This window comes from Streptomyces sp. NRRL F-6492 (assembly GCF_001280125.1).
Classification (GTDB): Bacteria; Actinomycetota; Actinomycetes; order Streptomycetales; family Streptomycetaceae; genus Streptomyces.
Window position 1 is genome coordinate 111,539 of sequence record NZ_LGEG01000002.1, and the last position, 57,010, is coordinate 168,548.

The 57,010-nt window shown below is 71.9% G+C and carries 51 protein-coding genes and 1 tRNA gene (1 of these 52 only partly in view); 31 read left to right on the top strand and 21 right to left on the bottom strand.

Annotated elements, in window-relative coordinates; all coding sequences use genetic code 11:
- On the bottom strand, positions 1-105 hold the 5' end (the start) of the coding sequence (locus ADL08_RS01685; RefSeq protein WP_053640199.1) for a YidH family protein. It extends 288 nt beyond the left edge of the window; 105 of the gene's 393 nt are visible here — the first part of the coding sequence; the start codon lies at positions 103-105; the stop codon falls past the left edge of the window.
- A gap of 63 nt (positions 106-168) precedes the next feature.
- On the bottom strand, positions 169-690 hold the full coding sequence (locus ADL08_RS01690) for an NUDIX domain-containing protein (RefSeq protein WP_053640200.1): 522 nt from the start codon (positions 688-690) through the stop codon (positions 169-171).
- Positions 691-799: 109 nt separating this feature from the next.
- Here ADL08_RS01690 and ADL08_RS01695 point away from each other — a divergent pair, with 109 nt between their 5' ends.
- Positions 800-2,455 (top strand): FAD-binding dehydrogenase, encoded by a 1,656-nt coding sequence (locus ADL08_RS01695; protein ID WP_053640201.1) that lies wholly within the window; start codon positions 800-802, stop codon positions 2,453-2,455.
- A 156-nt stretch (positions 2,456-2,611) separates the two neighbouring features.
- On the opposite strand, the gene ADL08_RS01700 is transcribed toward ADL08_RS01695, so the two are convergent.
- Genes ADL08_RS01700 through ADL08_RS01710 form a run of 3 tightly spaced genes read right to left on the bottom strand, consistent with a single transcriptional unit; the run spans position 2,612 to position 5,066 of the window.
- On the bottom strand, positions 2,612-3,043 hold the full coding sequence (locus ADL08_RS01700; protein WP_053640202.1) for an ASCH domain-containing protein: 432 nt from the start codon (positions 3,041-3,043) through the stop codon (positions 2,612-2,614).
- 52 nt (positions 3,044-3,095) lie between these two features.
- Positions 3,096-4,493, bottom strand: a complete 1,398-nt coding sequence (locus ADL08_RS01705) for a gluconate:H+ symporter (protein ID WP_053640203.1) — start codon at positions 4,491-4,493, stop codon at positions 3,096-3,098.
- A 51-nt stretch (positions 4,494-4,544) separates the two neighbouring features.
- Positions 4,545-5,066 (bottom strand): gluconokinase, encoded by a 522-nt coding sequence (locus ADL08_RS01710; protein ID WP_053640204.1) that lies wholly within the window; start codon positions 5,064-5,066, stop codon positions 4,545-4,547.
- Positions 5,067-5,234: 168 nt separating this feature from the next.
- On the opposite strand from ADL08_RS01710, the gene ADL08_RS01715 reads away from it, so the two are divergent.
- From ADL08_RS01715 to ADL08_RS01730, 4 genes are all read left to right on the top strand, one after another.
- Positions 5,235-5,936, top strand: a complete 702-nt coding sequence (locus ADL08_RS01715; RefSeq protein ID WP_053640205.1) for a FadR/GntR family transcriptional regulator — start codon at positions 5,235-5,237, stop codon at positions 5,934-5,936.
- A gap of 167 nt (positions 5,937-6,103) precedes the next feature.
- On the top strand, positions 6,104-7,576 hold the full coding sequence (locus ADL08_RS01720) for an amino acid permease (protein WP_053640206.1): 1,473 nt from the start codon (positions 6,104-6,106) through the stop codon (positions 7,574-7,576).
- A 112-nt stretch (positions 7,577-7,688) separates the two neighbouring features.
- On the top strand, positions 7,689-8,774 hold the full coding sequence (locus ADL08_RS01725; RefSeq protein WP_053640207.1) for an S-(hydroxymethyl)mycothiol dehydrogenase: 1,086 nt from the start codon (positions 7,689-7,691) through the stop codon (positions 8,772-8,774).
- Positions 8,774-9,403 (top strand): MBL fold metallo-hydrolase, encoded by a 630-nt coding sequence (locus ADL08_RS01730; RefSeq protein ID WP_053640208.1) that lies wholly within the window; start codon positions 8,774-8,776, stop codon positions 9,401-9,403. Before ADL08_RS01725 ends, ADL08_RS01730 begins: the two co-directional genes overlap by 1 nt.
- Here the strand turns inward: ADL08_RS01730 and ADL08_RS01735 are convergent.
- Entirely contained in the window at positions 9,387-10,313 is a 927-nt protein-coding gene (locus ADL08_RS01735) for a pseudouridine synthase (protein ID WP_078967914.1), read from the bottom strand. The two genes, ADL08_RS01730 and ADL08_RS01735, sit on opposite strands and share 17 nt — an antisense overlap.
- Positions 10,314-10,407: 94 nt before the next feature.
- Positions 10,408-10,495 (bottom strand) — tRNA-Leu (locus ADL08_RS01740).
- A gap of 219 nt (positions 10,496-10,714) precedes the next feature.
- On the opposite strand from ADL08_RS01740, the gene ADL08_RS01745 reads away from it, so the two are divergent.
- From ADL08_RS01745 to ADL08_RS38915, 3 genes are all read left to right on the top strand, one after another.
- Positions 10,715-12,040, top strand: a complete 1,326-nt coding sequence (locus tag ADL08_RS01745; protein WP_053640210.1) for a M20/M25/M40 family metallo-hydrolase — start codon at positions 10,715-10,717, stop codon at positions 12,038-12,040.
- A gap of 166 nt (positions 12,041-12,206) precedes the next feature.
- Positions 12,207-12,440 carry a chaplin ChpH gene (chpH, locus tag ADL08_RS01750; RefSeq protein WP_030218232.1) on the top strand — a complete coding sequence of 78 codons (234 nt, stop codon included), beginning with the start codon at positions 12,207-12,209 and terminating at the stop codon, positions 12,438-12,440.
- Between the two features lie 140 nt (positions 12,441-12,580).
- Positions 12,581-13,291 (top strand): chaplin, encoded by a 711-nt coding sequence (locus ADL08_RS38915; RefSeq protein WP_053640211.1) that lies wholly within the window; start codon positions 12,581-12,583, stop codon positions 13,289-13,291.
- An 85-nt stretch (positions 13,292-13,376) separates the two neighbouring features.
- On the opposite strand, the gene ADL08_RS01760 is transcribed toward ADL08_RS38915, so the two are convergent.
- Positions 13,377-13,565 (bottom strand): DUF5703 family protein, encoded by a 189-nt coding sequence (locus ADL08_RS01760; RefSeq protein ID WP_015032473.1) that lies wholly within the window; start codon positions 13,563-13,565, stop codon positions 13,377-13,379.
- A gap of 47 nt (positions 13,566-13,612) precedes the next feature.
- On the opposite strand from ADL08_RS01760, the gene ADL08_RS01765 reads away from it, so the two are divergent.
- The gene (locus ADL08_RS01765; RefSeq protein ID WP_053640212.1) at positions 13,613-14,308 is read left to right on the top strand and encodes a hypothetical protein; all 696 of its coding nucleotides are present in this window, start codon (positions 13,613-13,615) and stop codon (positions 14,306-14,308) included.
- 70 nt (positions 14,309-14,378) lie between these two features.
- Here the strand turns inward: ADL08_RS01765 and ADL08_RS01770 are convergent, their stop codons facing one another.
- Positions 14,379-16,532, bottom strand: a complete 2,154-nt coding sequence (locus ADL08_RS01770; RefSeq protein WP_053640213.1) for a helix-hairpin-helix domain-containing protein — start codon at positions 16,530-16,532, stop codon at positions 14,379-14,381.
- Positions 16,529-17,506: an aldo/keto reductase gene (locus ADL08_RS01775; RefSeq protein WP_053640214.1), complete on the bottom strand. Its 978-nt coding sequence runs from the start codon at positions 17,504-17,506 to the stop codon at positions 16,529-16,531. Before ADL08_RS01775 ends, ADL08_RS01770 begins: the two co-directional genes overlap by 4 nt.
- Positions 17,507-17,635: 129 nt before the next feature.
- Between ADL08_RS01775 and ADL08_RS01780 the strand changes: the two genes are divergently transcribed.
- Positions 17,636-18,685, top strand: a complete 1,050-nt coding sequence (locus ADL08_RS01780) for an LLM class F420-dependent oxidoreductase (RefSeq protein WP_053640215.1) — start codon at positions 17,636-17,638, stop codon at positions 18,683-18,685.
- Between the two features lie 272 nt (positions 18,686-18,957).
- Positions 18,958-19,743, top strand: a complete 786-nt coding sequence (locus tag ADL08_RS01785; RefSeq protein WP_053640216.1) for a hypothetical protein — start codon at positions 18,958-18,960, stop codon at positions 19,741-19,743.
- A 33-nt stretch (positions 19,744-19,776) separates the two neighbouring features.
- On the opposite strand, the gene corA is transcribed toward ADL08_RS01785, so the two are convergent.
- Positions 19,777-20,772 (bottom strand): magnesium/cobalt transporter CorA, encoded by a 996-nt coding sequence (gene corA, locus ADL08_RS01790; RefSeq protein WP_053640217.1) that lies wholly within the window; start codon positions 20,770-20,772, stop codon positions 19,777-19,779.
- Positions 20,773-20,927: 155 nt separating this feature from the next.
- On the opposite strand from corA, the gene ADL08_RS01795 reads away from it, so the two are divergent.
- The 4 genes from ADL08_RS01795 to mshC all read left to right on the top strand — a co-directional run bounded on the left by ADL08_RS01795 (position 20,928) and on the right by mshC (position 24,513).
- Complete coding sequence (locus ADL08_RS01795) at positions 20,928-21,617, top strand: histidine phosphatase family protein (protein ID WP_053640218.1); 690 nt, start codon at positions 20,928-20,930, stop codon at positions 21,615-21,617.
- Positions 21,618-21,684: 67 nt separating this feature from the next.
- Positions 21,685-22,275: a DUF3090 domain-containing protein gene (locus ADL08_RS01800; RefSeq protein WP_053640219.1), complete on the top strand. Its 591-nt coding sequence runs from the start codon at positions 21,685-21,687 to the stop codon at positions 22,273-22,275.
- Positions 22,272-23,078, top strand: a complete 807-nt coding sequence (locus tag ADL08_RS01805; protein WP_053640220.1) for an SCO1664 family protein — start codon at positions 22,272-22,274, stop codon at positions 23,076-23,078. Before ADL08_RS01800 ends, ADL08_RS01805 begins: the two co-directional genes overlap by 4 nt.
- Before the next feature lie 205 nt (positions 23,079-23,283).
- Positions 23,284-24,513: a cysteine--1-D-myo-inosityl 2-amino-2-deoxy-alpha-D-glucopyranoside ligase gene (mshC, locus tag ADL08_RS01810; protein ID WP_053640221.1), complete on the top strand. Its 1,230-nt coding sequence runs from the start codon at positions 23,284-23,286 to the stop codon at positions 24,511-24,513.
- 79 nt (positions 24,514-24,592) lie between these two features.
- Here the strand turns inward: mshC and ADL08_RS01815 are convergent, their stop codons facing one another.
- From ADL08_RS01815 to ADL08_RS01840, 6 genes are all read right to left on the bottom strand, one after another.
- The gene (locus tag ADL08_RS01815) at positions 24,593-25,732 is read right to left on the bottom strand and encodes a PAC2 family protein (RefSeq protein ID WP_078967915.1); all 1,140 of its coding nucleotides are present in this window, start codon (positions 25,730-25,732) and stop codon (positions 24,593-24,595) included.
- A gap of 141 nt (positions 25,733-25,873) precedes the next feature.
- A complete protein-coding gene (locus ADL08_RS01820; RefSeq protein WP_053640222.1) occupies positions 25,874-26,935 on the bottom strand; it encodes an LLM class flavin-dependent oxidoreductase in 1,062 nt (353 codons plus the stop codon).
- A 100-nt stretch (positions 26,936-27,035) separates the two neighbouring features.
- On the bottom strand, positions 27,036-28,649 hold the full coding sequence (locus ADL08_RS01825) for a glycerol-3-phosphate dehydrogenase/oxidase (protein ID WP_053640223.1): 1,614 nt from the start codon (positions 28,647-28,649) through the stop codon (positions 27,036-27,038).
- Positions 28,650-28,676: 27 nt separating this feature from the next.
- Positions 28,677-30,212 carry a glycerol kinase GlpK gene (gene glpK, locus ADL08_RS01830; RefSeq protein WP_053640267.1) on the bottom strand — a complete coding sequence of 512 codons (1,536 nt, stop codon included), beginning with the start codon at positions 30,210-30,212 and terminating at the stop codon, positions 28,677-28,679.
- A 35-nt stretch (positions 30,213-30,247) separates the two neighbouring features.
- Entirely contained in the window at positions 30,248-31,006 is a 759-nt protein-coding gene (locus ADL08_RS01835; protein ID WP_053640224.1) for an MIP/aquaporin family protein, read from the bottom strand.
- Between the two features lie 264 nt (positions 31,007-31,270).
- The gene (locus tag ADL08_RS01840) at positions 31,271-32,035 is read right to left on the bottom strand and encodes an IclR family transcriptional regulator (protein ID WP_053640225.1); all 765 of its coding nucleotides are present in this window, start codon (positions 32,033-32,035) and stop codon (positions 31,271-31,273) included.
- Between the two features lie 243 nt (positions 32,036-32,278).
- Here ADL08_RS01840 and metH point away from each other — a divergent pair, with 243 nt between their 5' ends.
- The 4 genes from metH (at position 32,279) to ADL08_RS01860 (ending at position 40,374) form a co-directional block, all read left to right on the top strand.
- On the top strand, positions 32,279-35,848 hold the full coding sequence (gene metH / locus ADL08_RS01845; protein WP_053640226.1) for a methionine synthase: 3,570 nt from the start codon (positions 32,279-32,281) through the stop codon (positions 35,846-35,848).
- A 147-nt stretch (positions 35,849-35,995) separates the two neighbouring features.
- Positions 35,996-36,694: an HAD family hydrolase gene (locus ADL08_RS01850; protein ID WP_053640268.1), complete on the top strand. Its 699-nt coding sequence runs from the start codon at positions 35,996-35,998 to the stop codon at positions 36,692-36,694.
- Positions 36,695-37,136: 442 nt separating this feature from the next.
- Complete coding sequence (locus tag ADL08_RS01855) at positions 37,137-38,726, top strand: ABC transporter substrate-binding protein (RefSeq protein WP_053640227.1); 1,590 nt, start codon at positions 37,137-37,139, stop codon at positions 38,724-38,726.
- A 64-nt stretch (positions 38,727-38,790) separates the two neighbouring features.
- Positions 38,791-40,374 carry an ABC transporter substrate-binding protein gene (locus ADL08_RS01860; RefSeq protein ID WP_053640228.1) on the top strand — a complete coding sequence of 528 codons (1,584 nt, stop codon included), beginning with the start codon at positions 38,791-38,793 and terminating at the stop codon, positions 40,372-40,374.
- 74 nt (positions 40,375-40,448) lie between these two features.
- On the opposite strand, the gene ADL08_RS01865 is transcribed toward ADL08_RS01860, so the two are convergent.
- Both ADL08_RS01865 and ADL08_RS01870 read right to left on the bottom strand, forming a co-directional pair.
- Positions 40,449-41,123, bottom strand: a complete 675-nt coding sequence (locus ADL08_RS01865) for a response regulator (protein ID WP_053640229.1) — start codon at positions 41,121-41,123, stop codon at positions 40,449-40,451.
- A gap of 87 nt (positions 41,124-41,210) precedes the next feature.
- On the bottom strand, positions 41,211-42,113 hold the full coding sequence (locus ADL08_RS01870) for a RecB family exonuclease (RefSeq protein WP_234351962.1): 903 nt from the start codon (positions 42,111-42,113) through the stop codon (positions 41,211-41,213).
- 181 nt (positions 42,114-42,294) lie between these two features.
- On the opposite strand from ADL08_RS01870, the gene ADL08_RS01875 reads away from it, so the two are divergent.
- The 3 genes from ADL08_RS01875 to ADL08_RS01885 all read left to right on the top strand — a co-directional run bounded on the left by ADL08_RS01875 (position 42,295) and on the right by ADL08_RS01885 (position 45,172).
- Complete coding sequence (locus ADL08_RS01875; protein WP_234351963.1) at positions 42,295-43,428, top strand: site-2 protease family protein; 1,134 nt, start codon at positions 42,295-42,297, stop codon at positions 43,426-43,428.
- Positions 43,429-43,476: 48 nt separating this feature from the next.
- A complete protein-coding gene (locus tag ADL08_RS01880) occupies positions 43,477-44,364 on the top strand; it encodes a tRNA (adenine-N1)-methyltransferase (RefSeq protein WP_015032448.1) in 888 nt (295 codons plus the stop codon).
- Between the two features lie 229 nt (positions 44,365-44,593).
- Positions 44,594-45,172: a hypothetical protein gene (locus tag ADL08_RS01885; RefSeq protein WP_053640232.1), complete on the top strand. Its 579-nt coding sequence runs from the start codon at positions 44,594-44,596 to the stop codon at positions 45,170-45,172.
- A gap of 4 nt (positions 45,173-45,176) precedes the next feature.
- Here ADL08_RS01885 and ADL08_RS01890 read toward each other — a convergent pair whose 3' ends face one another.
- Entirely contained in the window at positions 45,177-45,488 is a 312-nt protein-coding gene (locus ADL08_RS01890) for a ferredoxin (RefSeq protein WP_053640233.1), read from the bottom strand.
- A 240-nt stretch (positions 45,489-45,728) separates the two neighbouring features.
- On the opposite strand from ADL08_RS01890, the gene arc reads away from it, so the two are divergent.
- The 5 genes from arc (at position 45,729) to prcA (ending at position 51,360) form a co-directional block, all read left to right on the top strand.
- Positions 45,729-47,495, top strand: a complete 1,767-nt coding sequence (gene arc / locus ADL08_RS01895; RefSeq protein WP_053640269.1) for a proteasome ATPase — start codon at positions 45,729-45,731, stop codon at positions 47,493-47,495.
- A 182-nt stretch (positions 47,496-47,677) separates the two neighbouring features.
- Positions 47,678-49,189 (top strand): depupylase/deamidase Dop, encoded by a 1,512-nt coding sequence (gene dop / locus ADL08_RS01900; RefSeq protein WP_053640234.1) that lies wholly within the window; start codon positions 47,678-47,680, stop codon positions 49,187-49,189.
- 160 nt (positions 49,190-49,349) lie between these two features.
- The gene (locus tag ADL08_RS01905) at positions 49,350-49,562 is read left to right on the top strand and encodes a ubiquitin-like protein Pup (RefSeq protein ID WP_030213091.1); all 213 of its coding nucleotides are present in this window, start codon (positions 49,350-49,352) and stop codon (positions 49,560-49,562) included.
- A 161-nt stretch (positions 49,563-49,723) separates the two neighbouring features.
- A complete protein-coding gene (gene prcB, locus ADL08_RS01910; protein ID WP_053640235.1) occupies positions 49,724-50,563 on the top strand; it encodes a proteasome subunit beta in 840 nt (279 codons plus the stop codon).
- A gap of 44 nt (positions 50,564-50,607) precedes the next feature.
- On the top strand, positions 50,608-51,360 hold the full coding sequence (prcA, locus tag ADL08_RS01915) for a proteasome subunit alpha (RefSeq protein ID WP_053640236.1): 753 nt from the start codon (positions 50,608-50,610) through the stop codon (positions 51,358-51,360).
- A gap of 100 nt (positions 51,361-51,460) precedes the next feature.
- On the opposite strand, the gene ADL08_RS01920 is transcribed toward prcA, so the two are convergent.
- Entirely contained in the window at positions 51,461-52,480 is a 1,020-nt protein-coding gene (locus ADL08_RS01920; RefSeq protein WP_053640237.1) for a LacI family DNA-binding transcriptional regulator, read from the bottom strand.
- A 123-nt stretch (positions 52,481-52,603) separates the two neighbouring features.
- Here ADL08_RS01920 and ADL08_RS01925 point away from each other — a divergent pair, with 123 nt between their 5' ends.
- The 4 genes from ADL08_RS01925 (at position 52,604) to ADL08_RS01940 (ending at position 56,968) form a co-directional block, all read left to right on the top strand.
- Positions 52,604-53,884: an MFS transporter gene (locus tag ADL08_RS01925; protein ID WP_053640238.1), complete on the top strand. Its 1,281-nt coding sequence runs from the start codon at positions 52,604-52,606 to the stop codon at positions 53,882-53,884.
- Between the two features lie 69 nt (positions 53,885-53,953).
- Positions 53,954-55,315 carry a Pup--protein ligase gene (gene pafA, locus ADL08_RS01930; protein ID WP_053640239.1) on the top strand — a complete coding sequence of 454 codons (1,362 nt, stop codon included), beginning with the start codon at positions 53,954-53,956 and terminating at the stop codon, positions 55,313-55,315.
- Positions 55,316-55,541: 226 nt separating this feature from the next.
- On the top strand, positions 55,542-56,519 hold the full coding sequence (locus ADL08_RS01935; RefSeq protein ID WP_053640240.1) for an FKBP-type peptidyl-prolyl cis-trans isomerase: 978 nt from the start codon (positions 55,542-55,544) through the stop codon (positions 56,517-56,519).
- A gap of 68 nt (positions 56,520-56,587) precedes the next feature.
- Positions 56,588-56,968, top strand: a complete 381-nt coding sequence (locus ADL08_RS01940) for an FKBP-type peptidyl-prolyl cis-trans isomerase (protein WP_053640241.1) — start codon at positions 56,588-56,590, stop codon at positions 56,966-56,968.
- Positions 56,969-57,010 lie beyond the last annotated feature (42 nt).

Consider the following 57,010-nt stretch of genomic DNA (forward strand, 5'->3'; position numbering starts at 1 on the left):
GGTCCGTTCGTTGGCGAGGGAGAAGCGGTAGTCGGGGGTGTCCCCCTCGTCCCGGATCCGCTGCGGCGCGAACCAGAGCCGCAGACTCTGCACGAAATCGCTCACACGCGCACCCTAACGGTCTGATCATCCGACCGCCCGGTGCGCGGGGGCCCGGTGGCCGGGCCCTCAGCCCCGCCCCGCCGCCTCCGCCCGCAGCCGCTCGTACGCGGCGAGCCCGTCCGGCACCCACTCCCACTCACCGAGCCGCGCGGCCAGCTCGTCCTCCGTCAGGAAGGCGTGCCAGGCGACCTCCTCGACCTGCGGGTCCACCGGCAGCTCGCAGCGGACCTCGTACACGGCCGACCACCACTTCCCGGCCACGCCCCCGGAGTCGTACAGGAAGCGCAGCACCGGCTCGGGGCGGGGGAGCCCCCGCACCCCCAGCTCCTCCTCGGCCTCGCGCAGCGCGGCCTCGTCGTAGGACTCGCCCGCGCCGACGACACCGCCGACGAACATGTCGTACATCGAGGGGAAGACCAGCTTCGTGGGCGTCCTGCGGTGCACGAAGACCCGGCCGTCGGCGTCCCGGACCCGGACGAAGACGCAGCGGTGGATCAGGCCCCGGGCGTACACCTCGCCGCGCGGGGCCCGCCCGACCACCCGGTCCTGCTCGTCGACGACGTCGAGAATCTCATCGGCTGAACTCATGGCGCCATCCAAGCAAAACCGTCCGGCGGAACGACCCGGCGGGACCGCGCCGGGAGACCGCGCGTCCGAACGGTTGACTCGATACACCGGTGTATCCAAGATGCGGTCCATGTCCTATGACGCTGATGTGATCGTGATCGGGGCCGGTCTCGCCGGACTCGTCGCCACCGCCGAGCTGGTCGACGCCGGCCGCACCGTGATCCTCCTCGACCAGGAGCCCGAACAGTCCCTCGGAGGCCAGGCCCACTGGTCCTTCGGCGGCCTCTTCCTGGTCGACTCGCCCGAGCAGCGCCGGATGCGCGTCAAGGACAGCCACGCCCTCGCCCTCCAGGACTGGTACGGCACCGCCGGCTTCGACCGGACCGAGGACCACTGGCCGAGGAAGTGGGCCGAGGCGTACGTCGACTTCGCGGCCGGCGAGAAGCGCGCCTGGCTCCACGCGCGCGGGGTGCGCTTCTTCCCCGTCGTCGGCTGGGCCGAGCGCGGCGGCTACGACGCCACCGGGCACGGCAACTCCGTTCCCCGCTTCCACATCACCTGGGGTACGGGCCCCGGCCTCGTCGCCCCCTTCGAGCGGAAGGTCCGCGAGGGCGTCGCCCGCGGCCTGGTCCGGCTCCGCTTCCGCCACCGCGTCACCGGCCTCGGCCGCACCGCCGGAGCCGTCGACACCGTCACCGGCGAGGTCCTGGAACCCTCCGCCGCCCCCCGGGGCACCGCCAGCGGCCGCGGGGCCACCGGCTCCTTCGCACTGCGCGCCCAGGCCGTGATCGTCACCTCCGGCGGCATCGGCGGCAACCACGACCTCGTCCGCGCCCAGTGGCCCGCCCGCCTGGGCACCCCGCCCGCCAAGCTGCTCTCCGGCGTCCCCGCGCACGTCGACGGGCTCATGCTCGGCATCGCCGAGAAGGCCGGCGCCAGCCACATCAACCGCGACCGGATGTGGCACTACACCGAGGGCATCGAGAACTGGAACCCCATCTGGGCCCGCCACGGCATCCGCATCCTGCCCGGCCCGTCCTCCCTCTGGCTCGACGCCACCGGCAAGCGGCTGCCCGTGCCGCTCTTCCCCGGCTTCGACACCCTCGGCACCCTCGAACACATCATGCGGACCGGGCACGACCACACCTGGTTCGTCCTCGACAAGAAGATCATCGGCAAGGAGTTCGCCCTCTCGGGCTCCGAGCAGAACCCGGACCTCACCGGCAAGTCGGTCCGCGACGTCATCGGCCGCGCGCGGGCGGACGTGCCCGGCCCCGTCCAGGCCTTCATGGACAAGGGCGTCGACTTCGTCGTCGAGAAGGACCTCTCCGCCCTCGTCCGGGGCATGAACGCGCTCACCGACGTGCCGCTGATCGACGAGGCCGACCTGCGCCGCGAACTCACCGCCCGCGACCGCGAGATCGCCAACCCCTTCACCAAGGACCTCCAGGTCACGGCGATCCGGGGCGCCCGCAGGTACCTGGGCGACAAGCTCATCCGCACGGCGGCCCCGCACCGCATCCTGGACCCCGGGGCGGGCCCGCTGATCGCCGTGCGCCTCAACATCCTCACCCGCAAGTCCCTCGGCGGCCTGGAGACCGACCTCGACTCCCGCGTCCTGACGGAGGACGGCGCACCCCTGGAGGGCGTGTACGCGGCGGGCGAGGCGGCCGGCTTCGGCGGCGGCGGCGTCCACGGCTACCGCTCCCTCGAAGGCACCTTCCTCGGCGGCTGCGTCTTCTCGGGCCGCGCGGCGGGCCGGGCGGCGGCGAGGGCGGTGGGCTGAGGACCGGGGCCCCGGCACGAGGTCTTCGGCGGGGCCGGTCCTCCGGCGGGGCCGGTCCTCCGGCGGGGCCGGTCCTCCGGCGGGGCCGGTCCTCCGGCGGGGCCGGTCCTCCGCCGGGGACACCGGCGGCCCCGGCCCCCTCGGCGCGGCCTTCGGTCAGGCCCCCCGGAGCACCTCCACCACCCGGAACCACTCCACCACCAGCATCGTGTCGTCGTCCACGACGAACTCCGGGTCCCCCAGCGCCTCCCGCATCTCCTCGCCGTGCCAGAAGTCGTCGTGGCCCGCGCGCCACTCCGCGACCGACCGGTAGCCCTCGCCCTCGCCGAGCGCGAGGCGGAGGTCCGCGTCGCGCAGGGGCAGGACCCGGACCTCCGTGATCTCCACGACCGCCACCTCGCGGCCGTCCGAGTCGATGACGGCCGACCGTTCGCCGACCTCGGGCAGCTCCTCGTTCTCGGCCTCGTACTCCAGGAGGAGCCCCGTCGTGGCGGTCTTCTCGCCGGAGAGGACCGCCGCGACGAGCCGGTCCCGCAGGGGGCCGGGGAAGGCGAGCAGGAAGGGCTTGAGCGCGTGAAGGCCGGTCATGGCCGACAGTCTGTCAGCCACCACCGGCCCTCACCTCTCGTTTCCGGCGGCGCTACAACACCAGCGACAGCAGCAGCACGAACACGATGCCCACGACCGAGATGATCGTCTCCATCACCGACCAGGTCTTGATCGTCTGGCCGACGCTCATGCCGAAGTACTCCTTCACCAGCCAGAACCCGGCGTCGTTGACATGGCTGAAGAAGAGCGAACCGGCGCCGATCGCGAGGACGAGCAGCGCCGTCTCGCCCGTGGACATGCCCTCCGCCAGCGGAGCCACCAGCCCCGCCGCCGAGATCGTCGCCACCGTCGCGGAGCCCGTCGCGAGCCGGATCGCGACCGCGATCAGCCAGGCGAGCAGCAGGGCCGGGATGGACCAGCTCTCGGAGAAGTCCAGGATCATCCGGCCGACGCCTATGTCGATCAGGGTCTGCTTGAAGCCGCCGCCCGCGCCGACGATCATCAGGACGCCCGCGATCGGGGCGAGGGACTTCTCGACGGTCGAGGACAGGCGCTCCTTGCTGAAGCCGGCCGCCCGGCCCAGGGTGAAGAGCGCGACCACGACGGCGGCGAGCAGCGCGATCAGTGGCGAGCCGATGACGTCGGTGACCTTCTGGACGCCGTTCTCGGGGTCGTCCACGACGATGTCGACGAGCGCCTTCACCAGCATCAGGACGACCGGAAGGAGTACGGTCGCGACGGTGACGCCGAAGCCGGGGCGCTTCTCCAGGTCCTCGGAGGGGCGCGTCGGGATCATGTTCTCGGGGGCCGGGATGTCCACCCAGCGGGCCGCGTACCGGGAGAAGAGCGGACCGGCGATGATCACGGTCGGGATCGCGACGACGAGACCGAGGGCGAGGGTGACGCCCAGGTTGGCGCCGACGGCGTCGATCGCGACGAGCGGGCCGGGGTGCGGCGGGATGAGCCCGTGCATCACGGAGAGGCCGGCGAGGGCCGGGATGCCGATCCGCATCAGGGAGTAGTCGCCGCGCTTGGCGACGAGCAGCACGACCGGGATCAGCAGCACGATGCCGACCTCGAAGAAGAGCGGCAGGCCGATCACGGAGGCGATGAGCACCATCGCCCACGGCATGGCCCGGCCGCTCGCCCTCGCCAGGATCGTGTCGACGATCTGGTCCGCGCCGCCGGAGTCCGCGAGCAGCTTGCCGAGGATGGCGCCGAGGGCGATCAGCACGCCCACGCCGGCGACGGTGGCGCCGAGGCCGGCGGTGAAGGACTTGATGGTGTCCGCGAGCGGCGCGCCCGCGAACGCGCCGAGCGCGAGCGACCCGATGGTCAGCGCCAGGAACGCGTGCAGCTTGAACTTGGTGATGAGCAGGACGATGACGGCGATGCCGGCGAGCACGGCGATCCCGAGCTGGGCGTTGCCCGCCGAGGTGATCGGTTCGGCGGCGTCCGCTGCCAGGGTCTCGACGCTGAGACTGGTCACGGTGGTGTCCTTCGTACGGGCAGGAGAGAAGAAAAAGGGGGGCGGAGGGGGTCAGCCGGCCCGGCCGCGCAGTGCGACGACGGCGCGGGCGGTGATCTCCTCGGGGGTGCCGGACACGTCGACGGCGACGCCGGCCTCGTCGGACCGGAGCGGCTCCAGGGTGGCGAACTGGGAGTCGAGCAGCGCCGTCGGCATGAAGTGCCCCTTGCGCGCGGCCATCCGGCCCTCGATGAGTTCCCGGTCGCCGGTCAGGTGCAGGAAGACGACGCCGGGCGCGGCGGCGCGCAGCCGGTCCCGGTAGGCCCGCTTCAGCGCGGAGCTGCTCACCACGCCGCCGAGTCCGGCCCGGCCGTGCGCCCACGCCCCGATGGCGTCCAGCCAGGGGCCCCGGTCCTCGTCGTCCAGCGGGACGCCGGCCGACATCTTGGCGACGTTGGCCGCGGGGTGGAAGTCGTCGCCCTCGGCGTAGGGGAGGCCGAGGGCCTCGGCGACCAGCGGACCGATGGTGGTCTTGCCGGTTCCCGCGACGCCCATCACGACGACGACGGGAGGGGCCTGGGGTGTGCTGCTCATGGGAGGTTGCCTCGCTGTCCTCTTCGACATCGATTCCGTTGTCCGTCGCGCTCATGAAACCCATTGGGTACGACGTATTCAAGAGGCTGTGACATAAAAGTCGTACTTTTTATGCCGGGGTGCGCTCCGGACGTGATCACCCCCGCGTACCCGCATAGGCTGGCTCCCATGACGACACAGGCCCAGGGGCTTCACTCCCACGTCCTGGCCACCCTGGGCCTCGCGATCACCGCGGGGGAATACCCGCCCGGCACCGTGCTGCGCACCGACGAGCTCGCCCGGCGCTTCGACGTCTCCCGGACCGTGGTCCGCGAGGTCGTCCGGGTCCTGGAGTCCATGCACCTGGTCGAGTCCCGCCGCCGCGTCGGCGTGACCGTGCTCCCCACCGCGAGCTGGAACGTGTACGACCCCCAGGTCATCCGCTGGCGCCTGGCCGGCGCCGACCGCCCCCGCCAGCTCCGCTCGCTCACCGTGCTCCGCTCCGCCGTCGAGCCCGTCGCCGCGGGCCTCGCGGCCGTCAACGCCACCCCCGAGCAGTGCCGCGAACTCACCGAGGAGGCCCTCGGCATGGTCGCCACCTCGCGCGGCCGGCGCCTGGAGGAGTACCTCGTCCACGACATCGCCTTCCACCGGGTCGTCCTCAACGCCTCCGGCAACGAGATGTTCGCCCGCCTCGGCGACGTCGTCGCGGAGGTCCTCACCGGCCGCACCCACCACCACGTGATGTTCGAGGACCCGGACCCGGCCGCCGTCACCCTCCACGTCCAGGTCGCCGAGGCCGTACGGGAGCGGGACGCGGCCCGCGCCGAGGAGCTGACCCGCCGGATCGCGGTCGGCGCCCTCCAGGAGCTGGACGTCCTCGCGCCGTGACAACCGGACGCAAGCTCTGAACTAGCTCAAATATGGGCGTTCAGTGACATGCGCCACAGTCAGTTACCGCCCCGTGCCGTGAGGATGTGCGCTGGTCGTACCGGGGAGACCCCCCACCGGGTGCGACCGGGTACCGCACAGCCCCCCTCACGAAGGCGAACGACTCCATGAGTGACCGCGTCACCGCGGCCGACCCGCTGTCCGCCGCACCGGCGGCATCCGGCGGGCCCACGGCCGCCACCCCCCACGTCGACGCCGGCGACGCCGGATACCGCAAGGACCTCAAGTCCCGGCACATCAACATGATCGCCATCGGCGGCGCCATCGGCACCGGGCTCTTCCTGGGCGCCGGCGGCCGCATGTCCCAGGCCGGGCCCTCCCTCTTCATCGCCTACGCCGTCTGCGGCGTCTTCGCCTTCTTCGTGGTCCGCGCCCTCGGCGAGCTGGTGCTCTACCGCCCCTCCTCCGGCGCCTTCGTCTCCTACGCGCGCGAGTTCATGGGCGAGAAGGGCGCCTACACGGCCGGCTGGCTCTACTTCCTCAACTGGTCGACCACCGCCGTCGCCGACATCACCGCGGCCGCCACCTACGCCCACTTCTGGTCGATGTTCAGCGACGTCCCGCAGTGGATCCTCGCCCTGATCGCCCTCGCGGTCGTCCTCGCCGCCAACCTCATCTCCGTGAAGTACTTCGGCGAGATGGAGTTCTGGTTCGCCATCGTCAAGGTCGCCGCCCTGGTCGCCTTCATGCTGGTCGGCATCTTCCTCGTCGTGACCTCCCACGACGTCGGCGGCCACACCCCCGGCCTCGGCAACATCGCCGACAACGGCGGCGTCTTCCCGAACGGCATGATGCCGATGCTGCTGCTCATCCAGGGCGTCGTCTTCGCCTACGCCTCCGTCGAACTGTGCGGCGTCGCCGCGGGCGAGACCGAGAACCCCGAGAAGATCATGCCGAAGGCGATCAACTCGATCATGTGGCGCGTGGGCCTCTTCTACGTCGGCTCCGTCGTCCTGCTCGCCCTCCTGCTGCCGTACACGGCCTACTCCGGCGACCAGAGCCCCTTCGTCACCGTCTTCGACAAGCTGGGCATCCCCGGCGCCGCCGGCGTGATGAACCTCGTCGTCCTCACCGCCGCCCTCTCCAGCCTCAACTCGGGCCTGTACTCCACCGGCCGCATCCTGCGCTCCATGTCGCTCGCCGGCTCCGCGCCCCGCTTCACCGGCGTCATGAACAAGGGCGGCGTCCCCTACGGCGGCATCCTGCTCACCGCGGGCTTCGGCGTCCTCGGCGTCGCCCTCAACTACGTCATGCCCGGCGAGGCCTTCGAACTGGTCCTCAACTTCGCCTCGATCGGCATCATCGGCACCTGGGCCATGATCATGGTCTGCTCGCTGCTGTTCTGGCGCCGGGCCGAGCAGGGCAGGCTCGCCCGCCCCGGCTACCGGCTGCCCTGGGCCCCGTACACCCAGATCGTCACCCTCCTCTTCCTCGGCTCCGTCCTCGTCCTCATGTGGATGGACGAGGGCATCAGCCGCACCACCGTGAACTGCCTGCCGCTCATCGCGGCCGCGCTCGTCGGCGGCTGGTTCCTGGTCCGCCGCCGGGTCCGCGACACCGCCGCGACCCCGCGCGACTGACGTACCGTCAGGGAACCCCCGCGGGCACGGCCTGCGGGGGTCTCGCCTTTTGTCAGGAGATAGTGGTACGCAGGAGCCTTACAAGATCCGTTCGCAGAAAAGGAAGTTCGCGATGCCGCAGCACGTCCAGGGGGTCATCGCCCCCGGCAAAAACGAACCGGTACGGGTCGAGACGATCGTGATCCCCGATCCGGGCCCCGGCGAGGCCGTCGTGAAGATCCAGGCGTGCGGCGTCTGCCACACCGACCTCCACTACAAGCAGGGCGGCATCAACGACGAGTTCCCCTTCCTCCTCGGCCACGAGGCCGCCGGAATCGTGGAGTCGGTCGGCGAGGGCGTCACCGACGTCGCCCCCGGCGACTTCGTGATCCTCAACTGGCGTGCCGTGTGCGGCACCTGCCGCGCCTGTCTGCGCGGCCGCCCCTGGTACTGCTTCGACACCCACAACGCCGAGCAGCGCATGACCCTGCTCGACGGCACGGAGCTCTCCCCGGCCCTCGGCATCGGCGCCTTCGCCGAGAAGACCCTCGTCGCCTCCGGCCAGTGCACCAAGGTCGACCCCGCCGTCGCCCCCGAGGTCGCGGGCCTCCTCGGCTGCGGCGTGATGGCCGGCATCGGCGCCGCCCTCAACACCGGCAACGTCGGCCGCGGCGACACCGTCGCCGTCATCGGCTGCGGCGGCGTCGGCGACGCGGCGGTCGTCGGCGCCCGCCTCGCCGGAGCCTCGAAGATCATCGCCGTCGACGTCGACGACCGGAAGCTGGAGACGGCGAAGGCGATGGGCGCCACCCACACCGTCGACTCCCGCTCCACCGACCCCGTCGAGGCGATCCGCGAACTCACCGGCGGCTTCGGCGCCGACGTCGTCATCGAGGCCGTCGGCCGCCCGGAGACGTACGAGCAGGCCTTCTACGCCCGCGACCTGGCCGGCACCGTCGTCCTCGTCGGCGTCCCCACCCCCGAAATGAAGCTCGAACTGCCCCTCCTCGACGTCTTCGGCCGCGGCGGCGCGCTCAAGTCCTCCTGGTACGGCGACTGCCTGCCCTCCCGCGACTTCCCGATGCTCGTCGACCTGCACCAGCAGGGCCGCATCGACCTCGCCGCCTTCGTCACCGAGACCATCGGCCTCGGCGAGGTCGAGCAGGCCTTCGCCCGCATGCACCAGGGCGACGTCCTGCGCTCGGTGGTGGTGCTGTGATGACCGCCCGGATCGACCACCTCGTCACCTCCGGCACCTTCAGCCTCGACGGCGGCACCTGGGACGTCGACAACAACGTCTGGATCGTCGGCGACGACACCGAGGCGATCGTCATCGACGCCGCCCACGACGCCGGGGCCATCCTCGCCGCGCTCGACGGACGCACCCTGCGCGCCATCGTCTGCACCCACGCCCACAACGACCACGTGGACGCGGCCCCGGCGCTCGCGGCCGCCACCGGCGCCCGCATCCTGCTCCACCCCGCCGACCTGCCGCTGTGGAAGCGGACCCACCCCGACCACAGCCCGGACGGCGACCTCGCCGACGGCCAGGTCCTCACCATCGCCGGCACCGACCTCACGGTCCTGCACACCCCGGGCCACGCCCCGGGAGCGGTCAGCCTGTACGCGCCGGAGCTCGGCACGGTCTTCACCGGTGACACCCTCTTCCAGGGCGGCCCCGGCGCCACCGGCCGGTCCTTCTCGGACTTCCCCACGATCGTCGACTCGATCCGGGACAGGCTCCTCGCCCTGCCGCCGGAGACGGTGGTGCGCACCGGCCACGGCGACACCACCACCGTCGGCGCCGAGGCCCCCCACCTCCAGGAGTGGATCAGCCGGGGCCACTGAGCCGCAGCCGGCTCCCGAAGCGCATCGCGCGGCCCGTGAACGGGTCGGTGAACTCCAGCGTCCGCGCCAGCAGGTGCAGCGGACGCCCGAAGTCCTCCGGCCCGTCCTCACGGACCACCGGATAGACCGGATCGTTCAGGATCGGCAGCCCGAGCGCGTTCATGTGCACCCGCAGCTGGTGCGTCCGCCCGGTCACCGGCTCCAGCCGGTACCGGCCGAGCCCGCCCGCGTGCGCCACGAGCGCGATCCGGCTCTCGGCGTTCGGCTCGCCCGGCACCTCCCGGGCGGCCATCACCCCGCGCTCCTTCTCGATCCGGCTCCGCACCGTCACCGGCAGCCCCACCGCCGGGTCGTGCGGCGCCACCGCCTCGTACTCCTTGCGCACGGCCCGGTCCCGGAACAGCGTCTGGTACGCCCCCCGGTCCTCCTCCCGCACGACGAAGAGGACGAGCCCCGCCGTCAGCCGGTCGAGCCGGTGCGCGGGCTGCAACCGGGGCAGCCCCAGGTCCCTCCGCAGCCGCGCCGTCGCGGTCTCCGTGACGTGCCGCCCCCGGGGCATCGTCGCCAGGAAGTGCGGCTTGTCGGCCACCACGATCCGCTCGTCCCGGTACACGACCCCGACCCCGAACGGCACCGGAGCCTCCGGCGGGAAGTCCCGGTGGAACCAGAGCCACCGCCCCGCGGCGTACGGCTCGTCCCCGGCGACCGGCCCGTCGGTCCCGACGAACCGCCCCGCCCGCAGCATCTCCTCGACCCGCCCGGCCCCGACGGCCGCCCCGTACCGGTCGAGCAGGTGGTCCCGTACGGTCGCCCAGGCGCCGTCCGGATCCTCCGGCAGCCGCACCCGTACGGGATCGATCCCGTCCCGCTGGGACAGCGGCGACGCGGGGGGCCTGGTTCTGCGTCTCACCGCTCCGCCTCGTGCCGTCCGTACGCACGCGCGCCCGTGACGCACGCGCATACGCGGAAGTCCCGGTCGAGAAGATCTCGACCGGGACTCCGTGTGGTGTCCGAGGGGGGACTTGAACCCCCACGCCCGATAAAGGGCACTAGCACCTCAAGCTAGCGCGTCTGCCATTCCGCCACCCGGACAAGGTGTCTGTCTTCCCGGCCGCTGGGCCCTTCCGACGAGGAAAACCATAGCAAACATTCGGGGTGGTCGATCACCACCCCCGGGCGGCCCCGGACGGCCCCGGGCATGTGACAGCCGCATGACGGTCGGCGGGCGGCCTTGGGCCGCGAGGGGGCCGCGCGGGAGGATGGGGGGAGACCACCAGCAATCACGTGGGGCACGTAGTGGGAGGAAGCAGCGTGAGCGAGTCGAACACGGCCGGGAGCGTCCGCGGCGAGGACGAGGTAGTCGACCTCTGTCGCGACCTCATCCGCATCGACACCAGCAACTACGGCGACCACTCGGGGCCGGGGGAGCGGGCGGCGGCGGAGTACATCGCGGAGAAGCTCGCCGAGGTCGGCCTCGAACCGAAGGTCATCGAGTCGCACCGGGGCCGGGCCTCCACCGTCGCCCGGATCGAGGGCGAGGACCCGTCGCGGCCCGCCCTGCTGATCCACGGCCACACCGACGTCGTCCCGGCCAACGCCGAGGACTGGACCCACCACCCCTTCTCCGGGGAGATCGCCGACGGCTGCGTCTGGGGCCGCGGCGCCGTCGACATGAAGGACATGGACGCGATGACCCTCGCGGTCGTGCGGGACCGGCTGCGCAGCGGCCGCAAGCCCCCGCGCGACGTCGTCCTCGCCTTCCTCGCCGACGAGGAGGCCGGCGGCACCTACGGCGCCCGGCACCTGGTCGACGAGCACCGGGACCTCTTCGAGGGGGTCACCGAGGCGATCGGCGAGGTCGGCGGCTTCTCCTTCACCGTCAACGAGAACCTGCGGCTCTACCTGGTGGAGACGGCCCAGAAGGGCATGCACTGGATGCGGCTGACCGTCGAGGGCACCGCGGGCCACGGCTCGATGACCAACGACGACAACGCCATCACGGAGCTCTGCGAGGCCGTGGGCCGCCTCGGCCGCCACCAGTGGCCGGTGAGGGTCACCAAGACCGTCCGCTCCTTCCTGGACGAACTCTCGGACGCCCTGGGCACCCCGCTCGACCCCGAGGACATGGACGCCACCCTCGCCAAGCTCGGTGGCATCGCCAAGATGATCGGCGCCACCCTGCGCAACTCGGCCGCCCCGACCATGCTCGGCGCCGGCTACAAGGTGAACGTGATCCCCGGCCAGGCCACGGCGCACGTCGACGGCCGCTTCCTGCCCGGATACGAGCAGGAGTTCCTGGCCGACCTCGACCGGATCCTCGGGCCCCGGGTGAAGCGCGAGGACGTGCACGGCGACAAGGCCCTGGAGACCAGCTTCGACGGCGCCCTGGTCGACGCCATGCAGCTGGCCCTGCGCGCCGAGGACCCGATCGCCCGCGCCGTGCCGTACATGCTCTCCGGCGGCACCGACGCCAAGTCCTTCGACGACCTCGGCATCCGCTGCTTCGGCTTCGCCCCGCTCCAGCTGCCGCCGGAGCTCGACTTCGCCGGCATGTTCCACGGCGTGGACGAGCGGGTCCCGGTCGACGGCCTCAAGTTCGGCGCCCGCGTCCTGGACCGCTTCCTGGACGCCTGCTGAGACCGCCCGCCGGGACCGTCCGCCGTGAGTGCCCGCGGAATTCGTCCGTGCGTTTGCGCGTGCCCGAAAAGAGTGAATGAACTCGGGCGCTCGTAGCCCCCACCCTTCCCCCTCGTTACAGGTGTGCGGTCCGCGGCTGGGGCCGCATTGCCAACTAGGAGGAATAATGATCAAGAAGGTCGTCGCTGCTGCGGCTGCCACTGGCGGTCTCGTTCTCGCGGGTGCGGGCATGGCCGTTGCCGACGCGGGTGCCCAGGGTGCGGCCATCGGTTCCCCCGGTGTCCTCTCGGGCAACGTCGTCCAGGTGCCGGTTCACGTTCCCGTGAACCTGTGCGGCAACACGGTCTCCGTGATCGGCCTGCTGAACCCCGCCTTCGGCAACACCTGCGTCAACGCCTGACGTTGTGCCCCGCCCCGTGGGGGCGTGAGCCGGTCCGGCCCCGGAGTGCGTGCCATGCACTCCGGGGCCGGTGGCCATTTCCGCCCCGGGCCCTCCGCCCGGTGGCACCTCTTCGAAGCCGAGCAGGCAGGGAACAAGCTATGCGACAGGTCACGCGCAAGGGCCTCATCACCGTTGCGGCCGCGGGCGGCGTCTTCGCCGCGGTCGGCGGCGGTTATGCGCACGCCGACTCCGGTGCGAACGGCGCGGCCACGAACTCCCCGGGCGTCGCGTCCGGCAATTCCGTCCAGGTCCCGGTGCACGTGCCGGTGAACGCCTGCGGAAACACCGTCAGCGTCGTCGGGCTGCTGAATCCGGCGATGGGCAACAAGTGCGCCAACGTCTCCGGGCCCGGAAAGCCGGGCAAGCCCGGCGGCGGGTCCTCCGCCGGGGGCCACACGAGCGACTCGCTCGGCGTGGGCTCCGGGAACAACGTCCAGGTGCCGGTCGACGTCCCGGTGAACGCGTGCGGCAACAGCGTCTCGGTCATCGGCCTCCTCAACCCGGCCGCGGGCAACGACTGCGCCAACGAGGTCGAGCCGACGCACCCGGGGAACCCCGGAAACCCCGAGAACCCGGGCAACCCCGGCACCCCCGGAAACCCCGGCACTCCCGAGACCCCCGGCACCCCGGGCACCCCCGGCACCGAGGGCGGGTCGAACAACCCCGGCACGCACGTCGCGGCGCCGCCGCGGGCCGTCGAGGAGCTCGCCGAGACCGGCTCCGGGCCGCTCGGCGTGATCGTCCCGGCCGGCGCCGGACTGCTGCTCGCCGGTTCGCTGATCTACCGCCGCGCCCGCCGCGCCGCCTGAGGACGGCGCACGGCCGAGGCCGTGTGACACGCGCCACGCACAGGGGCCCCGCACACCGCGGGGCCCCTTCTCGTCGTCCTTCGGGCTACCAGGTCGCCCTGACCTGGCGGATGATCCGCCGCTTCAGCCGCACCCTGCGGCTCCCGTCCCGGTGCAGGCTCAGACGGTCCAACTCCCAGTGTCCGTACTCGGCATGATCGGTCAGCAGCCGCGTCGCCTCCTTGCGGGAGACACCGCGCGGCACGTACACGTCGACAAATTCGTATTCCGGCATCGCATCTATTGTGCGGGCACGGCCCCGGTACGGATAGCGTCTGTCCCATGTCTGATGCTGCGCAGCCCACCGCTGCCGAGGTACGTGCCGCCGCCGAGGCGGTCAAAGCCGCACTGGACCGTCACCTCGCGGCGGTCGAACGCCGCACGGGGGACGACGACCCGGCCGTCTACGAGGCCTTCAACGCCCTGGCCTCGGCGGCCGAGACCTACGACGAACTCCTCTACGACCACTACGACGAGGTCACCCCCTTCGAGATCCCCGGAGCGGACGGCTCCCTGCCGCCGTACACCGGACCCGACGAACCCCACGCCCTCAGCCTCCTGATCCGCCGCGACTACGCCGTGGCGGAACCCCGGCGACTGCTCGCCCAGGCCCGCCGAGTCGCCGAGAGCGGCGGCGAGGACGTCACCGGGGCGGCCGCCAAGGCCGGGGTCTCGCCCCTCGCCGCGCTCGGCGTGCTCTTCGGCGAGTACGAGCCGGACGAGATCGCCTCCCGGCACAAGGACTTCGGTCTGGAGGAGGGCGACTCCACGCTCTGGGTCGTCGCGGCCGACGAGCTCCCGGAACCGGGGGAGTGGCTCGGCGCCCCCTTCGAGCACGCGGACCCGGAGCGGATCGTCTGCCGCTTCGACGTCAGCTCCGTCTTCGACGAGGACGAGGACGAGGACGAGGAAGCGGAAGCGGAAGAGGACGACGACGGCGCCGCCGAAGGCGGCACGGTCGGGAGGGTCCGCGCCTGACCTCCGGGCCGACGCGGGGACGCGGGAGGGCCGGGACGCCGTACGAGGCGTCCCGGCCCTCCCGCCGTTCCTACTCCCCGGGAGCGGCGAGCAGCGCCTCCAGGAGCGGCCGCAGCCGTGTCGTGCGCTCCGGGGCCACCCCCTCGGCCACCGCGCGGGGCAGCGCCTGGTCCACGCCGTGCACGACCGACAGATGGCGCTCCGCCCGGCCGAAGGCCGTGTACACCCAGGGCCGGCTCAGACCCCCGGCCGCGTCCCCGGGCAGCACCGCGACCACCGCGGGCCACCGCGTCCCGGCCGCCTGGTGCGCGGTGAGGGCCCAGCCGTGCCGCAGCGCCGACTCCACCCGCTCCTTCGGTACGAGGACCTCGTCGTCCCCGCACCGCAGCCGCAGGCCCTCGGCGTCGGCCGAGAGGACCGTGCCGGTGACCGTCCGGCCGGGCGCGGGCGCGTACGCCACCCGGTCCCCGGGGTCGTAGCCGCCGAACCGGCCGGGCCCGGGATTGAGCCGCTGCTTGAGGGCCGCGTTCAGCGCGCGCGTGCCGGCCGAGCCGCCGTGGCCGACCGTGACGACCTGCGTCCGCTCCGGCGGCACCCCGAACGCCCGGGGCACCGAGTCGGCCACCAGCTGGACCGTACGGTGCACGGCCTCGCCCGCGTCCCGCACCGGGACGATCACGATCTCCTTGCCGGGCGCCTCGACCTGGTTCAGCTCGCCGGCGCCGACGCCCGACACCAGCTCGCCGAGCGGCCCCGGGTCGGGGACGCGCGAGGCGATCCGGGGGCACACCCGGGCCGCGAGCGCGTCGGCGAAGGCCCGGCCCGCGCCCGGCGCCCCGAGGACCTCCGGGTCGCCGCTCAGGACCAGGCGGCAGCCGTCCGGCAGCGACTCCACGAGCGTCGCGGCCGTCTCCACGTCCAGCTGCGGCGCGTCGAGCACCACCAGGAGGTCGAGGGCGAAGGCGCCGTCCTCGTCCCGGCCCGGTCCGGCCGCCCCGGACAGCAGGGCGGCGACCGTCACGGCCTCCGTCCCCGCGGCGCCGAGCGCGCGCCGCCCGTCGTCGGAGTGGACCGCGACCAGGGCGCGCAGGCCCCGCTCACGGGCCGCCGCCGCGAGCGCCACCGGCTCGGCGCGGGCTGCCTCGCCACCGGTGTGCAGCACGAGGCCGTGCGCACCGGCGGCGCGTTCGAGCTCGGAGCCCTCCCAGGTGTCGGCCGTGACCGTCCTGACGAGGCGGGCGAGGCCCTCCGCGAGGCTCTCCTCCGCGAGCGCGTACCGGTCGAGGCCGAGCAGCGCGGGCGGCTCCTCGCCGCTCTCGCCCGCCGCCCCGTCCGTCGGCCGGTCCGCGTCCGCGTCCTCGTTCTCGTCGGACTCCTCCGCCGGCTCCTCCCGCTCCTCCCGGAAGAGGTGGACCGCCCCCTCGGAGACCGCCGTGTCGACGGCTTCGTCGGGGTCGGGCACGGAGTGCGCGGCGAGCCCGGCGCGCACCGCGTCCAGCTCCAGGGCGGTGTGTCCCTGGAGCGCGGCCCGCTCCAGGAGCCACACCGTGAGGGCGACCGTCCGGCGCGGGTCGCCGGGGCCGCAGTCGGGGCCGAGCAGCGCCCGCGCGAAGCCGTCGGCCTGCTCCGGCCGCACCCCCGCCACCGCGAGGAGCTGCCAGGGGTCGTCGGACAGCGCCGCCGCCGCGCCCTCGCCGAACACGGCGGCCACCGGCCCGGCCAGCGCCTCCGGGGCGCCGCCCTTCGCCAGGACCTCGCGGACGGCGGCCGTGGTGGCGGGCGCCGGGGCCGTCGCCCGGTCCGGTGCGGGGGGCCGGGGGGCGGCCACCGGGGCCGGTTCGGGGACGGCGGGCCGGGGCGCCGGCTCGGCCGCCTCGTAGAAGGCACTGCCCCTGGCCGCGCCGCCCTCCACGGCCCGGACCGCCGCGAGGAGGTCCGCGGCGGTGCCGCTCAGCTTGGCCCCGGCCTCGACCGGACCGTCCTTCCCGGCCTTCCGCGCCTCGATCCTCGCCCGCAGCTCCCGCTGCGCGGCCAGCTCGGCCTGCGCCTCGCTCGGCCCGGGCGCGTCGGCGTCCCCAGCGACCTCGGCCGGCTTCTCGGTCTCCTCGGCCGGCTTCCCGGCCCCCTCGGCGGCGTCGGCCGCCCCGGTCTCCTCCCGTACGTCCTCGGTGGGCTCCACGTCCTCGGGTGCCTCGGGCGCGGTCTCCCCGGAAGGCTCGGTCACAAGGTGCTCCAGTCGTGATCCGGATAGCGGTGCACGGGCGCCGACACGTCGTCCAGCGCCCGACAGATCTCGTCAGGAAGACTAAGGGTCTCCACCGACAACGCGGCCGCGAGCTGGCGCGCCGTGCGCGCGCCGACGATCGGGGCGGTCACCCCGGGCCGGTCGCGGACCCAGGCGAGCGCCACGTGGAGCGGGGTCGTCGCGAGGCCGTCGGCCGCCGTCGTCACCGCGTCCACGATCCGGCTCGCCGCCTCGTCCAGGTACGGCTCCACGAACGGCGCCATCCGCTCCGACGCGCCCCGCGAGTCCGACGGCGTCCCGCTCCGGTACTTGCCCGTCAGGACGCCGCGCCCCAGCGGCGAGGAGGGCAGCAGGCCCATCCCGAGGTCCATGGCGGCCGGCAGCACCTCGCGCTCCACGCCCCGCTGGAGCAGCGAGTACTCCAGCTGCGCGCCCGCGAGCCGGGTCCGGTCCCCGGCGAGCTGCCAGGTGCCCGCCTTGGCGAGCTGCCAGCCGCAGAAGTTCGCCACGCCCGCGTACCGGGCCCGCCCGCTGCGCACGGCGATGTCGAGCGCCTGGAGGGACTCCTCCAGCGGCGTGTGGGGGTCGAAGGCGTGCAGCTGCCACAGGTCCACGTGGTCCGTGCCGAGCCGGGCGAGGGAGGCGTCGAGCGCGGCGAGCAGGTGTCCGCGCGAGCCGTCCGTGCGCCGGTCGGGATCGGGAACGCTGCCCGCCTTGGTCGACAGGACGAGGTCCTGCCGGGGCACGAGCCGCTCCATGAGGCGGCCGAGCAGGTACTCCGCCTCGCCCCCGCCGTACACGTCGGCGGTGTCCACGAGCGTGCCGCCGGCGTCCCAGAACGCCTTCAGCTGCTCGGCGGCGTCGTGCTCGTCGGTGTCCCGGCCCCAGGTGAGGGTGCCGAGTCCGACGCGCGACACACGCAGGCCCGTACGTCCGAGATGCCTCTGCTCCATGGGCGCGAGATTACTGGCCGGGGCACCACGCGGAGGGAGCCTGTGGACAACCGCGTCCTGTCGGAGGCGCCGACCGCGCGCTAGAGTCCGGCCCACAGGGACGTTACCGATGGGTAAGGGGTGTGTGGCATGCGGCTCGGCATCAACCTCGGCTACTGGGGCGCGGGCATGGACGGCGACAACCTCGCCGTCGCGCAGGAGGCGGACCGCCTCGGGTACGACGTCTGCTGGGCCGCCGAGGCCTACGGCTCCGACGCGCCCACCGTCCTCGCCTGGGTCGCGGCGAAGACCGAGCGGATCGACGTCGGCTCCGCGATCATGCAGATCCCGGCCCGGCAGCCCGCCATGACGGCGATGACCGCCGCCACCCTCGACTCGCTCAGCGGCGGCCGCTTCCGCCTCGGCCTCGGCGTCTCCGGACCCCAGGTCTCCGAGGGCTGGTACGGCGTGAAGTTCGACAAGCCGCTCGCCCGGACCCGCGAGTACGTCGAGATCGTCCGCAAGGCCATGACCCGCGAGCGGCTCGGCTACGAGGGCGAGCACTGGACCCTCCCGCTCCCGGACGGCCCCGGCAAGCCCCTCAAGCTCACCGTGCACCCGCAGCGCGAGCACATCCCGCTCTACATCGCCGCGATCGGCCCCAAGAACCTGGAGCAGACCGGCGAGATCGCCGACGGCGCCCTGCTGATCTTCCCCTCCGCCGACCACCTGGAGGACACGGCCCTGCGGCACATCCGCGCGGGCCGCGAGAAGGCCGGCCTGACCATGGACGGCTTCGACGTCTGTCCCACCGTGCCGCTCGCCCTCGGCGACGACGTCGACGCGCTCGCCGACGTGTTCCGCCCGTACACCGCCCTGTACGTCGGCGGCATGGGCAGCCGCAAGCAGAACTTCTACAACCAGCTCGCGCGGCGCATGGGCTACGAGAAGGAGGCCGCCGAGGTCCAGGACAAGTACCTGGCCGGCGACAAGACGGGCGCCGCGGCCGCCGTGCCGCACTCGCTGATCGACCGGACCACCCTGCTCGGCTCCGTCGAGCGGATCGCGGACCGGATGGCGGCCTACGCCGCGGCCGGGGTCACCACCCTCACCGTCGCTCCGGCCGGCTTCACCCTGGACGAGCGGGTGGCGGCCCTGCGGGCGGGCGTCGAGGCGATGGAGCGCGCGGGACTCGCGTGACGCGCCGGCGGCTCCCTGCGGGACGTCCCGCACGGAGCCGCCGGAGAGGTCTGCGGCCGTGGTGGGGGCTCGGGGGTCTTCCCCGCCACGGCCGTCACGCAGCACAACGGCTCCGGCGTGCCCCTGGTTACGCCTCCGGGGCTCACTCTTTCGGCCGATCCGTTCCCGCCCCCGTGTTGCCCGCCGTCCCGGACCGGACTTGACTCGTTCTCCCCGGACGTGGTTCTCCCCGGACGTACCGGAGTGCGAACGTCCGCACGGAGGTGGCGGCGATGCTCACGGCCAAGGGCCTGTTCCAGGAAATCATCGACGACGACGAGTCCTTCCGGCTCTTCTGCTCGATCGCGGCGAGCGGCGAGACCCAGGGCGGCTGGGAGAACGGCCGGATCGCGGCCCTCGTCGCCCCCGGGATGCTCGAACTCGCGCCCAAGATCGTCCGGCACGGCGCCGACGAGGACAAGCACGGCCGGATCTTCAACGCGTTGATGAAGAAGCGCGGCCTCGAACCCGTCCCGGTGCCCCCCGACACCGACTACACGATGCTCCTCGAACAGCGCGGCATCGGCCTCGCGCACGACAAGCTCCGCCGCGACGAGCCGCTGACCGAGCGGGACATCATCGTCTACCTCGCGCACAGTCGGGTCACCGAGCAGCGGGCCGCCGACCAGATGGACATGCTCGTCACGTACTTCGGCGACCACCCCGAACTGGGCAGGGCCATCCACATGATCGACAACGACGAGGCGAACCACCTCGCCTACTGCCACGAGGAACTGCTCCGGCTCGCCGGCCAGGGCCACGGGCGGCTGATCCAGCGGACCCTGCGCGAGTCCGCCCTCGTCGAGATCCAGGTCTACCGCGACGTCAGCCTCGCCGTGATGCGCCACATGGGCCGCATCCTGAAGTGGCCGAAGCCCAAGGCCCTCGCCCTCGCCGCCGGCATCCACGGCATGTACGCGTACGAGCGCCTCGCCGGGTGGCACAAGATGATCGACCTCAGGACGCCCGAGCGGCTCGACGCCCTCGGGGGCCCCGCGACCCCCGCCCCCGCCTTCTGAGCCGGATTCCCGCACACCGCGGCGGGAACGCCCCTACATCCAGCCGCGCCGCTTGAACATCCGGTACAGGGTGATGACGATGCCCGTCATCACCAGGATCACCGCCGGGTACCCCATGCTCCAGCGCAGCTCCGGCATGTGCTCGAAGTTCATGCCGTAGATCCCCGCGACCATGGTGGGGACCGCGGCCATGGCGGCCCACGCCGAGATCTTCCGCATGTCGTCGTTCTGCCGCACCCCCATCTGCGCCAGATGGGCCGACAGCACGTCGGACAGGAGCCGGTCCAGGCCCTCCACCTGCTCGTTGGAGCGCATCAGGTGGTCGTTGACGTCCCGGAAGAACGGCTGGGAGTGCTCGTTCACGAACGGCACCGCCCCCGCCGTGAGGCGGGCCATCGGACCGGCCAGCGGACCGCTGGCCCGCCGGAACTCCAGGACCTGACGCTTCGCCGTGTAGATCCGCGCCGCCGTGTTGGAGGCCGCGTCCCCGGTGGGCGCGAAGACGTCCGCCTCCAGCTCCTCCAGGTCTACCTGGAGCTCGCCCGCGATCTCCAGGTAGTGGTCCACGATCGCGTCGCTCACCGCGTACAGGACCGCCGTCGGCCCGTGCTTCAGGACCTCCGGGTCGGCCTCCAGGCGCCGGCGCACCTCCGCCAGCGGGGCCCCCTCGCCGTGCCGGACCGTGACCACGAACGAGTCGCCCACGAACACCATCAGCTCGCCCGAGGAGACCCGGTCGCTCTCCGGCTCGTACACGACCGGCTTGAGCACCATGAAGAGCGAGTCGTCGTAGACCTCCAGCTTGGGCCGCTGGTGGGCCTTCAGGGCGTCCTCGACGGCCAGCGGGTGCAGCGCGAACTCCGAGGTGACGTGGTCGAACTCCTCCTCCGTGGGCTCGTGCAGACCCACCCACAGGAACGCGTCGTCGCCCGTCGACCGCGCCTCCTCCAGGGCGTCGGAGAGGTCGGCGGGGCCGTCCGTGCGGCGCCCGTCCCGGTAGATGGCAGAGTCCACGATCACGGGGCGCATTCTCCCCCCGAACGGCTCGGCCATGCACGCGTACGGCCCGCGCGGGCCCCGGGCCGCTGCGCACGCGCGCGTGACCGCCGCGCGTCGCCCCCGCGCGCGTGCGACCGCCGCCGGAGGAGGCCTGCCCGCGCCGGACACCGCCTAGGCTGGCCGGCATGGCCACGCTGATCCTCGTCCGGCACGGACGCTCCACCGCCAACACCTCTGGGATCCTCGCCGGGCGCACGCCCGGGATCGCGCTCGACGAGCGCGGGGCCGCGCAGGCCGCCGCCCTCCCCGGGCGCCTCGCGGACGTCCCGCTCGCCGCCGCCGTCTCCAGCCCCCTCCAGCGCTGCCGGGAGACGCTGCGGCCCCTCCTCGACGCCCGCCCGGACCTCCCCCTCCACGTCGAGGACCGGATCAACGAGTGCGACTACGGCGACTGGTCGGGCCGCAAGCTCGCCGAGCTCAACGACGAGCCCCTGATGCAGGTCGTCCAGGCGCACGCCTCCGCCGCCGCCTTCCCCGGCGGCGAGTCCATGCGCGCCATGCAGAACCGCGCCGTCGAGGCCGTACGGGACTGGAACGCGCGGATCGAGGCCGAGCACGGCGAGGACGCCTGCTACCTCATGTGCTCGCACGGCGACATCGTCAAGTCGCTCGTGGCCGACGCCCTCGGCCTCCACCTCGACCTCTTCCAGCGCGTCCACGTCGACCCCTGCTCGGTCACCGTCATCCGCTACACGCGCCTGCGCCCCTTCCTCCTCCGGCTCGGCGACACGGGGGACTTCGCCGGATTCGCCCCCCGTGAGCACCCCGGCGGCAGCGGGACGGCCGAGGTCGGTGGCGGTGCGGGCGCACCGTGATCCCTTCGCGCAGTAGGGTGGACGCGCCGTTGTAGTACGACCGTCGAGACTCAAGGGAGCCGGGAACGTGTCCCGTCAGGTGTTCCTCTACGACCCACCGGAGCGTTTCGTGGCCGGCACGGTCGGGCTGCCTGGCCGCCGTACGTTCTTCCTCCAGGCGTCCGCCGGCGGCCGGGTCACCAGCGTCGCCCTGGAGAAGATGCAGGTCGCCGCCCTCGCCGAGCGCATCGACGAACTCCTCGACGAGGTCGTGCGGCGCACCGGCGGCAACGCGCCCGTGCCCGCCGTCGCCCCCTCCGAGACCGCGGACACCGCGCCCCTCGACGTGCCCGTCGAGGAGGAGTTCCGGGTCGGCACCATGGCGCTCGCCTGGGACGGCGAGGAACAGCGCATGATCGTCGAGGCGCAGGCCCTCGTGGAGCTCGACGCGGACTCCGAGGAGGACCTCGCCGAGGCCGAGGAGCGACTGCTCCAGGACGAGGAGAACGGCCCGCCGATGCTCCGGGTCCGCCTCAGCGGCGCCCAGGCCCGGGCCTTCGCCAAGCGGGCCCTGGACGTGGTCAACGCCGGCCGCCCGCCGTGCCCGCTGTGCAGCCTGCCGCTCGACCCCGAGGGGCACGTCTGCCCCCGCCAGAACGGATACCGCCGCGGAGCATGAGCAGCAGCCCCCAGACCCTGCCGGGCGCGGAACTGCTCGCCCGCGGTGAGCTGACCGTACGCGGACGGATCCGCGAGGCCTCCAACGCCGTGCTGTACTGCTCCGTCGCGTACGACGGCCGGGAGGCGGCCTGCGTCTACAAGCCGGTCGCGGGGGAGCGGCCGCTGTGGGACTTCCCCGACGGCAACCTCGCCCGGCGCGAGGTCGCCGCGTACGAGGTCTCCGAGGCCACCGGCTGGGGCCTCGTCCCGCCGACGGTGCTGCGCGACGGCCCGTACGGGGAGGGCATGGTCCAGCTGTGGATCGAGGCCGACCCCGGGGCGCGGCTCCTGGCCCTCACCGAGGACGAGGAGCCGGGGGAGGGCTGGAAGGCCGTCGGGGAGGCCGAGGTCGGCGAGGGCCGCACCGCCCTCCTCGTCCACGCGGACACCCCCGGGCTGCGGCGGCTCGCCGTCCTGGACGCCGTCATCAACAACGGCGACCGCAAGGGCGGCCACCTGCTGCCGGCCCCCGGCGGACACCTGTACGGCATCGACCACGGGGTCACCTTCCACGTCGAGGACAAGCTGCGCACCCTGCTGTGGGGATGGGCGGGCGAGGCGCTGCCCGCCGAGGCGGTCGAGGTCCTCGACGGTCTCGACCGGGCCCTGACGCCCGGGGCGCCGCTCGCCACCCGACTGGCCGAACTGCTCACCGGCGCCGAGGTGGCGGCGGTACGCGCCCGCGTGGCGGCCCTGCGGGCGGGCGGACACCACCCGGAGCCCTCGGGCCGGTGGCCCGCCCTTCCCTGGCCGCCTGTCTGAGAACCGCTGTCCCCGGACCCGCTTCCCGCACCTCGGGACTCCGGTGTCCCAGAGGTTCGACCGAAAAGTTCCGGCCAAGCTGCACTCCGGGAAAAGGCGCTCTCCGAGGGGGCGCACGAGTGCATTCGCCCCGCAAGACCGCCTAATCGGTCAAGATCCCGGATCCGGTTCGTATCCGGAACAGCTGTCCGGTTACGCTCGGGTCATGCATGCCTGGCCCGCTTCTGAGGTCCCCGCCCTTCCCGGCAAGGGCCGCGACCTCCGGATCCACGACACCGCGACCGGCGGACGAGTCACCCTCGCCCCCGGCCCCGTCGCCCGCATCTACGTCTGCGGCATCACCCCGTACGACGCGACCCACATGGGTCACGCGGCGACCTACAACGCGTTCGACCTCGTTCAGCGCGTGTGGCTCGACACCAAGCGGCAGGTTCACTACGTCCAGAACGTGACGGACGTGGACGACCCCCTCCTGGAGCGCGCGATCCGCGACGGCGTCGACTGGGTCGGCCTCGCCGAGCGCGAGACCGCCCTCTTCCGCGAGGACATGACCGCCCTGCGGATGCTGCCTCCGCAGCACTACATCGGCGCGGTCGAGGCCATACCGGGCATCGTCCCGCTCGTCGAGCGCCTGCGGGACTCCGGCGCCGCCTACGAGCTCGACGGCGACGTCTACTTCTCCGTCGACGCCGACCCGCACTTCGGCCAGGTCTCGAACTACGACACCGAGCTGATGCGCCACCTCTCGGCCGAGCGCGGCGGCGACCCCGAGCGCCCCGGCAAGAAGAACCCGCTCGACCCGATGCTCTGGATGGCCGCCCGCGAGGGCGAGCCCAGCTGGGACGGCGGCAGCCTCGGCGCCGGTCGCCCCGGCTGGCACATCGAGTGCGTCGCCATCGCCCTCGACCACCTCGGCATGGGCTTCGACGTGCAGGGCGGCGGCTCCGACCTGATCTTCCCGCACCACGAGATGGGCGCCTCGCACGCCCAGACCCTCACCGGCGAGTTCCCCATGGCCAAGGCGTACGTCCACGCCGGCATGGTCGCCCTCGACGGCGAGAAGATGTCCAAGTCCAGGGGCAACCTGGTCTTCGTCTCGAAGCTGCGCCGCGACGGCGTCGACCCGGCCGCCGTCCGGCTCGCGCTCCTCTCCCACCACTACCGCGCCGACTGGGAGTGGACCGACCGGGTCCTCCAGGACGCCGTGGAGCGCCTCGGACACTGGCGCGCCGCCGTCTCCCGCCCCGACGGGCCGTCCGCCGACGCCCTCGTCGAGGAGGTCCGCGAGGCCCTCGCCGACGACCTCGACGCACCGGCCGCGCTCGCCGCGGTCGACCGCTGGGCCGCGCTCCAGGAGGCCGAGGGGGGCACCGACGACTCCGCCCCCGGACTCGTCTCCCGCACCGTCGACGCGCTCCTGGGCGTCGCCCTGTAGGACACCGGAGCAGTTCCGCACGGCACACACGACACGAGGGAGGGGCGCCCGGTTCCGGGCGCCCCTCCCTCACTGCTCGTCACTTGCCGGAGTCGTCTCCCGGACCCTCGCCGTCCTTCGGCCCTCCGCCGTCCGGACCATTGCCGTCCGCACCCTCGCCGGGCGGGTTCTCGCCCGTGGCGCCCCCGTCCGGAACGGACCCGTCGTCCGGCGCGTCCGCATCCGTGACCGACTCCGCATCCGTGACCGACTCCGCCCCCGGGACCGACTCCGGTCCCGGCTGTTCCGGCTTCGGCGGGCGGGTGCGGCCGCTGCCGGGGTCCCGCAGGAACGGGGAGTCCCCGCCCTCCGTCGCGACCCCGGGACCGGGCCCCGCGCCCGGCTCGCGCCGCCGCAGGTACCGCTCGAACTCGCGGGCGATCGCCTCGCCGGACGCCTCGGGAAGCTCCGCGGTGTCCCGCGCCTCCTCCAGGGTCTGCACGTACTCGGCGACCTCGCTGTCCTCGGCCGCCAGCTGGTCCACGCCCACCTGCCAGGCCCGCGCGTCCTCGGGCAGCTCGCCCAGCGGGATGCGCAGCCCGATCAGGTCCTCCAGGCGGTTGAGCAGCGCCAGCGTCGCCTTCGGGTTCGGCGGCTGCGACACGTAGTGCGGCACCGCCGCCCACAGGCTCACGGCCGGCACGCCCGCGTGCGTGCACGCCTCCTGGAGGATGCCCACGATGCCCGTCGGGCCCTCGTACCGGGTCTCCTCCAGGTCCATCGTGCGCGCCAGGTCGGGATCGGAGGTCACTCCGCTGACCGGCACCGGCCGGGTGTGCGGGGTGTCGCCGAGCAGCGCGCCCAGGATCACCACCATCTCCACGCCCAGCTCGTGCGCGAAGGCGAGCAGCTCGTTGCAGAAGGAGCGCCAGCGCATCGAGGGCTCGATCCCGCGCACCAGCACCAGGTCACGGGGCTTGTCGCCGCCCACCCGGACCACGGAGAGCCTGGTCGTCGGCCAGGTGATCTTCCGTACGCCGTTGTCCAGGAAGACCGTGGGCCGGTTCACCTGGAAGTCGTAGTAGTCCTCGGCGTCGAGCGCCGCGAACACCTCGCCCTTCCACTCCCGGTCCAGATGGGCGACCGCGGTGGAGGCGGCGTCCCCGGCGTCGTTCCAGCCTTCGAACGCGGCCACCATGACCGGGTCGATCAGCTCGGGCACCCCCTCGAGCTCGATCACCCAGCGCCTCCTTCTCGAAGTTCCTGTCGTACGGACCAACCTTACGGCTTTCCTGCGGTCCGTCCGCAGCCCCCGGACATCCCCGAAAACCCGTGCGGCCTTGATCGACTACCCAGGAACTCACCTCCGCACACGGCGGTGTCACTCCTCCCAGAGCGTGCTGGGCGCCTCCCTCCGGACCACCGGCGCGATCTCCTCGGCGAAGCGCTGGAGCGTCTCGGCCTGTTCGGCCGTCGACTGCCCGAAGGCGTCGACCGTGACGGACTGGAGGTCGTGCCCGTAGTGCTCGTGGTAGCCGAGGATCTTGTCGATGATCTGCTGCGGCGAGCCGATCAGCTGGGGCCCGTCCGCCACGGCGTCCTCGATCGTGCGGAACGGGGTGTTGTAGCCGGCCTTCCCCTCCAGGTGCGGCCGGAAGCTCTGCCGGATCCTCGCCTCGTACAGGTCCTTGTAGCGGGTGACCGCCCGCTCGGCGGTGTCGGCGATCAGCAGACCGCCGGAACCGGCCGCCACGCGCGCGTGGGCCGGGTCGTGCCCGTACTCCTCGAACTTCTCGCGGTAGTGGGCGATGAGCCGCGCGTACGCCTCGCGGGGCTGGATCGCGTTGGCGGTGAAGAGCGGGTCGCCGTGCTTCGCCGCGAGCTCGGGGGAGTTGAGGCTGGTGGCCGAGCCGTGCCAGATCCGGGGCGGACCGGCGTACGGGCGAGGCACCGTGGTCACGCCCTTCAGGGCGGGCCGGAACTCGCCCTCCCAGTCGACGCCCTCCTCCGTCCAGAGCCGGCGGAGCAGCTCGTACTTCTCCCTCTGGAGGTCCCACTGCCGCTCCTCGTCCAGGCCGAAGAGGTCGAAGTGGCCGGCCTCCGCGCCCTTGCCGACGACGAGTTCGATCCGGCCCCGGGAGAGCTGGTCGAGGGTGGCGTAGTCCTCGGCGACCCGGACCGGGTCCAGGATCGCGACCACGGTCACGCCGGTGAGGAGCCGGATCCGGGTGGTGCGGGCGGCGAGCGCGGCGAGCAGCACGGTCGGGGCCGAGGAGAGGAACGGGCCCGCGTGCCGTTCACCGACCGCGTACGCGTCGAAGCCCAGCCGTTCGGCGGTCTCGCCGAGCGCGACGACCTGCTCCAGGCGGTCCGCGGCGGACAGCAGTTCGCCGGTGAGCGGGTGCGGGGAGTGGTGGACGATCGTGAGCACTTGAAACTTCATGCTTCAACTCTGCGCGCGGAGTGTTGCGGGCGTGTGGACGGTGCGTGGCACGCCGAAGGGGCGGCCCCCCGAAGGAGAACCGCCCCCGCTTCCGGGCCGGTTACCCGCCCAGCATCGACTCGACCCCGGCGCGGACCTCGTCCGTCGCCAGACCGCGGATGGTCAGCGTCGTGCGGCGGCGCAGCACGTCGTCGGCCGTCTCGGCCCACTCGTGGTCGCGGGCGTAGGCGACCTGCGCCCAGATCTCCGGCGCGTCCGGGTGGATGCGGCGGGCGAGCTCCGGGTTCTCGTTCGCCATGCGGGCGATCTCGAAGGAGAGCGAGCCGTAGTGCGTCGCCAGGTGCCTGGCGGTGTCGGCGGCCATGCGCGGGCCGGGGGCCGGGCCGTCGACGAGCAGCCGGTGGGCGACCGCGTTCGGGTTGGCTATGCCGGGCAGCGGCAGCCGCTTCGGCAGCGCGGACACCGGCACGGCCCCCTCGGCGTACTCGCCGAGCGGGTGGCCCGGGAGCCGCTCCAGCTTCTTCATGACCGTGCGGCCGATGTGGCGGAAGGTCGTCCACTTGCCGCCGGCCACCGACAGCATCCCGCCGCGGCCCTCGGTCACGACCGTCTCGCGCTTGGCCTTGGAGGTGTCGCCGGGGCCGCCGGGGAGCACCCGCAGACCGGCGAAGGCGTACGTGACGAGGTCGCGCGACAGCTGCTGGTCGCGGATGGAGAAGGCGGCCTCGTCCAGGATCTGGGCGGTGTCCTTCTCGGTGACCTCGACCTGGCCGGGGTCGCCCTCGTACTCCTCGTCGGTGGTGCCGAGCAGCAGCATGTCCTCCCAGGGGAGGGCGAAGGTGATGCGGTACTTGTCGATCGGGGTGGCGAGCGCGGCCTTCCACGGCGAGGTCCGCTTCAGGACCAGGTGCGCGCCCTTGGAGAGGCGGATGGAGGGGGCCGCGTTCGGGTCCTCCATCCTGCGCAGGTGGTCGACCCACGGGCCGGTCGCGTTGAGGACCAGACGGGCGTTCACGCCGAACTCGTCGCCGCTGGTGCGGTCCTTCAGCTCGGCGCCGGTGACCCGGCCGCGGGTGAAGCGCAGACCGGTGACCTCGGCGTGGTTGAGGACGGTGGCGCCGGCGTCGACCGCGGCGCGGACCGTCATCAGCGCCATCCGGGCGTCGTTCATCTGGTCGTCGCCGTAGACGGCGACGGCCTTCAGGTTGTCGGTCCGCAGCTCCGGCACGTCCTGCGCGGCCCTGGCGGGGGAGAGCAGGTGGCCGACGCCGTCGCCGAACGCCGAGAGCGCGGAGTACGCGAAGACGCCGGCGCCCAGCTTGGCCGCGCCGTGCGGGCCGCCCTTGTAGACGGGCAGGTAGAAGGTGAGGGGGTTGGCGAGGTGCGGGGCCACCTGGCGGGAGACCGCGCGCCGCTCGAAGTGGTTCTCCGCCACCAGCTTCACCGCACCGGTCTGCAGGTAGCGCAGGCCGCCGTGGAGCAGCTTCGAGGAGGCGGAGGAGGTGGCGCCGGCGAAGTCGCCGGCGTCCACCAGGGCCACCCGCAGGCCCGACTGCGCGGCGTGCCAGGCGGTGGAGATGCCCAGGATGCCGCCGCCGATCACCAAGAGGTCGTACGTCGCCTTGGAGAGCTGTTCCCGGGTCTCGGCGCGGCTCGGCAGGGAACCGGCGGCCGGGCGCGTCCCCAGGGCGGGGACGCTCTGCAGGGTGGTCATGTCGCTCACTCCTCTTACTGCTCGCTCTTACTGCTCGTCGGATTCGTCTTCGAGCCAGCCCATGGAACGCTCGACGGCCTTCAGCCAGCTCTTGTACTCGCGGTCGCGCTTGTCGGCGTCCATGCGGGGGGTCCATTCGGCGGCCCGCCGCCAGTTGGCGCGCAGCGCGTCGGTGTCCGGCCAGAAGCCGACGGCCAGGCCGGCGGCGTAGGCGGCGCCGAGGCAGGTGGTCTCGGCCACCATGGGGCGCACGACGGGCGCGTCCACGAAGTCCGAGAGGGTCTGCATCAGCAGGTTGTTGGAGGTCATGCCGCCGTCGACCTTGAGCGCGGCCAGCTCGACGCCGGAGTCCTTCGTCATGGCGTCGGCGATCTCGCGGGTCTGCCAGGCGGTGGCCTCCAGGACGGCGCGGGCGATGTGCGCCTTGGTGACGTACCGGGTGAGGCCGGCGATGACGCCGCGCGCGTCGGAGCGCCAGTACGGGGCGAACAGGCCGGAGAAGGCCGGGACGAAGTAGGCGCCGCCGTTGTCCTCGACCGAGGACGCGAGGGTCTCGATCTCGGCGGCGGACTTGATCAGGCCCATCTGGTCGCGCATCCACTGCACCAGGGAGCCGGTGACGGCGATCGAGCCCTCCAGGGCGTAGACCGGCTTCTCGTCGCCGATCCGGTAGCCGACCGTGGTCAGCAGGCCGCTGTAGGAGTTGATCACCTTGTCGCCGGTGTTCATCAGCATGAAGGTGCCGGTGCCGTACGTGGACTTGGCCTCGCCCTCGGCGAAACACGTCTGGCCGAACAGGGCGGCCTGCTGGTCGCCGAGCGCGGAGGCGACCGGGACGCCGTCCAGGACGCCGCCCTTGACCGTGCCGTACACCTCGGCGGAGGAGCGGATCTCCGGCAGCACGGCGACCGGGACCTCCATGGACTGCAGGATGCGCTCGTCCCACGCCATCTCGTGGAGGTTCATCAGCATGGTGCGGGAGGCGTTGGTGACGTCGGTGACGTGCACGCCGCCGTCGACGCCGCCGGTCAGGTTCCAGATGACCCAGGAGTCCATGGTGCCGAAGAGGATGTCGCCGCGCTCGGCGCGCTCGCGCAGGCCCTCGACGTTGTCGAGCAGCCAGCGGACCTTGGGGCCGGAGAAGTACGAGGCGAGGGGGAGGCCGGTCTCGCGGCGGAAGCGGTCCTGGCCGACGTTGCGGCCGAGCTCCCGGCAGAGGGCGTCGGTGCGGGTGTCCTGCCAGACGAGGGCGTTGTGGACGGGCTCGCCGGTGTGCTTGTCCCACAGCAGCGTGGTCTCGCGCTGGTTGGTGATGCCGATGGCCTTGACGTCGGCGGCGGTGATCTCCGCCTTTTCCAGGGCGCCGGCGACGACCTCCTGGACGTTGGTCCAGATCTCGGCGGCGTCGTGCTCCACCCAGCCCGGCTTCGGGAAGATCTGCTCGTGCTCCTTCTGGTCGACGGAGACGATCCGGCCGTCCTTGTCGAAGACGATGCAGCGGGAGGAGGTGGTGCCCTGGTCGATGGCGGCGATGAAGGGGCCGGAGGTGTGGGCGTCGGTCACGGTGTGCTCCAAGGGAAGTCTGGAAGAAGGACGGCTCAGGCGAACGCGATGGTGTAGATACCCGCGGCGAGGGCTCCGCCGATCAGCGGGCCGACGACCGGGATCCAGGCGTAGCCCCAGTCGGAGCCGCCCTTGTTCGGCAGCGGGAGCAGGGCGTGCACGATGCGCGGGCCGAGGTCGCGGGCCGGGTTGATGGCGTAGCCGGTCGGACCGCCGAGCGAGAGGCCGATGGAGACCACGACGAAGGCGGTGATCAGGGCGCCCAGCACGCCGAGGCCCTTGCCGCTGTCGTTGAGGCCCTGGGTGAGCACGGCGAGCACGAGCACGACGGTGCCGATGATCTCGGTGGCCAGGTTCTGCCAGGTGCTGCGGATCTCGGGGCCGGTGGAGAAGATCCCGAGCACCGGGCCGGGGCCCTCGATCGGCTTCTCGCCGATGGTCTCCGGGTCCGTGAGGTGGGCCCGGAACTGGCCGTAGTAGGCCACCCAGACCAGCGCCGCGCCGATCATCGCGCCGAGTATCTGACCGGCGAAGTAGACGGGCACGTCGCCCCAGGCCCCGTCCTTGATCGCGATGCCGACCGTGACGGCGGGGTTCAGATGGGCGCCCGAGAGGGAAGCCGTCATGTAGACGGCCGTCATGACGGCGAAGCCCCACCCGAAGGTGATCGCGAGCCAGCCCGCGCCGCGGGCCTTGGAGCTCTTGAGCGTGACGGCGGCGCACACGCCGCCGCCGAGCAGGATGAGTACGGCGGTACCGATGGTCTCGCCGAGGAAGATGTCGGAGCTGGACACCCGCGACTCCTTTGTCCTTCGTCCAGGGGAAGGCGAACCACGGGTCCCTCCGATGGTCCGCACCCTCGTGCTGAGGGCGTTGCCGGCCCTTGGCACTGCCACACTCTAGCGCGTATTGCCGTTAGGTGTTCGACAATGCCGACCGGTGAACGGAAGTTTTGCCCCCGGGTTAACAGCGCGTCAAGGGTCTGGGAAGCGAAAAACCCGCCGATAACGCGATCGTTACCGGCGGGTCGGAGGGGGCGCGGGGAGGCCGCGCGGGCCTCAGAAGCGGCCGGCTCCCAGGTCCCGCGAGACCGCGCGGGCGCAGTCCCGCACGGCCGCCACCAGCTCCGGACGCAGCTCGCCGTCCGGGCGGAGCCGCTCCACCGCGCCCGTCACCGCCACCGCCCCCACCGGCATCCGCCGCCGGTCGTGGATCGGCGCCGCCACCGACGCCACGCCCTCCCAGGTCTCCTCCTCGTCCGCCGCCCAGCCCCGGGCCCGCACCGTGTCGAGCAGCGTCTCGAAGTCCCCGAGCGCCGTCGTCGTCCGGGGCGTGAACGCCTCCCGCTCGACCTCCAGCACCTCGCTGTGCGCCACCGGGTCGTACGCCGAGAGGACCTTGCCCAGGGCCGTGGAGTGCAGCGGCTGCATGGCCCCCACCTCCAGGACCTGGCGGCTGTCGTCCGGCCGGAAGACGTGGTGCACGATCAGCACCCCCCGCTGGTGCAGCACCCCCAGGTGCACGCTCTCGCCGCTGGACCGGGCCAGGTCGTCCGTCCAGACCAGGGCCCGCGCCCGCAGCTCGTGCACGTCCAGGTAGCTGTTGCCGAGCCGCAGCAGCTCCGCGCCCAGCTGGTAGCGGCCCGAGGCCGCCTCCTGCTCCACGAAGCCCTCCGCCTGGAGGGTGCGCAGGATCCCGTGGGCCGTCCCCTTGGCGAGCCCGAGCGAGGACGCGATGTCGGACAGACCGAGCCGGCGCTCGCCGCCCGCGAGCAGTCGCAGCATGGCCGCCGCTCTTTCAAGCGACTGGATGTTCTTAGCCATCGCCCGACCCCTATCCCTCTCACGCTGTTCGACAATGCTGAACACTATCGGCCGATGCCGACCTCGCGTCACATTCCACAGTGTCGGTCAAGGAGGGGCAGGACCGGGAGTCCCCGGACACAGGATGCCGTCCGCCCCCTGGGACGCCGTGTCCACCCCGGCCCGAGCGCGGTTACGCTGGCCCCGTGCGCCCTCCACCGAGGGTGCAAAGCCGACAGCCGTCGCATCCCAGGGAGATCGCCCATGGCCCCGTCGCCGTCCCCTTCCGCCTCCGCCCCCGGCTCCGCCCCCGGCTCCGCCTCCGGAGAGAGCGCCGCCGTCCCCGGAGACGCCCGGAGCCGCGCCGCCGCCCTCCGCGAGGCACTCGCGACCCGGGTGGTCGTCGCCGACGGAGCCATGGGCACCATGCTCCAGGCCCAGGACCCCACCCTCGAGGACTTCCAGAACCTCGAAGGCTGCAACGAGATCCTGAACGTCACCCGGCCCGACATCGTCCGTTCGGTCCACCAGGAGTACTTCTCCGCCGGCGTCGACTGCGTCGAGACCAACACCTTCGGCGCCAACCACGCGGCCCTGGGCGAGTACGACATCCCCGAGCGCGTCCACGAGCTCTCCGAGGCGGGCGCCCGCATCGCCCGCGAGGTGGCCGACGAGTTCACCGCCTCCACCGGCCGCCAGCGCTGGGTCCTCGGCTCCGTCGGCCCCGGCACGAAGCTGCCGACCCTGGGCCACGCCCCGTACACCCTCCTGCGCGACGCCTACCAGCAGAACGCCGAGGGCCTCCTGGCCGGCGGCTCCGACGCGCTGCTCGTCGAGACCACCCAGGACCTCCTCCAGACCAAGGCCTCCGTGATCGGCGCCCGCCGCGCCCTGGAGGCCCTGGGCGCCGACGTGCCGCTGATCGTCTCCGTCACCGTCGAGACCACCGGCACCATGCTCCTCGGCTCCGAGATCGGCGCCGCCCTGACGGCCCTGGAGCCGCTCGGCATCGACATGATCGGCCTGAACTGCGCCACCGGCCCCGCCGAGATGAGCGAGCACCTGCGCTACCTCGCCCGGCACTCCCGCATCCCGCTCTCCTGCATGCCCAACGCGGGCCTGCCGGTCCTGACCTCCGACGGCGCCCACTACCCGCTGTCGCCGGCCGAGCTGGCCGACGCCCAGGAGACCTTCGTACGGGACTACGGCCTCTCCCTCATCGGCGGCTGCTGCGGTACGACCCCGGAGCACCTGCGCCAGGTCGTCGAGCGGGTCCGGGACCTCGTGCCCGGCGTCCGCGAACCGCGCCCCGAGCCCGGCGCCGCCTCGCTCTACCAGACCGTGCCGTTCCGCCAGGACACCTCCTACATGGCGATCGGCGAGCGGACCAACGCCAACGGCTCCAAGAAGTTCCGCGAGGCCATGCTGGAGGCCCGCTGGGACGACTGCGTCGAGATGGCCCGCGACCAGATCCGCGAGGGCGCGCACATGCTCGACCTCTGCGTGGACTACGTCGGCCGCGACGGCGTCGCGGACATGGAGGAGCTGGCCGGCCGCTTCGCCACCGCCTCCACCCTCCCGATCGTCCTCGACTCCACCGAGGTGGAGGTCATCCGGGCCGGTCTGGAGAAGCTCGGCGGCCGGGCCGTCATCAACTCGGTGAACTACGAGGACGGCGACGGACCCGAGTCCCGCTTCGCCAAGGTCACCCGTCTGGCCCAGGAGCACGGCGCCGCCCTCATCGCGCTGACCATCGACGAGGAGGGCCAGGCCCGCAGCGTCGAGCACAAGGTCGCCATCGCGGAACGCCTCATCGACGACCTGACCGGCAACTGGGGCATCCACGAGTCGGACATCCTCATCGACACCCTGACCTTCACGATCTGTACGGGACAGGAGGAGTCGCGCAAGGACGGCATCGCCACCATCGAGGCGATCCGCGAACTGAAGCGGCGCCACCCCGACGTCCAGACCACCCTGGGCCTGTCGAACATCTCCTTCGGCCTCAACCCGGCGGCCCGCATCCTCCTCAACTCGGTCTTCCTCGACGAGTGCGTGAAGGCCGGCCTGGACTCGGCGATCGTGCACGCGTCGAAGATCCTGCCGATCGCCCGCTTCGACGACGAGCAGGTCACCACCGCCCTCGACCTGATCTACGACCGGCGCGCGGAGGGCTACGACCCGCTGCAGAAGCTGATGGCGCTCTTCGAGGGCGTCAACACCAAGTCGATGAAGGCCGGCAAGACCGAGGAACTCCTCGCCCTGCCCCTGGACGAGCGCCTCAAGCGGCGCATCGTCGACGGCGAGAAGAACGGCCTGGAGGCCGACCTCGACGAGGCCCTGACGGTCCGTCCGGCCCTGGAGATCGTCAACGAGATCCTGCTCGACGGCATGAAGGTGGTCGGCGAGCTGTTCGGCTCCGGCCAGATGCAGCTGCCGTTCGTGCTCCAGTCCGCCGAGGTCATGAAGACGGCGGTCGCCCACCTCGAACCGCACATGGAGAAGTCGGACGCGGAGGGCAAGGGCACCATCGTCCTGGCGACCGTCCGGGGCGACGTCCACGACATCGGCAAGAACCTCGTGGACATCATCCTGTCCAACAACGGCTACAACGTCGTCAACATCGGCATCAAGCAGCCCGTCTCCGCGATCCTGGAGGCCGCCGAGGAGCACAATGCCGACGTCATCGGCATGTCCGGCCTCCTGGTGAAGTCCACCGTGATCATGAAGGAGAACCTGGAGGAGCTCAACCAGCGCGAGCTGGCCGCCAGGTACCCCGTGATCCTCGGCGGCGCCGCCCTCACCCGGGCCTACGTCGAGCAGGACCTCCACGAGATCTACCAGGGCGAGGTCCGCTACGCCCGCGACGCCTTCGAGGGCCTGCGCCTGATGGACGCCCTCATCGCCGTCAAGCGCGGGGTCCCGGGGGCCTCGCTCCCCGAGCTCAAGCAGCGCCGGGTCCCCAAGCGGGACGCGGCCGCGCTCCGGGTCGAGGAGCCGGAGCCCGGCGGCCGCTCCGACGTCGCCGTCGACAATCCGGTGCCCACCCCGCCCTTCTGGGGCACCCGCGTCGTCAAGGGCATCCCGCTCAAGGACTACGCGTCCTGGCTCGACGAGGGCGCCCTCTTCAAGGGCCAGTGGGGCCTCAAGCAGAACCGGGCCGGCGACGGACCGGCGTACGAGGAACTCGTCGAGACCGAGGGCCGGCCCCGGCTGCGCGGCTGGCTGGAGCGCCTCCACACCGAGAACCTCCTGGAGGCGGCCGTCGTGCACGGCTACTTCCCCTGCGTCTCCAAGGGCGACGACCTGATCATCCTGGACGAGGACGGCAACGAGCGGACCCGCTTCTCCTTCCCGCGCCAGCGCCGGGGCCGCCGCCTCTGCCTCGCGGACTTCTTCCGCCCGGAGGAGTCCGGCGAGACCGACGTCGTCGGCCTCCAGGTCGTCACCGTCGGATCGAGGATCGGCGAGGCCACGGCCAAGCTCTTCGAGTCCGACTCCTACCGCGACTACCTGGAGCTCCACGGCCTCTCCGTCCAGCTCGCCGAGGCCCTTGCCGAGTACTGGCACGCCCGCGTCCGCTCCGAGCTGGGCTTCGCCGGCGAGGACCCGGCCGACGTCGAGGACATGTTCGCGCTGAAGTACCGCGGCGCCCGCTTCTCCCTCGGCTACGGCGCCTGCCCCGACCTGGAGGACCGCGCGAAGATCGCGGACCTGCTGCGACCGGAGCGGATCGGCGTGCACCTCTCGGAGGAGTTCCAGCTCCACCCCGAGCAGTCCACCGACGCCATCGTCATCCACCACCCGGAGGCGAAGTACTTCAACGCACGGTGACCGCGTTCTGACCCGGCGTCGCCGAACGGCGCGTAAAGGGGCGCGTTTCCGGTGACCGGGACGTACACTTGTCCGTCCAGCAGGCCGGTCCTCCTCCCGTACGGCGAGGAGGGCCGGCCTTCTCGTCCCCTCATGGAGGTGTGCCGGATGACCAGTACGGTTCCCGCGTCCCTGTTCCGTACGAACGGCAGCTCCGCCCTCCAGGCGGTCTTCCTCGACATGGACGGGACCCTCGTCGACACGGAGGGCTTCTGGTGGGACGCGGAGGTCGAGGTCTTCGCCGACCTCGGGCACCGGCTCGACGAGGCCTGGCGGGACGTGGTGGTCGGCGGGCCGATGACCCGCAGCGCCGGCTACCTCATCGAGTCCACCGGCGCCGACATCACCCTCCCCGAGCTGACCGTCCTCCTCAACGAGAAGTTCGAGCAGCGCATCGAGCGGGGCGTCCCGCTCATGCCCGGCGCCGAGCGGCTCCTCGCCGAGCTGGCCCGGCACTCCATCCCCACCGCCCTCGTCTCCGCCTCGCACCGCCGGATCATCGACCGGGTCCTCGCCTCGCTCGGCCGCGACCGCTTCTCCCTCACCGTCGCGGGCGACGAGGTCGAACGGACCAAGCCGCACCCCGAGCCGTACCTGACGGCCGCCCGGGGCGTCGGGGCCGACCCCACGCTCTGCGCCGTCGTCGAGGACACGGCGACCGGCGTCGCGGCGGCCGAGGCGGCGGGCTGCCGGGTCGTCGCCGTGCCCTCCGTCACCCCGATCGCGCCCTCCCCGGGCCGGGTCGTCGTGCGCTCGCTCGAAGAGGTCGACGTGCCCTTTCTCCGTACATTGATCACGGGAATCTGAGCTTTCACTGAGCTTTCCCGCGGGAAAACGATCAGGCCATTTGCCGAAAAGGCCTCCGCGTGACGTTGGTCACCCAGAGTGCCGGACGGCAGGTGGCCTGTCCTCGTCCACCGTCCGGAATGCGCCCTTTCGGCGTCCCCATGTGCCCCGATTCGCTCGCGCCCGTCCGCAACGTCCGGCGCATGACTATCGAACCGCACGCATTCATGATCACTGTGCGATTACCCCGGCCCCGGACGGTGGTCCGGCAATAGGAGCGCGGCCCACTAATCTTTCGCGAGTACTTCGCCGCATAACCGCGTGCACCGGCGCACACCCAAGTCGCCGTGAACACAGGACCGATCGCAACATCCGGCCCGATCGCTCCCGCCCCGACCGGGCGGCAGGCGGCGGAGTGTCACTGACCGCTGCAACCCAGTGCCGGATGAGGAGATCGTCCCTGATGAACCGCAAGACCCTGGTGCTCCCGGCCGTGGCCGGCCTGCTCGCCCCCCTTCTCGTCGCCTGCGGCGGATCCGAGGGCGACCGGGCCATCGTGGTCGGCACCACGGACCAGTTCATCGCCACCGAGGACGCCCCCGCCCCGCTCGACCCGGCCTACGCCTACGACACCGGCGCCTGGAACGTCCTGCGGCAGACCGTCCAGACCCTGCTCCACGTGCCCCGCGAGGGCGGCGAGCCCGTCCCCGAGGCGGCCGAGAGCTGCGGCTTCTCCGACAAGGCCAGCGAGAGCTACCGCTGCACCCTCCGCGCCGGCCTCACCTTCGCCGACGGCACCCCCATCACCGCCGAGGACGTCAAGTACTCCATCGAGCGCGTCCTGAAGATCAAGTCGGACAACGGAACGGCCGCCCTCCTCGCCAACATCGACACCGTCGAGACCCAGGGCACCGACGGGATCGTCTTCCACCTCAAGACCCCCGACGCCACCTTCCCGTACAAGCTCTCCACCCCGGTCGCCGGCATCCTCAGCAAGGACAAGTACGCCACCGACGCGCTCCGCGACGGCTTCGACGTCGACGGCTCGGGCCCGTACACCATGAAGGTCGAGCGCGAGGGCGAGAAGGCCGGCCGCTTCGTCTTCACCAAGAACCCGAAGTACAAGGGCGACATCACCCCGCGCAACGACAGGGTCGAACTGCGCCCCTTCGCCGACTCGACCGCCATGGGCAAGGCCCTGGAGAGCAAGGACATCGACATGATGGCCCGCTCCCTGTCGCAGAAGCAGATCAAGGACCTCGCCGAGACGCCCAAGGAGGGCATCAAGACGGTCGAGGTCCCCGGCCTGGAGATCCGCTACCTCGGCTTCAACACCAAGGCCCCCTCCGTCGAGCAGAAGGCCGTCCGCCAGGCGATGGCCGCCGTCGTCGACCGGGGCGCCCTGGTCAACCTCGTCTACGGCCCCACCGCCCAGCCGCTCTACTCGCTGATCCCCTCCAGCATCACCGGCCACGCCACCCCCTTCTTCGACGCCTACGGCGAGCCCGACACCGACCGGGCCGCCCAGCTCCTCAAGAAGGCGGGCATCAAGACCCCGGTCAAGGTGACCCTCAACTACACCACCGACCACTACGGCGCCGAGACCGCCGAGGAGTTCGAGGCGCTCGGCAAGCAGCTCAACGCCAGCGAGCTCTTCGACGTCACCGTCAAGGGCACCGAGTGGTCCACCTTCCGCACCGCCCAGAAGCGCGGCGACTACGCCGTCTACGGTCTCGGCTGGTTCCCCGACTACCCGGACCCGGACAACTACATCGCGCCCTTCCTGGACAGCGACAACTTCCTCAACACCCCGTACGTGAACAAGGTCGTCCGCGACCAGCTCATCCCGCGCTCGCGCCGCCAGGCCGACCGCACCGCCGCGGCCCCCGTCTACGCGCAGATCCAGAAGATCGTCGCCGAGGACGTCCCCGTCCTGCCGCTGTGGCAGGGCAAGCAGTACGTTGCCGCCCGCAACGACCTCAGCGGAGTCGAGTACGCGCTCAACACCTCCTCCGACCTGCTGCTCTGGGAACTGGGTCGCGGCACCGCCTGACCCCTTCGTTGTCCCGGCCGCGCGCCCGCGCGGCCGGCCTGGCAAGAGATCAAGAGGCACGACTGTGAAGGCACACAACAAGTGGCTGACGGCTCCGCTCGCCGCGGGCCTGTCCGCCGCCCTCCTCAGTGGCTGCGGCACCGAACAGGGCGGCGGCTCCGGCGGCTCCGGTGACGGGATACGCGTCGGCATGTCCGACGAGATCCTCTCCACCGACCCGGCGGCCGGCTACGACCCCGGCTCCTGGCTGCTGTTCAACAACGTCTTCCAGTCCCTCCTGGCCTTCCCCAAGGGCGGCCTCGAACCCGAGCCCGAGGCCGCCGACGAGTGCGCCTTCTCCGCCGGCAGCAAGGTCTACACCTGCACCCTGCGGGACGGCCTCACCTTCTCCAACGGCAACGAGCTCACCTCGGAGGACGTCAAGTTCTCCTTCGAGCGGGCCATCAAGATCGCCGACCCGAACGGCCCCGCGCCCCTGCTCTCCAGCATCGACAGCATCGAGACCCCCGACGAGAAGACCGTCGTCTTCCGCCTCAAGGTGCCCGACGCCACCTTCCCCAGCAAGATCGCCTCCGGCGCCGGCTCCATCGTCGACCACCGCGAGTACCCCGCCGACGCGCTGCGCACCGACGGGAAGGCGACCGGCTCCGGCCCGTACAAGCTGGACTCCCTCAGCGACGCCGAGGCCACCTTCTCCGCCAACTCCGGCTACCACGGCACCGCCAAGCGCAAGAGCGACGCGGTCACCCTCAAGCTCTACCGCGGCGACCGCTCCGCCCTCGCCAAGGCCTTCGCCGACGGCGAGATCGACGTGGCCTACCGAGGCCTCTCCGCCGACGACATCGCCGCCCTCGAAACCTCCGACACCACCGGCGACCGGGGCATCGACGTCGTCCAGGGCAGCAGCGCCGAGGTCCAGCACCTCGTCTTCAACATGAAGGACCCGGTCGTCGGCAAGCTCGGCGTCCGCCGGGCCATCGCCCACCTCGTCGACCGCGAGGCGCTCGTCGAGGACGTCTACAAGTCGACGGCCACCCCGCTCTACTCGATCGTCCCGGCCGGCATCAACGGCCACAACACCGCCTTCTACGACACCTACGGCGCCCCCGACGCCGCCAAGGCGAAGAAGGCCCTGCGCGCGGCCGGCGTCAACGACAAGGTGAAGCTCACCCTCTGGTCCACCCCCAGCCGCTACGGCCCGGCCACCGACCAGGAGCTCAAGGCCATCGCCGGCCAGCTCAACGCCAGCGGCCTCTTCGAGGCCGACGTCAAGTCCGTCGCCTTCGAGCAGTACGAGAAGGACATCGCGGCCGGCAAGTACGGCGTCTACGTCAAGGGCTGGGTCCCCGACTACCCCGACGCCGACAACTTCACCGCCCCCTTCTTCGGCGCGGGCAACGTCCTCGGCAACCACTACGAGAACGACGCCATCACCGGCGGCCTCCTCCCGAAGACGGCCGCCGCGGCCGACCGCGCCGGCACCGCCGACGAGTACGTGAAGCTCCAGAACATCGTCGCCGAGGAGCTGCCCATGCTCCCGCTCTGGCAGGGCAAGCAGTACGCCGTCTCCCGCACGGGCGTCACCGGTCTCGAATGGACCCTCGACGCCTCGACCGTCTTCCGCTTCTGGGAGCTCCGCAAGAGCTGAGAACCGGCGGAGAAACCTTCCCCCACGACGAGAGGGGCCCGGCGCACCCGCGCCGGGCCCCTCTGTCGTCTCCGCTACTGGTTGCCGCCGGGCCGCACCAGACCGCTCTCGTACGCGTACACCGCCGCCTGCACCCGGTCCCGCAGCCGCAGCTTCGTCAGCACGTGCCCCACATGGGTCTTCACCGTCGTCTCGCTGACGAACAGGTCCGCCGCGATCTCCGCGTTCGACAGGCCCCGCGCCACCAGCTTCAGCACCTCCACCTCACGGTCGGTCAAGGTGTTCAGCGTGTCGGGCATCTGCTCCTCGCCCGTCGGCAGGTGGGCCGAGTACTTGTCGAGCAGCCGGCGCGTGATCGACGGCGCCAGCATCGCCTCGCCCGCCGCCACCACCCGGATCGCCTGCACCAGCTCGTTCGCCGGGGCGTCCTTCAGGAGGAAGCCGCTCGCACCGGCCCGCAGCGCCTCCACCACGTACTCGTCCAGGTCGAAGGTGGTCAGGACGAGGACCTTCGCCGGACCGTCCCGGCCCGGACCCGTGATCTGCCGGGTCGCCTCCACCCCGTCCATCCGCGGCATCCGGATGTCCATGAGCACCACGTCCGGCTGGAGCGCGCGCACCTGCTCCTGCGCCTGGAGACCGTCCCCGGCCTCACCCACCACCGCGATGTCCTGCTCCGCCTCCAGAATCATCCGGAAGCCGGTGCGCAACAGCGGCTGATCGTCGACCAGGAGGACGCGGATCGTCACAGGGGCTCCTTCAGGGGGCTGGACTCACGGGGCTCACGGGGCCGGCCCCCGCGGAACGGGCCCGGCCCCCGCGGTGCGGGCGGCCCCCTACGGTGCGGGCGGGGCCGGGTCCATTCTGCCCTGCCCCGATCCGCCGGACTCCGGCGGCCGCACCGAAACGATCTCCAGCGGATAGACCGGGGGAGTCCCGCCGAACTCCGGACAGACCGCCCGGTGGTCGCACCAGCCGCACAGCTTCGTCGGCCGCGGCCGCCAGTCGCCCGTCTCCGTCGCCAGCCGGATCGCCTCCCACAGCGCGAGCAGCTTCCGCTCCACCCGCAGCAGGTCCGCCTCCACCGGGTCGTACGTCAGCACCTCCCCGCTGCCCAGGTACACCAGCTGGAGCCGCCTCGGGACCACCCCCTTCAGCCGCCGGACCACCAGGGCGTAGAAGGTCATCTGGAACAGCGCGCCGTCCCGGTACTCCGGCCGGGGCGCCTTGCCCGTCTTGTAGTCGACGATCCGCACGTCGCCCGAGGGCGCCACGTCGATCCGGTCGATCACCCCGCGCAGCCGCAGCCCCGAATCCAGCTCCGTCTCCACGAACAGCTCGCGCTCGGCCGGCTCCAGACGCGTCGGATCCTCCAGCGTGAACCACCGCTCGACCAGCCCCTCCGCCTCGCCCAGCCAGCCCGCGAGCCGCTCCCCGTCCGGGTCCTCCGCGAACAGCTCGCCCAGCTCCGGCTTCGACGCGAGCAGCCGCTCCCACTGCCCCGGCACCATCGCCTTCGCCCGCGGCGCCGTCCGCTCCGCCGCCGGATCGTCGAAGAGCCGCTCCAGCACGGCGTGCACCAGCGTGCCCCGGGTCGCCGCCGGACTCGGCTTCTCCGGCAGCCGGTCGATCACCCGGAACCGGTACAGCAGCGGACACTGCATGAAGTCGCTCGCCCGCGAGGGCGACAACGACATGGGCGCCCTCGGCTCCGCCGGCACCCGCTCGCTCGTACTCATGACCCCGACCCTACGACCCGCCACCGACAACCGGACGCATACCATCGACCCGGGACCCCGTCGCACTGCATGATCGAACCGTGACGCACCGACGCGGGTCACACCGGCGCGACGAAAGGAACCCGTGAACCAGGACGAGCCCAAGCCGCAGCGGACCGAGGAGCCCGGCGGAGGCATCCTCATGGGCCGGCCCTTCGGCGTGCCCGTCTACGTCGCCCCCAGCTGGTTCCTGGTCGCCGCCCTCATCACCTGGGTCTTCGGCGACCAGATCGAACGCGTCCTGCCCGACCTCGGCGCCGCCCGCTACCTCGTCTCCCTCTTCTTCGCGGTCGCCTTCTACGCCTCCGTCCTCGTCCACGAGCTGGCCCACACGATCGCCGCGCTCCGCTTCAAGCTGCCCGTGCGCCGCATCCAGCTCCAGTTCTTCGGCGGCGTCTCCGAGATCGAGAAGGAGAGCGAGACCCCCGGCCGCGAGTTCGTCCTCGCCTTCGTCGGCCCCCTCCTCTCCCTCGTCCTCGCCGGCCTGTTCTACCTCTCCCTGTACGCCGTCGAACCCGGCACCGTCCCCGGCGTCCTCCTCGCCGGCCTGATGATCTCCAACCTGATCGTCGCCGTCTTCAACCTGCTCCCCGGCCTCCCGCTCGACGGCGGCCGGATGCTCCGCGCCGTCATCTGGAAGATCACCGGCAAGCCCATGAGCGGCACCGTCGCCGCCGCCTGGGTCGGCCGCGCCCTCGCCGTCCTCGTCCTCGTCGGCCTGCCCCTGCTGACCCGCACCGGACTCCTCGGCAACTCCACCGAGGACATCAGCGGCTTCGACACCGTCACCGACGCCCTGCTCGCCGCGATCCTCGCCGCGATCATCTGGACCGGCGCCGGCAACAGCCTCCGCATGGCCCGGCTGCGCGAGCACCTCCCCGAGCTCCGCGCCCGCTCCCTCACCCGGCGCGCCGTCCCCGTGGAGCCCGTCACCCCGCTCTCCGAGGCCCTCCGCCGCGCCAACGAGGCGGGTGCCCGCGCCCTCGTGGTCGTCGACGCCACCGGCGAGCCCACCGGCATCGTCCGCGAGGCCGCCATCGCCGCCGTGCCCCAGCACCGGCGCCCCTGGGTCGCCGTCAGCACCCTCGCCCAGGACCTCGCCGACGGCATGCGGGTCCCGGCCGAGCTCACCGGACAGCCCCTCCTCGACCACCTCCGCGCCAGCCCGGCCACCGAGTACCTGGTCGTCGAGGAGACCGGCGAGATCTACGGCGTCCTCTCCACCGCGGACGTCGAGCGGGCCTTCGTGAAGGCCATGGCCCGGCCCGGTTCCTGACCCCGGTACGCGGCTCTCCGGCCCGGAAGCCCTTGATAAGGTGCTCGTATGTCCGAACCGACCGGTGCCGCCCGCCGACGCGGGCCCTTCAAGGTCGGGGACCAGGTTCAGCTGACCGACCCCAAGGGCCGTCACTACACGTTCACGCTCGAAGAGGGAAAGAACTTCCACACCCACAAGGGTTCTTTCCCGCACGACGAACTGATCGGCGCCCCCGAGGGCAGCGTTGTCCGCACCACCGGAAACGTCGCCTACCTCGCGCTGCGCCCCCTGCTCCCCGACTACGTCCTGTCCATGCCCCGCGGCGCCGCCGTGGTCTACCCCAAGGACGCGGGGCAGATCCTGGCCTTCGCCGACATCTTCCCCGGCGCCCGCGTCGTGGAGGCCGGGGTGGGCTCGGGATCGCTGAGCAGCTTCCTCCTGCGCGCCATCGGAGACAGCGGCATGCTGCACTCCTACGAGCGCCGCGAGGACTTCGCCGAGATCGCCAAGGGCAACGTCGAGCGCTACTTCGGCGGCCCCCACCCCGCGTGGCAGCTGACCGTCGGCGACCTCCAGGACAACCTGTCCGACACCGACGTCGACCGCGTCATCCTGGACATGCTCGCCCCCTGGGAGTGCCTGGAGGCCGTCTCCAAGGCCCTCGTCCCCGGCGGCATCCTCTGCTGCTACGTGGCGACCACCACCCAGCTCGCCCGCACCGTGGAGTCCATCCGCGAGTTCGGCTGCTACGCCGAGCCGCAGCCCTGGGAGTCCATGATCCGCAACTGGCACGTCGAGGGCCTCGCCGTCCGTCCCGACCACCGCATGATCGGCCACACCGGCTTCCTCGTCACCGCCCGCCGCCTCGCGGACGGGGTCGAGCCCCCGATGCGCCGCCGCCGCCCCGCCAAGGGCGCCTACGGCGAGGACTACGAAGGCCCCAACAAGGGCTGACGTCCCGACACCCGGGTCACGCCGCCGTCGAGTTCCCGCCCCCGGGAGGAACTCGACGGCGGCTTCCTCGCGTTCGAGCCCTCCCGGGAACGGTCCGGGACCTCCGGAAAACGGTGCGAGCCCGCCGGGAGAAGGCCGTCCGGCGCTCACCCCACGTGTTCCGTCGCCCTGTGACGTGTGGCACGATGCCGGAAACCCTCGCCGCACCACCCCACAGGAGACGTCTCGCGTGCAGCTCCCCGCCGCCCCGGACCTCACCGACCTCGCGCACACCCACGCCGGGCCGATGCACTGGCTGGCCACCGCCACCGCGACCGCCGCGGTCGTCGCCCTCGCGGGACTCCTCCAGCCCGGCCCCGCCGCGACCACCGCCACCGCGACCGCCGCCCCCCGCCCGGCACCCGCCCCCGAGGCCGCGGCGGCCGCCTACCCCCTGGAGTGCGGGGGAGGTCCCCGTACGGTCGCCAAGCGGGTCTCGGGGGACCTCGACGGCGACGGGAACCCCGAGACCGTTGCGGTCGTGCACTGCGAAGCCGGCTCCGGAACCCCGCCGAGCGGCGTCTACGTCCTCACCCGGGGCAAGGGGACGGACGCACCCGCGCGCGTGGTGGCCACGCTCGTCGCACCGGACCAGCACCGGAGCGTCACCGAGCTCGCCGTACGCGACGGGGCGGTGCTCGCCACCCTCCTCGGCTACTCGTCCCTGGACGTGCCCCGCTGCTGCCCGGACGAGAAGGAGCAGGTCAGCTGGCGCTGGCGGGGCGGCGCCTTCGTCCGCGCCGGCCAGGACGAGGCGCGGAGCGCCTGACCCGTCACTCCGCGTCGGGGCCGTACACCTCGACCTTGTCCGCGACCCGGCGCACGTGGATGCAGTCGCCCGGGCACTCCTTCGCGGAGTCCACCACGTCCTGGAGCAGCGGCAGCGGCACCGGGGTGGTGGCGCCGGTGTCCTGGAGGAGCTCGTCGTCGGCGCTCTTCACATAAGCGAGCCCGTCGATGTCCAGCTCGAAGACCTCCGGGGCGTACTGCGCGCAGATCCCGTCCCCGGTGCACAGGTCCTGGTCGATCCAGACCTCCAGCGCCTCGCCGGCGCCCGTCGCCGGGGCCTCGTCCTGCACGGTCATGTCTCCTGCCATTTCTGCTTCGCGCGATAAGTCGGGCCACCCTTGGCGGGTGTTGGCCAATGACGACGATACAACCGCCCGCTTTCAGACGGTGAAGGGTGGGTATTCCCCTGGCGAGAGGGGAAGCGCAAGGGTGAAGATCGGACACACCTCGGAGTCTTTTTGATCTAGGGGTTTCAATCACCACCCACGCAGGTAGGGTCAGGAAGCGTCCAGCTCCCCTTGGAGGAGGTGAGGACCGTGGCAGCCCACGACGACGACATCAACCGCGGCATCCGGCCGGGGCGAGGGTCTGAAGACCCCGCCGGTCAGGTTGCCTATCTCGAGCAGGAAATCGCCGTCCTGCGCCGCAAGCTCGCCGACTCTCCGCGCCATACGAGGATTCTCGAAGAGCGGATCGTCGAGCTGCAGACCAACCTGGCCGGCGTGTCCGCGCAGAACGAACGTCTGGCGAACACGCTCCGTGAGGCCCGCGACCAGATCGTGGCCCTCAAGGAGGAGGTCGACCGGCTCGCACAGCCGCCGGCCGGCTTCGGTGTCTTCCTGCAGGCCAACGAGGACGGCACGTGCGACATCTTCACCGGCGGCCGCAAGCTCCGGGTGAACGTCAGCCCCAGCATCGAGCTCGAAGAGCTCCGGCGCGGCCAGGAGGTCATGCTCAACGAAGCGCTCAACGTGGTCGAGGCCATGGAGTTCGAGCGCGCCGGCGACATCGTCACCCTCAAGGAGATCCTGGAGGACGGCGAGCGCGCCCTGGTGGTCGGGCACACGGACGAGGAGAGGGTGGTGAGGCTCGCCGAGCCCCTGCTGGACGTCACCATCCGCTCCGGCGACGCCCTGCTGCTCGACCCCCGGTCCGGCTACGTCTACGAGGTGGTCCCCAAGAGCGAGGTCGAAGAGCTCGTCCTCGAAGAGGTCCCGGACGTCGACTACGAGAAGATCGGCGGCCTGGGCAACCAGATCGAACTGATCCGCGACGCGGTCGAGCTCCCGTACCTCCACCCGGACCTCTTCAAGGAGCACGAACTGCGGCCGCCGAAGGGCATCCTGCTCTACGGCCCGCCCGGCTGCGGCAAGACGCTGATCGCGAAGGCCGTGGCCAATTCCCTGGCCAAGAAGGTCGCCGAGGTGACCGGCCAGCCCGCGGGGAAGTCCTACTTCCTCAACATCAAGGGCCCCGAGCTCCTCAACAAGTACGTCGGCGAGACCGAGCGGCACATCCGCCTGGTCTTCCAGCGTGCCCGGGAGAAGGCGAGCGAGGGCACCCCCGTCATCGTCTTCTTCGACGAGATGGAATCCCTCTTCCGCACCCGCGGATCCGGTGTCAGCTCGGACGTGGAGAACACCATCGTCCCGCAGCTGCTCGCCGAGATCGACGGCGTGGAGGGCCTGGAGAACGTCATCGTCATCGGCGCCTCCAACCGCGAGGACATGATCGACCCCGCGATCCTGCGGCCCGGCCGGCTCGACGTCAAGATCAAGATCGAGCGTCCGGACGCGGAGGCGGCGAAGGACATCTTCGCGAAGTACCTCACCGGCAACCTGCCGCTGCACGAGGACGACGTCTCCGAGCACGCCGGCTCCAAGGCCGCCGCCGCCCACGGAATGATCCAGTCCGTCGTCGAGCAGATGTACGCGGAGTCCGAGGAGAACCGCTTCCTCGAAGTCACGTACGCCAACGGCGACAAGGAAGTCCTGTACTTCAAGGACTTCAACTCCGGCGCGATGATCCAGAACATCGTCGACCGGGCCAAGAAGATGGCCATCAAGGCCTTCCTCGACCACAACCAGAAGGGCATCCGGGTCTCCCACCTCCTCCAGGCGTGCGTGGACGAGTTCAAGGAGAACGAGGACCTGCCCAACACCACCAACCCCGACGACTGGGCCCGCATCTCCGGAAAGAAGGGCGAGCGGATCGTGTTCATCCGCACGCTCGTCACCGGAAAGCAGGGCGCGGACACCGGACGCTCCATCGACACGGTGGCCAATACCGGTCAGTACCTGTAAAACGCCCACCGGCTGCGGATGCCCGGAAACCGGGCATCCGCAGCCGACGCATTCCATCCAGCATTTCCCCCGGCATCACAGGGGAATACCGCAACTCATCTCCCCACCAGCGCGGAGCCGATCTAGGCTCTTCGGTACAGCCGAGTCGCGCACAGTGAGCGCCGCCGGGCAAGGAGGGCCGCATGACCGTACGGCGAGTAATGGGCATCGAGACGGAGTACGGGATCTCCGTCCCGGGACACCCGAACGCCAATGCCATGCTCACCTCGTCCCAGATCGTCAACGCCTACGCGGCGGCGATGCACCGGGCGCGCCGCGCCCGCTGGGACTTCGAGGAGGAGAACCCGCTGCGGGACGCCCGCGGCTTCGACCTCGCCCGCGAGGTGGCCGACTCCAGCCAGCTCACCGACGAGGACATCGGCCTCGCCAACGTGATCCTCACCAATGGGGCCCGCCTCTACGTGGACCACGCCCATCCGGAGTACAGCTCGCCCGAGGTCACCAACCCCCGCGACGCCGTCCTCTGGGACAAGGCCGGCGAGCGGATCATGGCGGAGGCCGCCGAGCGCGCCGCCCAGCTCCCCGGCGCCCAGCCCATCCACCTGTACAAGAACAACACCGACAACAAGGGCGCGTCCTACGGCACGCACGAGAACTACCTGATGAAGCGGGAGACCCCCTTCTCGGACATCGTGCGCCACCTGACCCCCTTCTTCGTCTCCCGCCAGGTCGTGACCGGCGCGGGACGGGTCGGCATCGGCCAGGACGGGCGGCAGCACGGCTTCCAGATCAGCCAGCGCGCCGACTACTTCGAGGTCGAGGTGGGCCTGGAGACCACCCTCAAACGGCCCATCATCAACACCCGGGACGAGCCGCACGCCGACGCCGAGCGCTACCGCCGCCTCCATGTGATCATCGGCGACGCCAACCTCTCGGAGATCTCGACCTACCTCAAGCTGGGCACCACCGCGCTGGTCCTGTCGATGATCGAGGACGGCTTCATCACCGTCGACCTCGCCGTCGACCAGCCGGTCCGCACCCTCCACCACGTCTCGCACGACCCCTCGCTCCAGTACCTGGTCACGCTCCGCAGCGGCCGGACACTCACCGCCGTGCAGCTCCAGATGGAGTACTTCGAGCTGGCCAGGAAGTACGTGGACGAGCGGTACGGCACGGACGCGGACGAGCAGACCAAGGACGTCCTGACGCGCTGGGAGGACACCCTCAACCGGCTGGAGAACGACCCCATGAGCCTGGCCGGCGAACTCGACTGGATCGCCAAGCGGGAGCTCATGGAGGGCTACCGGCGCCGCGACGGCCTGGACTGGGACGCCGCCCGGCTGCACCTGGTGGACCTCCAGTACGCGGACGTGCGCCCCGACAAGGGCCTCTACAACCGGCTGGCGGCCCGCGGGCGCATGAAGCGGCTCCTGGACGAGACCGAGGTGGAGCGGGCCGAGACGGCGCCTCCCGAGGACACCCGGGCCTACTTCCGGGGCCGCTGTCTGGAGCAGTACGCGGACGACGTCGCCGCGGCCTCCTGGGACTCGGTGATCTTCGACCTGCCGGGCCGGGACTCGCTCCAGCGCGTCCCGACCCTGGAGCCCCTCCGGGGCACCAAGGAACACGTGAAATCGCTCCTGGACCGCTGTCGCACGGCGGAGGAACTGGTGCGCGTGCTCTCGGGCAACTGAACCGGGAGACCGGTACGCGCCTGAAATGCCCCGGCGCTGGGAATCATGGAACCAGTGCCCGGGCGTTGTGGAAACCACGAGGCCGAAGTCGGACCCGACCTATAGGGTCTGATCTTGTAAGGACTCAACCGAGCGGGCCGATTCGAGCGGGGTGAGGGATATGGCGACCAAGGACACCGGCGGCGGACAGCAGAAGGCGACGCGCTCCACGGAGGAGGTCGAGGAGACCACCACGGAGGCGAGCTCCGACCTCCAGGAGCGCCAGGAGAAGCTGAGCGAGGACGTGGACTCCGTCCTGGACGAGATCGACGACGTCCTGGAGGAGAACGCCGAGGACTTCGTTCGATCGTTCGTGCAAAAGGGCGGCGAGTAGCAGCCTCGCGCACCTGTCGTCCTCCGTCCCCGGAGCCCCGGACAAAGCCGTGGGTCCGGGGACGGGTGACAGGCCGTGGCACGGGTAAGGTCCGTGCACAGCAAGCAAGATCGGCCCGCGCTCCCCACGGCGGGCCGACTCTCCCACCCGGAAGGAATCGCGTGGAAGCCAACCCTCGTAGCACCGGGCGTCTGCCGGCGGCCTTCCTGACGCCGGGCTCGTCCTCGTTCATGGACTTCCTGTCCGCGCACTCGCCGGATGTGCTCCCCGGCAACCGGAAGCTTCCGGAGGGCATCGTCGAGGCCCCCCACGGCACGACCATCGTGGCCGCCACGTTCCCCGGCGGGGTCGTCCTCGCCGGTGACCGCCGCGCCACCATGGGCAACATGATCGCGCAGCGGGACATCGAGAAGGTGTTCCCGGCCGACGAGTACTCCGCGGTCGGCATCGCCGGCACCGCCGGCCTGGCGGTGGAGATGGTCAAGCTGTTCCAGCTGGAGCTGGAGCACTTCGAGAAGGTGGAGGGCGCGACGCTCTCCCTGGAGGGCAAGGCGAACCGCCTGTCCACCATGATCCGCGGCAACCTCGGCATGGCCATGCAGGGCCTCGCCGTCGTGCCGCTCTTCGCGGGCTGGGACGAGGGCAAGGAGAAGGGCCGGATCTTCTCCTACGACGTGACCGGCGGCCGCTCCGAGGAGCACGGCTTCGCCGCCACCGGCTCGGGTTCGATCTTCGCGCGCGGCTCGATGAAGAAGCTCTACCGCGACGACCTCACCGAGCAGCAGGCCACCACGCTGGTCGTGCAGGCGCTGTACGACGCGGCGGACGACGACTCCGCGACCGGCGGCCCGGACATGGCCCGCCGGATCTTCCCGATCGTCACCGTCATCACCGACGAGGGCTTCCGCAGGCTCACCGAGGCCGAGTCCTCCGACCTGGCCCGGTCGGTCACCGAGCGACGGCTTGAGCAGCCCGACGGGCCGCGCGCCGCCCTGCTCTGACCACTCGTCGCTCCAGAAGCCCAGAAGAAAGGGACGGACCGCCGGTGTCCACTCCGTTCTACGTCTCACCCCAGCAGGCCATGGCCGACCGGGCCGAGTACGCCCGCAAGGGCATCGCCCGCGGCCGCAGCCTCGTCGTCCTCCAGTACACCGACGGCATCGTCTTCGTCGGCGAGAACCCGTCCCGCGCCCTCCACAAGTTCAGCGAGATCTACGACCGGATCGGCTTCGCGGCCGCCGGCAAGTACAACGAGTACGAGAACCTGCGCATCGGCGGCGTGCGCTACGCCGACCTGCGCGGCTACACCTACGACCGGGACGACGTCACCGCGCGCGGCCTGGCCAACGTCTACGCGCAGACGCTCGGCACCATCTTCTCCAGCGCGGGGGAGAAGCCGTACGAGGTGGAGCTGGTCGTCGCCGAGGTCGGCACCGAGCCGGAGGGCGACCAGATCTACCGGCTGCCCCACGACGGCTCGATCGTCGACGAGCACGGCTCGGTCGCGGTCGGCGGGAACGCCGAGCAGATCGGCTCCTTCCTGGACCAGCGGCACCGGGACGGCATGTCCCTGGCCGAGGCCCTGAAGCTGGCCGTGCAGGCGCTCTCGCGGGACACCAACGGCAGCGAGCGGGAGATCCCCGCCGAGCGCCTGGAGGTGGCGGTCCTGGACCGCACGCGCCCGCAGCAGCGCAAGTTCAAGCGGATCGTCGGCCGGCAGCTGTCGCGCCTCCTGGGCGCGGACAACGCGGCGGTGACGAAGACGGACGAGCCCTCCGACGAGGCTCCCGAGGAGTAGGACGGTCCCGCCCGAGGGGCCCGGCCCGCGAGCGGGCCGGGCCCCTCGGCACGTCCGCCTCCGGTTCCGGGCTTCGGGGGAAGCCCCCCGGGGGAGGGCCTCAGGCGGCCGGGGCGGGTCCCGAGGAGCCCCGGGTGACCAGGGCGACGGGAAGGGTGTCCGGCCGGGGCGGTGCGCCCGCGAGGACGGCGAGGAGCGCCTCCATGCCCCGCCGGCCGAACTCCTCGGCGGGCAGCCGGACGGTGGTGAGCTCCGGCTCGACCACCGTGGCCAGGGCCATGTCGTCGAAACCGGTGACCGACAGGTCCTCGGGCACGCGCAGACCGAGCCGGCGCGCGGCCTTGTAGACGCCGGCCGCGAGGACGTCGTCGTCGCACACCACCGCCGTGGGACGGGGCCCCGGGGCGGCGAGGGCCCGGTGCGCGGTCTCCCGCGCGTCCGCGACGTTCAGCGGCGACCGCACGGTGCGGACGTCCGTCCCGCGCAGGGCCAGGGCGAGCGCGTCCGCCCGGACGTCGAAGGTCCAGGACGGGGCCGCGGACGCCAGGTGCAGGAAGCGGCGGTGGCCGAGGCCGAGCAGGTGCTCGGTGACCCGGCGCATCCCGTCCGCGACGTCGAGGTTCACATGGGCGGCGGCGCCGGTGCCGGCCGGGTCGCTGTCGAGCATGACGAGCGGCAGGTCGGAGCCCCGGAAGGCCTCCAGGGCGTCGGTCGCCATGGACGAGGCGATCACGCCGTCGAGGGCGGCCTGCGCCGAGGCGAAGGGGTCCCGGGCCGGTCCCAGGCCGTCGGGGGAGGGGTAGAGGACGACCCCGAAGCCCTGCCGCGCGGCCGCCGCGGCGGCGCCCGTGTAGACGTGGGCGAAGAACTCGTTGGTGAGGGCCGGGACGACGAGCAGGGCCGTCCTGGTGCGGCCGAGCCGGAGGTTGCGGGCGGCCAGGTTGGGCCGGTAGCCGAGCTCCCGGGCGGCCTCCCGCACCGCGCCGGCGGTGCGCTCGGAGACCCGGCCGCGCCACTTGTCGCCGAGCACCAGGGAGACGGTGGCCTGCGAGACGCCCGCCGCCCGGGCGACGTCCCGGCTGGTCGGGCGCGTGCCGCCGAGCGGCTCCGGGGTCTGCACACAAGCCTCCGCGTCGGACGGTCCCAGGGACGCGGAGTGGACCCGCGTACAGCCGACATGGTACGTATGACGTCGGACGTTATACGTAAAACCTCGGGGGATCCCGGGCGAGGGGAGACCGACATGGCCACCGAGGCACCGGCACGCGGCGGCTATCTGGACATCCTCAGGGCGCCGCACGCCGCCCGGCTCCTCGCCGGGACCCTCGTGGGACGCCTGCCCAACGGCACCGGCCCCGTCGCCCTCACCCTCTTCGTCCGCGACCAGGGCGGCAGCTACACCCTCGCCGGCGGCCTCATCGCCGCCTACGGCGTCGCCACCGCCCTCGGCCAGCCCCTCCTCGGCCGGGCCGTCGACCTCAAGGGCCAGCCCCGGGTCCAGCTGCCCGCCGCGGTCCTCTCCGCCCTCGGCATGGCCCTGCTCGCCCTCACCGGCATCGGACACCTCGGCCTCGCCTACGCGGCCGTCGTCCTCGCGGGCCTCTTCACCCCGCCCCTGGAGGGCGGGCTGCGGGCCCTGTGGCCGAGCGTCCTCGGCCGCGCGGACCGGGTCCACCGGGCGTACGCCCTCGACGCGGTCGCCCAGGAGGTCATGTTCACCGCCGGGCCCCTGCTGCTGACCCTCCTGGTCTCCCTCTGGTCGCCCGCCGCCGCCCTCCTCGTCATCAACGCCCTCGGCGTCCTCGGCGCCCTCGCCGTCGTCCTCTCCGAGCCCTCCCGCGCCTGGCGCTCCGCGCCCCGCGAGGCCCACTGGCTGGGCGCCCTGCGCTCGCCCGGCCTCCTCGCCCTCCTCGGCTCCTTCTTCTTCGTCGGCCTCGCCCTGGGCTCCATCACCGTCGCCGCCGTCGCCTACGCCGACGACCGGGGCGCCCCCGCCGTCTACGGCTGGCTGATGGCCGCCCTCGGCCTCGGCGCGCTCCTCGGCGGCGTCGCCTACGGCGCCCGGCAGTGGGCCGGAGCGCCCGAGCGGCGCCTGCGCGTCCTCGTGCTGCTCCTCGCGGTCTGCTACCTGCCGCTGATCCTCGTCCCGGGCCCCGTGGCGATGACGGGCCTCTCGGTCCTCTCCGGCGTCTTCCTGGCCCCCGCCCTCGCCTGCGCCTTCATCGTCGTCGACCGGCACGCGCCGCGCGGCACCGTCACCGAGGCCTTCTCCTGGCTCGTCACCACCTTCGGCGTCGGCTCGGCCCTCGGCTCCGCCGTCGCCGGCCCCACCGTCGAACTCGCCGGGACGGCGTCCGGCTTCGCCGTCGCCGGAGCGGGCGGCCTCGTCGCCTTCGCCGTCCTCCTCGCCACCACCCGCGTCCTGGACGCCCCGGCGGCCCCCGCCGGCCCGGACGCCGAGGCGCGACACGCCGCCGACGCGGACGGCCCCGCCGCCGCGCACGGCGAAAAGAACACGCCCTGATCGGAAAATGATCCGAACGTGAGTGTCCAACCCGGTTTCAGCACAGGCCGTCAGGCGTAATGTTCAGACATGGACCGCCGCATTTTCGGGCTGGAGAACGAGTACGGCGTCACGTGCACGTTCAGGGGACAGCGCCGACTGTCTCCTGACGAAGTGGCGCGCTACCTCTTCCGCCGTGTCGTGTCATGGGGCCGCAGCAGCAACGTCTTCCTGCGGAACGGCGCCCGCCTGTACCTCGACGTGGGTTCGCATCCGGAATACGCCACACCGGAATGCGACGACGTGACCGAACTGGTCACCCACGACAAGGCCGGCGAGCGCATTCTCGAAGGCCTGCTCGTCGACGCCGAACGCCGCCTGCACGAGGAGGGAATCGCGGGCGACGTCTACCTCTTCAAGAACAACACCGACTCGGCCGGAAACTCCTACGGCTGCCACGAGAACTATCTCGTCGCCCGCCACGGGGAGTTCTCCCGGCTCGCGGACATCCTCATTCCGTTCCTCGTCACCCGACAGCTCATCTGCGGTGCGGGGAAGGTCCTCCAGACCCCGCGCGGCGCGGTCTACTGCGTCTCCCAGCGCGCCGAGCACATCTGGGAGGGCGTCAGCTCCGCCACCACCCGCTCGCGGCCCATCATCAACACCCGGGACGAGCCGCACGCCGACGCCGAGCGCTACCGCAGGCTCCACGTCATCGTCGGCGACTCGAACATGTCCGAGACGACCATGCTGCTCAAGGTCGGCGCCACCGACCTCGTGCTCCGCATGATCGAGGCCGGCACCGTGATGCGCGACCTGACCCTGGAGAACCCGATCCGGGCGATCCGCGAGGTCAGCCACGACATCACCGGCCAGCGCAAGGTCCGGCTCGCCAGCGGCCGCGAGGCCTCCGCCCTGGAGGTCCAGCGCGAGTACTACGAGAAGGCCGTGGACTTCGTCGACCGCCGCGGCATCCGCTCCGGCACGGTCGCCCAGGTCCTGGAGCTGTGGGGCCGCACGCTCGACGCGATCGAGGCCGAGCGCCTGGACCGCATCGAGACCGAGATCGACTGGGTCATGAAGTACAAGCTCATCGAGCGGTACCGGGCCAAGCACAACATGACCATGTCGAACCCGAGGGTCGCGCAGATAGACCTCGCCTACCACGACATCCACCGCCGTCGTGGGCTGTACTACCTGCTGCAGAAGAACGGGCAGGCGGCCCGGATCTGCAACGACCTGAAGATCTTCGAGGGCAAGTCCGTGCCACCGCAGACCACTCGGGCCCGACTCCGCGGCGACTTCATCCGCCGCGCCCAGGAGCAGCGGCGGGACTTCACCGTCGACTGGGTCCACCTCAAGCTCAACGACCAGGCGCAGCGGACCGTGTTGTGCAAGGACCCGTTCCGCTCCGTCGACGACCGGGTGGAGAAGCTGATCGCGGGGATGTGACGGAACCACCGCGTACGGAACCACCGCGCACGGGGTCACCGTAAGGGTGAACGCGACGTCCGCGGCCGGGCCCGGTCCTCCGGGTCCGGCCCGCCCGTGTCCGGGGCCGCGCCCCTCCGGGGGTGCGGTCCCGGTTCTGTGCGTCCGGTCCGGCAGAACCCCTGCGGGGCAGGGGCCGCACCGTAGAGTGTGGACGTTCCCATGGCCCCGACTCCCAGTTGGACTGATGAACTACAACACGAAGCGACGTATCGCCGCCCTCTTCGCGGTGCCGGTCCTGCTGATCACCGCCGCGTGCGGTTCGGACTCGGACAAGAACACCTCGGAAGGCACGGTGGCCGAGGTCAAGGGGAAGTTCGGCGCGCAGCCCGACGTCGTCGTCCCCAAGGACGCCAAGGCCGCCGACAAGACGGTGATCGAGACCGTGACGGAGGGCAGCGGGGCGACGGTCAAGAAGGGCGACTTCGTCAGGCTGGACTGGACGGTCGAGAAGTGGCAGGAGGACAAGCCGCTCGGGGGCACCTGGGCCCAGCAGACGCCCGACGCCAAGGGAGCGCACCCGCAGGCCGTCGAGCGGCTCGGCCAGCCGAGCCAGCAGCTGCCGGAGAAGGTCCTCAACGCGGTGGAGGGCAAGAAGGTCGGCTCCCGCGTCCTCGTGCAGGGCAGCGCGGGCGACCTGGTCGGCGAGAACCTGAACCCGCAGTCGGGGCTGAAGACCACCGACACCCTGGTCTGGGTCGTCGACGTGGCGGGAGCCGCCGCCGTGGACTCCAAGGCCGAGGCCAAGGGCACCCAGGCGGCGCCCGAGGCCGGGATGCCGGTGGTGAAGGCCCCCTCCCAGGCGGCCGCGACGATCACCGTCCCGAAGGGTGAGAAGGCGCCCACCGAGCTGAAGGAGCAGGTGCTGATCAAGGGCACCGGGCCGAAGGTCGAAGCCGGGCAGGGGCTCATCGCCCAGTACACCGGTGTGAAGTGGGAGGACGGCAAGAAGTTCGACTCCTCCTGGGACCACGGGGGCGCCACCGCCTTCCAGATCGGCACCGGATCGGTCATCCAGGGCTGGGACAAGGCCCTGGTCGGCAAGAACGTCGGTGACCGCGTCCTCCTGGTGATCCCCCCGGCGCTGGCCTACGGGTCCAACCCGAGCAGCGAGCTGGCGAAGAACACGCTGGTCTTCTCCGTCGACATCCTGGGCGTCGCCTGATCCCCGACCGGATCAACGATCTGTGAGACTGTTCCGGATCAACGCACCACAAGAAGGAGCACACAGCAGTGAGCATCGAGAAGCCCGAGGTCGACTTTCCGGGTGGCGAGCCGCCGAAGGACCTGGAGATCAAGGACGTCTGGGAAGGTGACGGCGAGGTCGCCGAGGCCGGCGACGCCGTGCAGGTCCACTACGTGGGTGTGGCCTTCTCCACCGGCGAGGAGTTCGACGCCTCCTGGAACCGCGGCACCCCGCTCGGCTTCCAGCTCGGCATCGGCCAGGTCATCAAGGGCTGGGACCAGGGCGTCCAGGGCATGAAGGTCGGCGGCCGCCGCCAGCTGATCATCCCCGCCCACCTCGCCTACGGCGACAGCGGCGCCGGCAGCGCGATCGCCCCGGGCGAGACGCTGATCTTCGTCTGCGACCTCGTGGCCGTCGGCAAGCGCTGACCCGCCGTCCGGACGGGCACGGCCCCGACCGGTGAGGCCCTC

What these genes read in the sequence shown, in the direction of transcription:
- ADL08_RS01725 (WP_053640207.1), top strand. Translation starts at nt 7,689, where the DNA reads ATGCCGCAGCACGTCCAGGGGGTCATCGCCCCCGGCAAAAACGAACCG.
- ADL08_RS01730 (WP_053640208.1), top strand. Translation starts at nt 8,774, where the DNA reads ATGACCGCCCGGATCGACCACCTCGTCACCTCCGGCACCTTCAGCCTC.
- ADL08_RS01840 (WP_053640225.1), bottom strand. Translation starts at nt 32,035, where the DNA reads ATGGCTAAGAACATCCAGTCGCTTGAAAGAGCGGCGGCCATGCTGCGA.
- ADL08_RS01935 (WP_053640240.1), top strand. Translation starts at nt 55,542, where the DNA reads ATGAACTACAACACGAAGCGACGTATCGCCGCCCTCTTCGCGGTGCCG.
- ADL08_RS01805 (WP_053640220.1), top strand. Translation starts at nt 22,272, where the DNA reads ATGAGCAGCAGCCCCCAGACCCTGCCGGGCGCGGAACTGCTCGCCCGC.
- ADL08_RS01785 (WP_053640216.1), top strand. Translation starts at nt 18,958, where the DNA reads ATGCTCACGGCCAAGGGCCTGTTCCAGGAAATCATCGACGACGACGAG.
- ADL08_RS01700 (WP_053640202.1), bottom strand. Translation starts at nt 3,043, where the DNA reads ATGACCGGCCTTCACGCGCTCAAGCCCTTCCTGCTCGCCTTCCCCGGC.
- ADL08_RS01850 (WP_053640268.1), top strand. Translation starts at nt 35,996, where the DNA reads ATGACCAGTACGGTTCCCGCGTCCCTGTTCCGTACGAACGGCAGCTCC.
- metH (WP_053640226.1), top strand. Translation starts at nt 32,279, where the DNA reads ATGGCCCCGTCGCCGTCCCCTTCCGCCTCCGCCCCCGGCTCCGCCCCC.
- ADL08_RS01820 (WP_053640222.1), bottom strand. Translation starts at nt 26,935, where the DNA reads ATGAAGTTTCAAGTGCTCACGATCGTCCACCACTCCCCGCACCCGCTC.
- ADL08_RS01905 (WP_030213091.1), top strand. Translation starts at nt 49,350, where the DNA reads ATGGCGACCAAGGACACCGGCGGCGGACAGCAGAAGGCGACGCGCTCC.
- ADL08_RS01870 (WP_234351962.1), bottom strand. Translation starts at nt 42,113, where the DNA reads ATGAGTACGAGCGAGCGGGTGCCGGCGGAGCCGAGGGCGCCCATGTCG.
- chpH (WP_030218232.1), top strand. Translation starts at nt 12,207, where the DNA reads ATGATCAAGAAGGTCGTCGCTGCTGCGGCTGCCACTGGCGGTCTCGTT.
- ADL08_RS01795 (WP_053640218.1), top strand. Translation starts at nt 20,928, where the DNA reads ATGGCCACGCTGATCCTCGTCCGGCACGGACGCTCCACCGCCAACACC.
- dop (WP_053640234.1), top strand. Translation starts at nt 47,678, where the DNA reads ATGACCGTACGGCGAGTAATGGGCATCGAGACGGAGTACGGGATCTCC.
- ADL08_RS01690 (WP_053640200.1), bottom strand. Translation starts at nt 690, where the DNA reads ATGAGTTCAGCCGATGAGATTCTCGACGTCGTCGACGAGCAGGACCGG.
- ADL08_RS01720 (WP_053640206.1), top strand. Translation starts at nt 6,104, where the DNA reads ATGAGTGACCGCGTCACCGCGGCCGACCCGCTGTCCGCCGCACCGGCG.
- ADL08_RS01875 (WP_234351963.1), top strand. Translation starts at nt 42,295, where the DNA reads ATGGGCCGGCCCTTCGGCGTGCCCGTCTACGTCGCCCCCAGCTGGTTC.
- ADL08_RS01775 (WP_053640214.1), bottom strand. Translation starts at nt 17,506, where the DNA reads ATGGAGCAGAGGCATCTCGGACGTACGGGCCTGCGTGTGTCGCGCGTC.
- ADL08_RS01825 (WP_053640223.1), bottom strand. Translation starts at nt 28,649, where the DNA reads ATGACCACCCTGCAGAGCGTCCCCGCCCTGGGGACGCGCCCGGCCGCC.
- ADL08_RS01715 (WP_053640205.1), top strand. Translation starts at nt 5,235, where the DNA reads ATGACGACACAGGCCCAGGGGCTTCACTCCCACGTCCTGGCCACCCTG.
- ADL08_RS01695 (WP_053640201.1), top strand. Translation starts at nt 800, where the DNA reads ATGTCCTATGACGCTGATGTGATCGTGATCGGGGCCGGTCTCGCCGGA.
- pafA (WP_053640239.1), top strand. Translation starts at nt 53,954, where the DNA reads ATGGACCGCCGCATTTTCGGGCTGGAGAACGAGTACGGCGTCACGTGC.
- corA (WP_053640217.1), bottom strand. Translation starts at nt 20,772, where the DNA reads ATGCGCCCCGTGATCGTGGACTCTGCCATCTACCGGGACGGGCGCCGC.
- ADL08_RS01925 (WP_053640238.1), top strand. Translation starts at nt 52,604, where the DNA reads ATGGCCACCGAGGCACCGGCACGCGGCGGCTATCTGGACATCCTCAGG.
- ADL08_RS38915 (WP_053640211.1), top strand. Translation starts at nt 12,581, where the DNA reads ATGCGACAGGTCACGCGCAAGGGCCTCATCACCGTTGCGGCCGCGGGC.
- ADL08_RS01880 (WP_015032448.1), top strand. Translation starts at nt 43,477, where the DNA reads ATGTCCGAACCGACCGGTGCCGCCCGCCGACGCGGGCCCTTCAAGGTC.
- ADL08_RS01855 (WP_053640227.1), top strand. Translation starts at nt 37,137, where the DNA reads ATGAACCGCAAGACCCTGGTGCTCCCGGCCGTGGCCGGCCTGCTCGCC.
- ADL08_RS01780 (WP_053640215.1), top strand. Translation starts at nt 17,636, where the DNA reads ATGCGGCTCGGCATCAACCTCGGCTACTGGGGCGCGGGCATGGACGGC.
- ADL08_RS01710 (WP_053640204.1), bottom strand. Translation starts at nt 5,066, where the DNA reads ATGAGCAGCACACCCCAGGCCCCTCCCGTCGTCGTCGTGATGGGCGTC.
- ADL08_RS01760 (WP_015032473.1), bottom strand. Translation starts at nt 13,565, where the DNA reads ATGCCGGAATACGAATTTGTCGACGTGTACGTGCCGCGCGGTGTCTCC.
- ADL08_RS01765 (WP_053640212.1), top strand. Translation starts at nt 13,613, where the DNA reads ATGTCTGATGCTGCGCAGCCCACCGCTGCCGAGGTACGTGCCGCCGCC.
- mshC (WP_053640221.1), top strand. Translation starts at nt 23,284, where the DNA reads ATGCATGCCTGGCCCGCTTCTGAGGTCCCCGCCCTTCCCGGCAAGGGC.
- ADL08_RS01890 (WP_053640233.1), bottom strand. Translation starts at nt 45,488, where the DNA reads ATGACCGTGCAGGACGAGGCCCCGGCGACGGGCGCCGGCGAGGCGCTG.